This window comes from Desulfosporosinus sp. FKB (assembly GCF_002196705.1).
Lineage (GTDB): Bacteria > Bacillota > Desulfitobacteriia > Desulfitobacteriales > Desulfitobacteriaceae > Desulfosporosinus.
In genome coordinates this window covers 173,015-230,685 of record NZ_NADJ01000033.1, presented here as the reverse complement: position 1 = coordinate 230,685, position 57,671 = coordinate 173,015, and the positions used below count along the sequence as shown (strand labels likewise).

The window sequence follows — 57,671 nt, the reverse complement described above, 5'->3', positions numbered from 1 at the left end:
ATTTTGCATTAATAGTCCAAAACTATCGGTAAACGAGTTGAGGTTATATGATGTCGGCCCAAATAGTAAGATCACTGCAAGAATACCAAAACCAAAATATACCCGGAAATCGCTGAGAAATTTCACACCTTTTTTCAGGCCTGTATACAATAAAAGTGCCATAAAATAGGCCAGGACATAATGACTACCGCACTCAAACCGAGACTTTGTTTAAAACCAAATAGTTTTGTCACAAGTCCTATAATCGTTGGAAAATTAACCCCTATACAGGTAGTTACTCCACAGACAAAGCCGACAATAAATAAAACGTCAATTAATTTACCTAACCAACCGTTAATTAAACGCTCTCCAAATAATGTCTCACAGGCAGTACTAGGCCTGACAATATCTTTTTTCTTGACAAAGAACAGATACGCAAAGACCAAACCAAAAATTGTATTCATAGCTCAAGCTGTAAATCCCCAGTGAAATAGAGGATAAGTTGCTGCCCATTGATAAGACTCCTTGCTGTTTGCTGCAATTCCGAAAGGCGGAGTCTGGATATAGTAAAAGAAGTAAATATCATTCCTAACCAGGACATCGTGCTGAACTCAGGTTTTTCTTCTCCTAACCGTTTTTTACCGTATGGCCCGAAAGCAAAATAGATACATAATAAAAAGAGAAAGAACACAAAACCGTTGATATTAAAATTCTCGCAGCTACAAACTGTAACTTGCCGGAGCTCATCGAAAAAGGAAAGTTCCGAAGCGACCTTTATTACAGATTAAATGTTGTCGAAATCGAAATCCCTTGCTTACGGGAAAGAACCGAGGACATTATCTCTCTGTTATATTTTTTCTTAAACAAATTTAATACGAAGTATGGCGTCGTGCATCAATTTGATCAAAAAAGCTTAGAATGTCTTCAGAATTACTCATGGCCGGGAAACATAAGAGAAATGGAACACTTATAAGAGAAATGGAACACTTAGTTGAACGTTTAGTTATTACTATTTCTGATCAAATAATACTTCCTGAACATTTGCCTCCTAAACTTTTATGCAGTAAATCACCTGAGATCAATACTCATACTCACAACAAAGACATAATTAATGAAAACCCGAAACAAGAGCAGTTTCCTCGCAATTACCCTCTGAAAGAAACCGAAAAGGATTTAATAATTAAACTCTATTGCGAACTTAAAAGTTCTTATAAAGTTGCAAATGCCTTAAAAATTAGCCAAAGTAAAGTATCACGAACTGTAAGAAAATATTTCTCTGATAATAGTTGAGTTAACTCAAAAAAAATGGAAGCCCAGATAGGGCCCCCATTATTTTTTTATATGAAGATCTTTTCTCCTCGTCAAGGGCTTATCGTCCTCCATCTCTATCCTATTTAACCAATCGCTGACTAAAGCATTAAATAGAGTCTCCTGCTCAATTTGCAAGTTATGTCCTGCCATATCTAATACTGTATATGTTCCTCTTGGATAATTTTCAACAATGTTCCAGGCATCACGATAGCCAACACTTGAATCCTGACGTCCGGTTAAAATTAAGACAGGTTTGTAGAAAGGTTTCATCTGCTTCAGGATATTCATGGAAAACTCATAGCCATGATTTTGAATCCTCTGCAAAAACATCTTATCTGCAGTCATAAGTCCCGGCATAATTTCATCTCTATAGCGCACCCAATTCCATTGGTTTTGAACAACAGCCATCGATCCAAATTCATCCGCAGCTTCCTTAGTCAAGGAAGCCATTAATTCTGGGTCATTTACCAAAATATGATGTTTTGGTAAATTCCTTTTTGAGTTGTCAGCAACAACTACCGGACAGATTAAAACCATCCCATCAATTTGCTCACCTTTGATCGCTGTTAATCCTTGGGCTAAATATCCGCCGTAAGATTCACCTGCGACGGAAAAGTGCCGCTTAGGGATTACTTTTTCTACAAAACCCGCTACTACTTTAAGCATATCGTCGGAGTTGTTAATCCAGCTTTCGCCCTTTGTTTCTCCCATTCCAGGCAAATCTATATAAATTCTTTGCCACCCACTCCGTTGCGCAAATATAGGTTCCATACACCCTTCCATTAATCGATGATCTGGATAATATCCATGAATCATAAGCAATGGACGACCCTCACCGCAAATTTTATAATTAACTGTTATTTTATCCAGCTTACATTCCATACACTTTCTCCTTCTTTCGACAATTGCTAATGGAAATCCCAATTTATACTAAACCGACTTTTTAAATACGCCAGAACGTTATTGTAAGCAAAACCACTCTTTCAATTGATTAATTACAATCAAGAGTGTAGCCTCAAGAAAAAATATATCGCTATGTAGTACTCCTTCAATAAAATTAAGTCTCGTGTCTGCATGAGAAAGTTTTTGACATGCAAAGCGACGGCAATAATCGACTGCTGCTTCTACATCCGAAAAAATTCCCTGCTCTAAATTGAGCATATTCTCTCCATGTCCATGCAGATCTATAGCACAAGTCGCTAACCCCAGTTCTGCGGCTCGCCAGGCAAGTCCTAATTGTTCTTCCTTACATCCGCCATAACCGTGAACAATTACTGCTGCGCCATAGGGATTGGATGGGATATTTATGATACTGGGAATGTTAATACCGTTGTATTGAATTGTTTGTCGTTCGGTGAACATTTTTTGACCATCCTTCTTAAAACCTTTTTAACCATTCTATAATCCTATCGACTGTCTCCATATATCTTTGGCCGATCAATAAACCTGTGTGAGTTTTATTACAAAGGCCTATATACTCAGCCTTGATCTGCTCAGCAGTCGCCCTGCCTCTTTTATCATCAGCATCACTATTCACTGCTTTAATCACCAAGCTGGGGCAAGAAATCAAACCGCCGTTTATCGAAATTCCTCCATTCGCAGTGAAAGGAAATATAGCATTTCTCGCCTTTGAGGATTCCATTGTCAGATATTTTTTTTGAAAGGCAATGTCATCTGCTGATTCATCAATACTAAAATACTCTTCACGGGCTGGGGCAGGTTCAACAATTTCCGATATACTACTAAACGATTCTGTGTAGGGGGCTATTTCATAGACTTCTTTACTTATACTTGTATCTATTAGCACTAAACCGGCAAATGTTACTGTTTCGGCTAACTTTTGACAAAGGATTCCCCCCATGCTGAATCCTATGATTATTGGAGGTTCAGCACACTGGGTTGTTATCTCTTTAATATCATCCATATAATCCTTGTAGGTTACCTTAGTCATATCCAGCACCCTGCTCTTATAGTGACTTCTCATGTTCATCGCATAACATTTCCACCCTTCTCTAACAAAGTGAGGAATATATTTGCTCCACATCCAGCTTCCAGTATATGCACCGTGAACAAAAAGCAGAGGGGGTCTTTTTGTTGTTAATGAATCTGCTTCATCTTCATAAATCTCTAAGAATAAGTCGTTTTCCCCAACATATTTTTCGCTATGATTAGGTAATGCTTTCGTAAAATCTATCATCATTCATCACTCCAATTTAGTTTGATATCAAACTATTTTTTTAAAAAATTATAAGTTCTTATAAATCTTATTTAAAATTCTTATCAGCTCCTCCTTTTCGTTTTCTGAGATGTCAAAATATAAGGCGTTTAAAACCTCCCTTGATATTGTATTAAATATGGGTTTTAATTCGCTCCCTTTTGGTGTCAAAGTCACATAAACAACCCTTGTATCTTCAGTGTCTCTTTCTTTTGCCACATAGCCAAATCTGACTAGCTTATCAACAAGTGTCGTAACTGTGGACTTATCCCTGCCAATCTTCCCCGCGATCTCTGCCATAGTTAATCTAGGGTTATTAAAAAGGGCGTTAATGATATCACCATGAGAAGTTACGATACCCTCAATCCCATATTTTGTCATTGCTAATACGATAAACCTATTTGCCTTTTCCCTGATTTTTGAGATTAAAGATACAACATCGTTTGTATTCATACGCATATTATAGTTTGATATCAAACTAATGTCAAGAAACTAGAATAAATACTTAAATCATTCATCCCAATGCTTCCGGCGGAAAATTTTAATTGGCATAATACCTTAACGCTCTATTAACTTTGCCAATTGGGCGAGTTTAGTTATCGTCTTCCAGTTCCGCGTAGTAGTCAAGACATTAAGTTTATACAGATTATTAGCAAGCTTAGAGTTACGGATACTATTATGAAATAGAAGATATACATCTCGACCAATAATCTTAAATTGATCGGTTTGGCTTTTATAATCATTCAATTGCAGAATTCCTTCTTCCGAAGGAGGTTGAACTAGCAACCCGACATAAAGGCTCTCAGCCTTTGATGCAGACTGAGCTTCCCTCACTTCTTCCTCCGAGAAGGGACAGTTATTGATAATCTCTTCTAATTCTATTGACGTTCTTAAAATAACCGGAATAGAAAAACCAAATGCATCTTCAAGTTTGTTTTCAATTAGCTGACGTAACTGTTCTTCTCCTTGATTAGACTCAAATAAGACATTCCCACTTTGAATATAAGTCTGTACCTTTTTAAGGCCAATATTCTCAAAAGCAAGTTTCAAATCGGCCATCTTTATTCTATTTTTCCCACCTACGTTAATACCGCGCAATAGTGCGACGTAGATAGTCATTTTTGCTCACTCTTCTTTCAAAATAAATTTCTGTTCCATCCCTACTTGCTCTCAAAAGATCAACAACTACTCTATCTTCTGCTATATCAGCATCAGAAATACCTGTTAAGTATTTGACACTTAGCGGCAGCAAACAAAGAAGTATGACTACTGCTAAGCAACTTAAAACCTTGGAAAACCTAATTGACCAATAAGTTTCCTTAAGGTCAATTAGGCACCCTGTAGGCAACATATCCTCAAGATTTGCCTTTAGAAGATTCAACCCACATCTGTCGTAAAACAGTTATGATAGACAATTAGACAACAGTTTTAATTCTGTTCAGTTAAAACCAAAGGACCATTTTTAGTAATAGCAATTGTATGCTCATACTGAGCCGATAAACTGCCGTCAGCTGTCCTTGCTGTCCATCCATTCTCGTCGATTGTCAGGTTGTAAGCGCCAATATTGATCATTGGTTCGATGGTGAAAACCATCCCTTCTGAAAGCTTAACCCCCCTGTTAGGGTTGCCGTAATGGAGAACTTGCGGGTCTTCATGCATTTTCTGGCCTATACCATGTCCTGTAAAATCACGTACAACAGAAAAGCCATGGGACTCGGCATGAGTTTGAACAGCATGTGAAATATCGCCAAGCCGATTCCCAATAATTGCTTTCTCTATACCGATGTAAAGGCACTCTTTCGTCGCTTTAAGAAGCTTGTCAGCTTCTTCAGAAATTTGCCCCACCGGATAAGACCAAGCGGAATCAGCTAACCATCCATTGAGATTAACAACCATATCAATGGTGACAATATCGCCATCCTGGAGAGGAGTTTGAGTTGGAAATCCGTGGCAAATTTCATCGTTGACTGAAGCACAAGTCGCGAAAGGATATCCTTTATACCCTTTTTGCTCAGCCTTCGCCCCGTGAGAATTAATAAAGTGATCTGCGAAGTGATCGATTTCCATAGTGGTTACACCCGGATGAATAATCTCCCGGAGTTCCCTGTGGCAGGCAGTCAATATTTTACCCGCCTGAGCCATCAGCTCAATTTGCTGCGGGGTTTTCATGATAATCAATTTAATACTCCTCCTAATTTATCGCACATTTTCTAGATTATTTGGCCAATCCAATCTGCTCCTTATATAGTTTACAACGGTTCGCTATTTTTCGTAACCCATACCCGTCAGAATAATAGCTCATTCGCCAATTTGCTGGCAGCAAATCTAGCTATTCCTTCTCAAGTATATATTCCTTTTCTGGCGATATTTAATACTTTATCTGATATATCGGCAGCTAAAACTTTACTGTCACAGAATGCGTTCTCTTTGCCAAAAGCTCATCTAAAATCATAGCAAACCTATAGGCTTCTTAACCGGAGGAAAGCGTATATAAGATTAAAAAGCAAATACTTAATTATTTAGTATTTGCTTTTTAATCTTATACTTTTTTACTTTTTGCATACTTTCTTTACGTTCATTACTTTTAGGTTGTAAATGCTCAAGACCAATCTCAGCTAGAATAGTTTCAAGTGTTTTAATTTCCTGCGCTGTCATAGTTTTTAAGTCTTCCTCCAATACATTGGCATACTGCCTGATTAGTGAACAATCTCTTTGTTTATTAATAGTATAACTCCTGAATATGAAGCGACTGTTAAAAGAAGCTAAGTTTTTGTTTAAGTGAACATTATGTTCCTTTAGGCTGGATGATGGACTTGTGATCAAGTACACCATGATTACAAATGCTGAGCGCAAGGCAACCAAATAGTTACACAGGTACCTTTTCCCCGCTCACTTTGAATCTCAATGGTACCTTCATGGTTCTTAACGTATAATCATCATAACTCAAAATCAAGGTATGGAAAATACACCTTTCAATTAAGTGTTACAACTTACATATCTTCACAAATTAGTCGACATCTTCACTATAGTCTACTAAACTGAAATTAACCTGAAATACATTGTCACCAATCAGCCGACCGGTTGTTTCGTTACATATCTGGCGAAAGAGTTTACAAAAAACTAAGAGGTATCGCAAGGCGATACCCCTTAGTTTTTTGTAAGATATTAGACGCTGCTCTTTCTTATGTACTATCCGAGTTTGTTGTTAGGCAATGAATCCTTAAAATTTTCAGCAAACTGCATTGCAACTGTTTGTACTTCCTCCAGCTTTTCCGGTTTTAGCAAAGCAATCATTTTAGGAATAAACTGCATAATATCATCCTGTGTTAAATTACCTTCCGCCAGTCTCTTAAAGTTTTCAGCAAGTAAAACTTTTGCTTCTTCTACCTTCTCAGTTTGAACTCTTTCTAAAATAAAACTCAAAAATTGTTCCTGTCCGTTATTCATAATAACCTCCATTAAGTTTATAACATTCCATAGTATACCACAAATTAATCAAGTTAAAGCTATCATGCTGCAACATTGTGCAGGCCCCTCCCATGTTTAAGTATGGGAGAATTTACAATTTCGCTTCTTTTGTAGATATAGTTGTTTTTTTGCGAGGCCAAGCAGCTAAAACAGCTCCTGATAAGACACAAGCAGCACCAATATTTTGGGTAGAATTCAAATATTCACCTAGGAAAATATAAGCTAAACCCACAGTTAACACTGGCTCTAAGGTACTGACAATTGAGGCTGTTGTCGGTCCAACTTTCCGAAGTCCCCAAAAAAATGTTAAGATTGCTATAATGGTAGACAAAATTGCGATCCCCAAAATCTCCATCCAGGTTATAGCAGCGATATTCCATGTGAATCCCTGAATCAGACCCGTTATCCCATAGGTTACACACGCTGCACTTGAAATGACCGCAGAACTGAGCAGCGGGCTAACCGAATTTATTATGCGATTACTTGTTAGAATATAGACCGAATAAATTGCCGCCGCGCCCAAAGCACAGAAGATTCCGAGTAAATTCAACCCTTCAAAGCTTACTCCTAAAACGAGGATTAAGCCCAAAATGGAAAAAAGCAAACCGCTGACTTTGCTAATGGATAGTCTTTCCTGTTTAGTTGCTAAAGCTAAAACTGTAACTAAAACAGGATATACATAAAAAATAAGAGAAGCCATGGAACTCGGTATGAATTTTACCGCTGAAATATATAACCCAGCTTGCCCTGCATAAATGACACCGCCAAGTAACCAAAGTCTGACAAAATCCCGTTTAGCGAAATGCTTCATGCTTTTTCTCATGAAAACTAAACTCCAAAAAGCTATCGCCCCAATAAAAAAACGAACAAACAAAACCGTTGCCAAACTTGCTCCGCCCGCAAAAACAAATTTCCCAAAAATCGGATAGAAAGCAAAGCCTAATGCTGAAATAATAATTGCAGCAATTCCAGCACCGTGCCCATTACCACTCACGTTATTCATTTTGCCACCTCAGTATTTAGTTTTCGTCAAATTATATTACCATATATTACTGTGTGATGACAATTTACTGATCAATGATTAGCAGTATAGCACCTGTTGAGTTTGTTCGTAATAATCTGCCTCTCCGAAATTTTAAGCGAAACTAAAAAAATTTCCTTAATGGAAGACCGTCTATAAAACTAAGATATCTCTCCATCAAATTGCTAAAAACACCAATAATTTTTCCGTTGAGTAGAGCACGCACATAGGATTAGCCCAATGATATAAAATGCAATATGTCCGGCAAACGATGAAGCGTCGATATTTGCAATCAGTTTCATACAACTGTCTAGGGTAAAACCGTAAATAACTGCTGTAACAAAGGAAAACAAATAGGATACTTTAAACTTTCTCATAAAGAAAGCCATGATAACGAGAAGACACAACTGCAATATATACTCCGCCATTCCGAACGTCATAAAGGTCCAAATCCTAGATAATTTAAGATATATCAGGTATGCTGGAGCAACAACCATGGAAATACCCAAGTTCACTTTTTCCATAAACGCCGTTCCCAGCGCCAAAGCGGCAATGCCAAAAAGATATGCAAATTCTGTATACAACCTAGCTTTTTTCATAGTTCCTCCCAAAAAGAAGGAACACCTTTACCTGTTTGATATAGAAACAGGTAAAGGTGTTTCTTCATTATAATTCATTTTTGGTTGAGTTACAATGTGCAAAATCTTCAGCCAGCTCCGCAGCCCTCCTCGTCAGGCGAAACAATAGGGTCTAAGTAGACAAGACCTCCCCACATTGCCAGATCACAAAAAAGGAGTGGCGCTAACCCAGGGGCACCATAAAATACTCTTCTCCAACTAAATCCTCCTGATACATCCGCCGAAAGGTGAAGAATGAAACCCAATAAACCAATTAACATACTCAGTACCATGGTCATAGCAAATAGCCGAGAAGTCATTTTATCTAGGGAAGAGTACGCCTGAAGGAAAACAACACTTGCGGCAAAAAATCCTATATAAACAGGAAACCATGTGTAGAAATTGCCAAAGCGAGTACTGGCATGATCGAAAAAGGCAACTAGGGCCGTAGCGAAAAACCAGAAGGCTGTGGCCATAAGCAGCCAACGTGTTTTTTGAGTCAGTCCATATCTTTTTGATCGTGGGCGATCATCCATCCCGGTAATAGCACCGATAATTCCGAGAGCTATGAATGCCAAAGGAGCGAAAACAGGATTACCACCTACCAGTTTGGTGAGGCTAAAGGAATTACCGCCTATTACACCCGTTAGATGAAAGATGAACCCTAGTACTCAGATACAAATACCAAGCAAATTAAGCCCCATATGCAGAGTATTTATAATGCCTGGCTTTGGTTTAAATAAGAGAAGAAGAGCTGCAATAGCTGCGAGCGGACAAAATACAACTGGAATCCATTCGTAAACCGGCGAAAAAGCATCCCCTGCATGGGCGATCGTCACATCTAAAAATACAATTAAATAATTCAGTACAATAAAAAGTAAAATTAAACGAGTTTTTTCAATCGAAAGCTTAATTGGCTCTTTAGTAATCCATTTATAAGAGAAAACTGATGCAATATTTGATTTCAAAACTCATTCTTCCCTTCAACTTTTCTACATTCTAGCTATGTTCAACTACACCTCACATTTTTATTGTTTAAGTGCAGCTACATAATCACCAATGGCTTTTATTTGAGGATCACTTAATTGCCCTTGAAAACCTGGCATACCTCCTTTACCCGATTTAACTATAGTCTGAACCTTGGATGAATCAGACCAACTTCCCGAGTTAAGGGCCGGACCGCTCGCCCCTGAACCGTTAGAACCATGACAGGCCGAACAATAAGTGTTATATAAATTCACACCGCTTACTTGAGTAGTGCTGGAAGACGTGTTTGAAGAAGGGGTTTGACTCGATTGGTTAGACGGGGGAGTTTGGGCGGGCTGTATTGACCGTGTTAATACTGCCACAGCAATAATTGTTACCGCGATAGAAATAATTAAGTTTCTCCAGACTTTTGTTTGAAGCATTTCTTCACCAACCCTTTTTAAAGTTCTTCCCTATAAAATAAAGCAGTGGCTTAATACGTTTGCTTTTTAACTCGACATACAATCACTAATGACTTCGATAATCATCTAAATGCCCTTGAAAGCCCAGCATAGTTAAATTGCACCTAATTAACCCAGATTATTCTTTAGAATTCAAAAGCTGGATGAACGGGAATTAAAAATATCTATATTGTTATTTTGAATTCACTTCTGTATAACCTGGTGATTAATCATTTGTAATCGGAATAAAAACCAAATACTTTTGAAACACGACGAAAGTAATTTTGTAAAACCATTCTTAGCCTTATGAAGGAATTGAAAGGGATGTATCTAAAGGGAAAACTATTTTGTCTATATTACCTACAAATTTTAAGGCAGACAATTTAAATTTTGCAAAAAAATCATTCATAAAGTTAAATTTATTTATTTATTTTTTGACAAAAAATAAGCTACTGTCGAAACTAATTGTTTAAATTAAAAAACCTATAAAACATCTTCTCTGAACAACATGATCTTTAGAAGACCACAAGGAACCGAAGGTTCACCTACTTCTGCCACACGGAAAAAGGAGGGCAGAAGCCCTCCTTTTTGTCGATTAGCGAACTCTAATTCTTTCGCCTGGGTAAATTCGGTTAGGATTACAAATTTGTGGATTTAATACTATCAGACGATGAACGTGTGTCCCATAGTTCTTGGCAATTATATGAAGCGTTTCGCCTCTGCGTACATAATGATACATTTTAAATTCCCTCCCTATAATGATCACATCTCAAAATATTCCATTAAAAACTTGTTCGGTGTTTGCCCAATAAAATAAATCTTCAAAAAACTAAGAACCCCCGTCTGCACGAGGGTTCTTGTTATCGTTTTAATTATTATTTAGCAGCTTGACCAAATCCTTTGCCGATTGCCGCTTTTTTTCCCGGTTTCACGAAAACCATGGCGATCATTCCAACAAGTGCTGCAACCATAGCTGCTTTAAACATTGAGGGATAACCGTAGCTTAAGACCAAAGCACCTGTCAAGGTTGGAGCAAGCACTGTTGCAATATTTGTAAAGAAGTGAGTCACTCCGCCGAAGATACCGGCTCTGTTTGGTTCGGTATCCAAGATAACAGTCCAATAAACGGAATTGGGCAAGAAGTTAAAGGCATTCCCCACAGCCATTAAGGTAAGAACGGCTGAGGCCGTATGAACGTAAGGAATCAGCAAAAAACAAATTGCGGTGAACAACAGAGAAACCACAGCTAAACCGGAACGGGCTATTCTTAAACTGCCGGTTTTTCTGCGTAAGTAATCGGAAATTTTTCCGCCTAAAATAACGGTTGGAATAGCCCCTAACCATGGAATCATACCTAAATACCACAGAGAACTTAAATTGTAATGAAACACATCTTGTAAATATTTAGGAGTCCAAGTAAGAATTAAGAAGTTAACGTATTGAAATGCGAAATAGCCAACTGCGTTGAAGATCAATGTCGGGTTACTGAAGAAATGATACCATTTGACATTTGAGTCTTGATTAAACCCAGTTTCGTTAGCAAGTAATGATTTCTTGGAACGAATAATTTCTAATTCATCTTCTGTAACCTTTGGGTGGTTTTCCGGCAAGTTTGTAAAGACCCTTGACCATACAGTTACCCAAATCAAACCCAAACATCCTAGAAGTACAAAGGTAACTTGCCAGTTAAATACTGATAACAGGGCAACTGCTGCAGGAGCTGTGAGAGCGGCGCCAACCGGCACACCGAGTAATCCTAAGGAAGTGGCAAACCCTTTTTCATGAGGTGCGGCCCAGTTAGCCATCGTTTTGTTCATCGTTGAGAAAAGGGGACCTTCCGACAGACCAAATAAGACACGGAAAATTCCAAATCCAGCCAGAGCCGATCCACCTAGGACCGCTAAGCCAATATTTCCAGCGAAGGCAGTACAAATTTCAAAGATGGACCAAAAACTGCCGGCCAGCAGCCAAACAAACTTCGGCCCTTTTTTATCGGATAGGGCACCGCCAAATAGAGCTCCGAACATATAACCGTAGCCAAAATACCCAAGAACTTCTCCCCAAGATTTGGCATTTAAACCGAATGCAGAAATAATGTCCTTTTGAGCGTAGGATATTGCTCCTCGGTCGATATAGTTTACCACGGTCATGAAGACGATCATACCCATAATGAAATGACGATAATTGTTTTTCTTCATGGTTCTGCTAAACTCCTTTCTACGAGTGGTTTAATAGATGAGGAAGTCACGGTTTTCGATATTGTTCTTTCCCTATTTCGTAGAGATTGTTGCCACAATGGTCGATGACCACAATTGCAGGAAAATCCTTGACGGTTAGGCGTCGTATCGCCTCTGTTCCCAGTTCAGGATAGGCAATGACTTCAGCTGAAATGATGCATTTCGAGATAATGGCACCCGCTCCCCCTATTGCACCGAAGTACACGGCACCATGTTCTTTCATGGCATTAATGACCTCTTGAGAGCGCAGCCCTTTGCCAATCATTCCTGTTAACCCTTCAGCAATTAACTTGGGAGAATAGGCATCCATCCGTCCGCTTGTCGTCGGACCGGCCGAGCCAATCACTTGTCCTTCTCTAGCCGGTGTCGGTCCTACGAAGTAGATAATCTGATCGTTCAAGGGAAAAGGAAGGTCAGCACCTTGCTCCAAAGCCTCGACCATTTTTTTATGGGCCGCATCTCGCCCGGTATAGATTACACCGCTGATTAAGACATTATCCCCTGCCATCAAGCCTTTGATTTTCTCCTGGGTGAGAGGAGTTTCAATCCGCAGAGCTTCGCTCATCTGCCTATCCTCCCTTGTAAAACAATTTCTTTGTGGCGAGTTGCATGGCAGCCAATGTTGACCGCGACCGGCATCCCGGCGATATGAGTGGGATAGACCTCTAAGTTGACAGCAAGGGCTGTGGTCACTCCACCAAACCCTTGGGGACCAATGCCCAGCCGATTAATTCGATTTAGTAACTCCTCCTCAATTCTCGCCAGACGCTCTTCCGGATTATGTCTGCCTACTTCCCGCAGCAAGCTCTTTTTAGCAAGGAAAGTTGCTTTTTCCATGGTTCCCCCTACCCCAACTCCGACAATAATTGGGGGACAAGGATTTCCACCCGCTCGATCGACTGTGTCTACGACAAACCGCATGGCACCTTCTAAGCCCTCAGAAGGCTTACACATTTTTATGCCGCCCATATTTTCACTGCCGAACCCTTTCGGAGCCACTATCAGGCGCATAGAATCGCCCGGAACGATATCATAGTGAATAATTGCCGGTGTATTATCTCCTGTATTGATCCGGTCAAAAGGATCTTTCACGACGGATTTGCGTAAATATCCTTTTTCATAACCGCGGCGCACTCCTTCATCAATAGCCTCTGTTAGGAGACCGCCGACGATGTGCAAATCTTGCCCGACTTCAACAAAAATTACCGCCATTCCAGTATCTTGGCACATTGGAACACTTTCCTCTTCAGCAACTTTGGCGTTTTCAATCAGACGTTCCAAGATTGCAGCACCTAAAGGTGAGCGCTCATCCCGCATTGCCTTTTTAAATCCCCGCATGATATCGACACCGAGGTTATAGTTTGACTCTATACAAAGTTTTTCAATTGCTAAAATGATTTCTGCCACTTGAATTTCCTTCACTCTCTTCCCCCCCATATTACGTATTCCCTCAATTTCGTTTGCTGCAGACTCCTTTCTGATCACCACATCGCTCAAACCATAAAACTGATGCAGCGGCCTTAAATAGTTTCTCTTGGCATAATCATTTAGCAATAATTGTGCCAATTATTAGAATATTCTATTATGTATGAAAAGGCCTAATGCCATGCTTTTCTAAAGACTTCTCTCCTCGAAATCAGAGAGAACTGAATTCCAGATTCTAAAAATTAGATTAAGATATTAGAAATAAAGTAACTCAGAGGGAAAGCTTTCTTCATTAACAGTGAACTCGTTCAGCTAAAGCTGAACATCGGGGCTTCAGATACAATAATGTCCAGTGGACATTATTGCCGAGCCGCCTTTCCCAATAGAAATACTTAGCGGCGAAAGAGGACTCTACCCCACCTGAAGTTAACGAAGGACCCACCCCCACTTTTAAGAAGTGGGGGTCTTAGAAACTGGATGAATTTCTAAAAATTAAATAACTTAACAGGGAATTAAAAGAAAAAAGCGAATATTCTAATATCTAAATTCCAGAATGGAGTGTCGGCGATGGCTCATAAGGTAAGAGTTGGTATTGTGGGTATGGGACAAGGTGGAACAACGGTTTATAAGACCCTGCGCAAGATTGACAATATTGAGATCATTGTCGTTTGTGATCGTATAGATAAGAATGCCGGAATGGAAATGGCCAGGTTGGAAGGTGTGGCAACCTGCATGACCCTGGAGGCTTTTCTGAAGGTCCCCAATCTCGACGTCATTATTGAAGCAACCGGCAGTCCGGAGGTACAAGAACATTTAGAACGTCAGAAGGCCAAGTCCAGCGCTTTAGTTGAAGCACAAGGCGCAAATCTTATGATGTATATCATCGAAGAAACAGAAAAGCTCGCGGAAATCAAACGGTTAAAAGGAGAACTGGATACGATTTTGAACTCCGTCCAGGAAGCCATTGAAGTCGCAGGAATTGACGGAAAGATTAAATATGTCAACCCCTCCTTTAGTCGGGTGACTTTAATTCCGGCGAGTGAAAGAATTGGCTGCAATATTTTTGAGGTCTCTCCCAACGGTGCCCTGGCACGCTCTTTGCGGACGCATGAATCCGTATTCGCCCACAGAGCACAAGTGGGAGGCTCCAATGTTGAAGTTATCTCCAATGCATCACCGATTATAGTTGACGGCAAAATGGAAGGAGCCGTCGTGGTCTTCCAACCGCTGACAGACATTTATAAGCTGATGGAACAACTTAAAGCTTCCAATCAGGTGATTGATGATCTGCGAAGCCGCATTAATCAAATCTCTACCAGCTCCTATACCTTCGATGATTTAATCGGCAGTCACCCTGAATTTGAAAGCGCCTTAAATTTGGCCCGAAAAGCAGCGAAAAGCAATTCGACAATACTCATCACCGGAGAATCCGGTACTGGAAAAGAACTATTTGCTCATGCCATCCAGAGCGCAAGTTTACGTTTTGACAAGCCTTTTATTAAGGTGAACTGCGCGGCAATCCCTGAAACTCTGCTCGAAAGTGAATTTTTTGGACATGAAAAAGGCGCCTTTACTGGAGCCTTAAAAACAAAGCTCGGAAAAATGGAGTTAGCCCACGGAGGAACCATTTTTTTGGACGAGATCGGTGATATGAATCCCTATTTACAAGCCAAACTTCTGCGCGTTTTACAGGATATGGAGTTCGAACGGGTTGGGGGAACCCAAACGATTAAAGTGGATGTCCGCGTTATTGCAGCTACCAATCGAAATTTGCTGGCGATGGCCAAACGAGGCGATTTTCGTGAGGATCTTTATTACCGGCTCAACGTTCTGGAACTGCGCTTGCCGCCGCTGCGCAATCACAAAGAAGACATTCCTGCCTATGTTCATTCCCTCGTCGTAAAATTTAACCGTAAATTTGGCAAACGCGTTGTCGGTTTAACCGGCCATGCCGAAGAACTTTTGCTCAATTACAACTGGCCAGGCAACATACGGGAACTTCAAAATGTCATGGAAAGAGCAATGGTAACCGCCGAGGAAGAATTAATCAGCCACAAATCAATCCTTAATCTCCTAAATTCCGAGTCGCCGGCTGCCCAGGAACCTGTTTGCGAAACTATCATGCCCATTGAGCAAATGGAAAAACAAATGATCCGTTTGGCCTTAAACCATTACGGCGACTCCGCCGAGGGAAAAAAACAAGCAGCGAAGGCTTTAAAGATTTCTCTGGCAACTCTTTATAATAAATTAAAAACAATGTCTGACTTAAAATAAGCAATATTCTGCAAGTATGTTATTAAACCTTTTCATGTGTTTTAAGTTTATTTTTTAGTTTGTTACTTATATTCGTAGGTCTAATTTCGCTCGTCTAATTGAATTTCAGTTGTGTTTCTAGTTTTTAGAATTTATCATCACCAAATTCTAAAAACTAGAATTTTTTTTGGTTTACAAAGGGTTTGTAAACAACGTTTCTCTGACCAATATATAATTCTAAATTTATTGTTGGATGGCTGAACATAGTGCAGATAAGACTTAACAATGGTTTTTGAACTATTTTCTGAAAATAAAGTTAATTCATCTTAGTTTGGCATATCCCTTGCAATTACTCTTGCGCATCAACAGCGTTTTGCTATTAAGCGATTGAGAGGAGAGGATCCGGGATTTATGAGTATAACACAAAAGCCATATCATTTCTTGATTCGCAGAGTCCATTCTTTATTAGGTCTAGTACCCATCGGTCTGTTTTTAACGTTTCACATGATTCTGAATCTATCGGCCCGCGGGGGGCCGGAAATGTATGACAAAGTTATCGGTACCATGCGAAACTTCCCCGGGATTATTGTCGTTGAACTTATAGTTATCTTTATTCCCATTCTTGTTCACGCCATTTATGGAGCCTGGGTGGTTTATACCAGTCAAAGCAATGTTTTAGATTATAAGTATGCAAGAAACTGGTTCTATATCATCCAACGAATTTCTGGTATCTACACAATCATCTTTATTATTACTCACGTTTACCTGCTGCGTTTTGGCGAAGCTAGTTTCGCAGCGCTCCAACATTTCGTCAGTAATCCATATGGACTGATCTTCTACGCTCTAGGCGTTCTATTGGCGATCTTTCATTTCGTTAACGGCTTATGGGCCTTTGCCATCACATGGGGAATTGCCATTGGACCTCATTCCCAAAAAGTGTTGTCTTATGCTTTAGGGATCGTTTTCGTACTGCTGTCAGCGGTTGGTTTAACCGACCTAACAGCATTCCTCTAATTTATACATTCCACCTTAAAAAATCACTATAGACCTCAGAGGAAGCACACAGAAGATGTCCAGTAAACTACTAAAATTAGGAGGGTCAGGAATGAGTAAAGTCATCGTAGTGGGAGGCGGCCTCGCCGGGTTAATGGCAACGATCAAGATGGCCGAAGCCGGTACGCACGTCGACTTATTTTCTTTAGTACCGGTTAAACGTTCACACTCAGTATGTGCTCAGGGAGGTATTAACGGAGCTGTTAATACCAAAGGAGAAGGAGACTCTACATGGCTGCACTTTGATGATACGGTTTACGGCGGAGATTTTCTGGCAAATCAGCCGCCGGTCAAAGCAATGTGTGATGAGGCACCGGCAATTATACACATGATGGATCGCATGGGCGTAATGTTTAGCCGTACTTCAGAAGGATTACTGGATTTCCGCCGCTTCGGCGGAACAAAGTTTCATAGAACCGCCTTTGCAGGGGCTACCACCGGTCAGCAGCTGCTCTATGCACTTGATGAGCAGGTTCGGCGTTATGAAGTTGAAGGCATGATTCAGAAATATGAACAGTGGGAACTGCTCTCGGCCGTAATTGATGAAGGCATATGCAAAGGGATTGTTGCCCAGAACTTGCGGGATATGAGTATCGAGTCCTTCGCCGGCGATGCGGTAATTATCGCCGCCGGCGGACCGGGCGCAGTCTTTGGCAAGAGCACAAACTCTTCCATTTGCACAGGAAGCGCTGCAGCGGCGCTGTATCAACAAGGCGTAAACTATGCCAATGGAGAATTCATTCAGATTCACCCTACCGCTATTCCGGGCGATGACAAACTCAGGCTGATGTCGGAATCAGCACGCGGAGAAGGCGGCCGAATCTGGACCTACAAAGACGGGCAACCCTGGTATTTCCTCGAGGAAATGTATCCGGACTATGGCAACCTAGTCCCCCGTGATATCGCAACCCGGGCTATCTACGAAGTTGTCTTCAACAAAGGTCTTGGGGTAAACGGGGAAAACATGGTCTACCTTGATCTGTCGCATATTGATCCCAATGTCTTACAAGTTAAATTGGGCGGCATCCTGGAAATTTACGAAAAGTTTGTTGGTGACGATCCCAAGAAAGTACCTATGAGAATTTTCCCTGCTGTTCACTATTCTATGGGCGGGCTTTGGGTTGATTACAACCAGATGACCAACATTCCCGGACTTTTTGCCGCGGGAGAGTGCGAGTACCAATATCATGGTGCAAACCGCTTAGGGGCCAACTCTCTGCTTTCCGCAATCTATGGCGGGATGGTCGCCGGGCCAAAAGTAATGGAGTATATTACGAAAAACAAGATTAAAACCCCCAGCGGCAGTGAGCCGGCTTTTCTTAAAGAGAAGAAACTCGAAGATGAAAAATGGACTAAAGTCATGACGATGAAAGGTCCGGAAAACCCCTACCTACTCCACAAAGAATTAGGCGAAATTATGACATTAAATGTCACCGTTATTCGCTATAACGATAAGTTGGCAGAAACCGACCTTGTACTTCAGGACCTCATGAAACGCTGGCATAACATTGGCAGAAGCGATACTGTTCAATGGGGAACTCAGGAAGGAACGTTTATTCGGCAGCTGTGGAATATGTTGGAACTGGCAAGGGTTATTACTTTAGGAGCCCTAAAGCGCAACGAAAGCCGGGGAGCACATTATAAACCGGAATTTCCTGAGCGCGACGATGTTAACTTTTTGAAGACAACCATCGCCCGTTGGACACCCAGCGGCCCGGAAATCAGTTATGACGATGTCGATGTATCTCTGATTCCACCGCGTCCGCGTCATTATTAAGAGAATTGGAGGCGAAACATAGAATGGCTCAGCAAAAAGTAATTCACTTTAAAATTCGTCGTCAAGACGGTCCGGATAAGCCAAGCCGTTGGGAAGAATTTGATGTTCCTTACCGGGAAAAATTAAATGTTATTTCCTGTTTAATGGAGATACAGAAGAATCCTGTCACCTCTTCAGGGAAAAAGACAACGCCCGTTGTTTGGGAATGTAACTGCTTAGAAGAAGTTTGCGGGGCTTGTACGATGATTATTAACGGGAAAGCGAAACAAGCCTGCTCTGCCCTGATCGACCACCTGGAGCAGCCGATTGTCCTTGAACCTCTGACGAAATTCCCGCTGGTACGGGACCTAATGGTCGATCGGCAAATCATGTTCGACAATCTCAAAAAAGTCCATGCCTGGATTCCCATTGATGGAACTTACAATTTGGGTTCGGGCCCGCGTTTGGCTGAAGCCAAACGCCAGTGGGCATACGAATTGTCTAAGTGTATGACCTGCGGATGCTGTATGGAAGCTTGCCCGCAAGTTAATTCCCGCTCAAAATTCATCGGACCGTCGGCAATATCCCAGGTCCGCCTCTTTAACGCTCACCCAACCGGTGAAATGAATAAACACGAACGGTTAGCTCCGCTGCTCGATGAAGGCGGCATTGCCGATTGCGGCAATGCCCAGAACTGTGTCCGTGCTTGTCCGAAGGAAATACCTCTCACCACAAGCCTGGCGGACTTAAACCGCGAAATTAACAAATTTGCTCTTGACCGCTGGCTTCGAAAATAGTAGAACATCATATTTCCCCACACTATAAGTAAAATTTTCAGGAGGAGGAGATTTGCTGAATGAGAACATTACGAGAAGAAGCTTTAGAGCTGCATCGCAGCAATGTAGGGAAATTAGAGGTGCACAGTAAGGTTCCGGTACGCAACAGCCGTGATTTATCCCTTGCCTACTCACCGGGAGTTGCCGAACCTTGTTTAGATATTCAGAAAGATAAAGACTTAGCCTATATTTACACAAACAAAGGCAATTATGTAGCTGTTGTCTCTAATGGAACAGCGGTTCTCGGCTTAGGGAATATCGGGGCACCCGCTTCCCTGCCGGTCATGGAAGGAAAATCCGTGCTCTTTAAAACCTTTGCTGGTGTCGATGCCTTCCCCATCTGCTTAAACACGGAAGATATTGATCAAGTGGTTGAGACGGTAAAACTATTGGAACCAACCTTTGGCGGGATTAACTTGGAAGACATCAGTGCACCGGCCTGCTTTGAGATTGAAGAACGTCTCAAAAGGGAAATGAATATTCCCGTTTTCCATGATGATCAGCACGGCACGGCCATCGTTGTTATGGCAGGTATGATTAATGCACTTAAGGCCGTTGGCAAACGATTGGATAATATTCGCGTGGTAACCAACGGGGCCGGTGCTGCGGGCGTAGCTATTATTAAATTGCTTATGAGTATGGGTGTTAAAGATGTGATTATGTGTGATACCAAAGGAACCATCTATCAAGGCCGCCCTGTTGGAATGAATAAATCCAAAGACACCATTGCTGAAGTAACCAATCTTCAGAAACTGGCCGGAACACTCGCCGACGCCTTGGTAGATGCTGATGTCTTCATCGGTGTTTCAGCTGCCAATACCGTAACACCTGAGATGATTAAATCCATGGCAGCTGACCCCATCATCTTTGCCATGGCAAACCCGATTCCGGAAATCATGCCTGATCTGGCCAAAGAAGCCGGAGCTAAAGTGGTAGGAACGGGACGTTCCGATTATCCAAACCAAGTTAACAATGTATCCGCCTTTCCCGGGATCTTTAGAGGTGCTCTGGATGTTCACGCCACGCAGATTAATGAAACCATGAAGATCGCTGCAGCCTATGCCATTGCCAGCTTGGTTAGTGACGAAGAACTTAACCCTGATTACGTCATTCCGAAGGCCTTCGATCCCCGTGTTGCTCCGGCCGTTGCCGCAGCAGTCGCCAAAGCCGCTATGGACAGCGGCGTGGCCCGGATAACCGTTGATCCCGAAGAAATCTCCAGGAGAGTATGGACAATCCGACCGGAATAATCACAAAAAAGTATTCAAAACGAGGCAAAATCCCCTATACTCCTAACAAAAGAGGCGTTGACAATAAGCTTTTTAAGCTTAGTCAACGCCTTTGCCAATTAACGCAGCAAATCTTCCGAAGAACTAAAGCAACCTCGATTTTATAGTCCTAAGGTATTATTACTTGTTCCTTTGCTAAATACATACTATTTTTCGTCATTTTACTGGAAATTGAGTACCTAATAACGCGTGTGGCATTGAGAATAGCGAGTACAGCAACTCCCACATCGGCAAAAACAGCCTCCCACATATTAGCTATGCCAAACATTCCAAGTATGATAAAACCCAACTTAATAATTAATGCGAAAGCAATGTTTTGCCAAATGATTTTCTTAGTATATCGTGCAATATCAATGGCATCAATAAGTTTAGCAGGTTGGTCTTCCATTAGAACCACGTCAGCAGCTTCAATCGCTGCGTCTGATCCCAAACCACCCATTGCAACACCAATATCGGCACGTGTTAAGACGGGAGCATCATTAATCCCATCACCGACAAAAACAACTTTGCCTTTATCGGGCTGTTTTATATAGTTTTCTAACCAGGCTACTTTATTCTCCGGAAGTAAATTAGAATGGTACTCGCTAATTTGCAAATCTTCTGCTATCACCTGAGCCACTTTTTCCTGATCACCAGTTAACATGACAGTTTTTATTCCGGCATTATTTAGACGGGTAATAGTTTCACGCGACCCGACTTTAACCCGATCAGCTATCAAAATATAACCTGCGTATGCTCCATCGATAGCGAGGTGGACCAAGGTTCCCGCTTCTTTAATGGAAGGAACTTTAACTCCCGCTAGCTTGATAAGTCCTTCTTTTCCCGCTATGATGTATTGGCCATTAATCGTTGCCCGAATCCCTTGACCGCTTATTTCTTGGTATTGATCAATTTCTTCAGCCCTAGGAACCTTCCCATATTTTTCTCTAATAGACTTTGCTATAGGATGACTCGAATGGGCTTCCGCTTTAGCTGCCAACTCGAGCAGGGTACTTGCCGTGAAATCTTGAGCCGGGGCAATTTTAACAACTTGGAAGACCCCTTCTGTTAAAGTTCCTGTTTTGTCAAACAAAACAGTCCGTACATTGGTTAAAGCTTCGAGATAATTTGCTCCTTTCACTAAAATTCCATGCCTGGAAGCACCCCCAATCCCTCCAAAATAACCCAGGGGGACAGAAATGACAAGAGCGCAAGGACAAGAGATAACTAAAATTGTCATAGCCCGATATAACCAATCGCTGAAAACTCCACCCATAAAAAGCGGCGGAATTAAAGCTATCCCTAATGCGACTATCACAACACCGGGGGTATAATACCTGGCGAACGTCGTAACAAACTTCTCTGTATTTGCTTTGCGTGAACTAGCGTTCTCTACTAAATCTAATATTTTTTGTACGGAGGAATCAGCAAATTGGCGAACAACTTTAACCGTTAAGGCACCGGAATTATTTATCATTCCGGCCAGAATTGTATCCCCAACGTTCACCTTACGCGGAACAGACTCCCCTGTTAATGCCGAAGTATCAACAAATGAACTCCCATGTAAAATCTCACCATCGAGCGGAACTTTCTCCCCAGGACGGACTAAAATTTGTTGCCCTACTAAAACATCTTCAGGATCAACTTTGGTGACGTCAAGTTGATTGATCAAATTAGCATAGTCCGGACGAATATTAAGCAAAGACTTAATGGAACGGCGGGAGCGATCAGCCGCCCGGCCCTCTATAAGTTCACCGACAGAATAAAACAGCATAACACCAACAGCTTCCGAAAGTTGATGAATGGCTATAGCCCCAACCGTAGCTAGTGCCATCAAGAAATTTTCATCAAAGATCGCTCCCCGAAAAATATTACGCATTGCTTTCTTCAACACCTTAAAACCAACAAGTAAATAGGCAGCCAAGTATATCACATAGTCCAGGACTTCCAGCCTACTGTTACGCCAATATGAACCAAACACCAAACCAATCGCTAAAAGCACTGCCGCAACTAGGATTGTCAGCAGATGCTTGCGATCCAAATGTTCTTCGGTATCATTTTTAGTTTCTTCAAGAGCCCTTTCTTCTTGGATTGCTGCCAGCTTTACACCTGGTTCAATCCCCGCCATAATTTTTTGGGCTTGATCTTTCATTGAAGGTGGCAAAAGCACGGTCTTTAATGCAAAGTTGATTGTTGTCTCCCCAATTCCCTCCGTTGAGCTCAATGCCCTTTCCATCTTGGCGGCACAGTTTGGGCAAAACTCGCCCTCTATTCGATAGTTCACCCGTTCTTGCCTGTTATGGTTATAGGTTTGTTTATGATCAGCATTCTTCTCCTGGTCATGATTATGCCCGGGGCAGCATTTTTGCGCAATTTTATCTGTCGCCACCTTTTTTCTCCTCTCTTTACTCAATTTATATCCAAACATATTATCATATGAATATTTGTTCATATGTATAGTAGCAAATATCCTTATGTTTTGCAAAGGTTAGATTTTTTGAAATATTCCTTTTTCATGCATTTTATCCTGATAGCTTTTAACAGATAATCGTTAACTATGATTTCCTGCGTATTTCTTACTTTGTAATCGTATGCTCATTAATATGTTCAAGCCCTTGGCTATATAAACCTAAAACGTGTTCGTCGTCCAAAGCATAATAAACCATTTTTCCCTCACGACGATATTTTACCAGCTTATTGCCACGCAGTACACGTAATTGATGAGAGGTTGCCGATTGGCTTAGGTTTAATAGTTCTGCTAAATCGCAGACACATAATTCAGCTTTGGCAAGAGCGTCGATTATTCTCACTCGCGTCGGGTCAGCCAAAGATTTAAACAACTCGGCTAAATCTTCAGCCTGTTCATGAAGGATAAGTTTATTGTCAAAATTATTAATTACCTCTGGATGAATGCATACAGTATCACAAATGGGACTATCGTTTTCTTTGGCAATAGTCTTAGGATCGAAATTTTTGTTGTCCGAATTCAAACATATTCACTCCTAATGATCAAACATTACCTTTATATATAATTATAGCATAATATAATTATAGAAACTTTCTATTTCTTCTTTAAGCTTTCTTCATTAATCTCCAACTTGCCGAGCCTCACTTTACAAAAGTTCTCATTAAGGTTTAATGCTTTATTTATGCTCAAGCCCCTGCTTGCTCCAATTTTCTAAGTTGTTGCATTACAATAATTTTATTCACTTCGGGACATGATAGCCCAATATTGGGGCGATAGCAAGTTAATTATAAAAAAACAAGCTATGCATGGACACAGCTTGCAATTATTAACGTACCATCATAATATCAATTTTTAAACCAAGCAATATTGTTAAATATAAACTAGTATGCTTTCTTGATTCCTGTTAATTGACTGGAAAAATCATCAAGGGCGACTAAATCTTTAGGGCTAAGCTCATGAAGAGACGTTTTACCCAAGCTGCGTAAAACTTGTTCCATTTCTACAACCATTGAACGCAAAACATTAGCAACTCTCTCGGCACTTACCCCTTTATCCAACTTATGGTTATATTTAGATGCATAGCTCACAAGAGTTGTAGGGGGTTCCCAGGGTAAAACTTTCTGATGTTGTTTATTAACCATTGCATATAAAGGAAGGGTTCCAAGATAAATAGCATCAGCGCCCAGTGCGATGGCTTTAAGACAACTTCCAGGATTGAAATATCCGCCAGATACAATCAGGCTGACTTGGTCTCTTACTCTTTGATCATTCAAAAATTTAACTGCCCGAACTAAAGCATGCAGACTTGGAATTCCAAAGTCATCCTGCATCGTCGGATTTGAGTTTAATGCGCCGCCCTGCGCACCGTCTATTGCAATAACATCAACCCCGTATTCCAAAGCCTTGGCCAACTCTTCTTCAATTTTTTCAGTAGCCATCATTTTAATTCCAATGGGAATACCATGAGCTCTTTGGCGAATCTTCCTGAAAAAAGGTGGCCAATCATGGTTACTCAGTATACCAGGAGGTGCAGGCATTCGACTTATACCTTCATTCCGAGATAACCCCATGAGTCTCCGAGCCTTTCCTTTGATTTCCTCCGGAGCAACATAATAGGATCCCATTTGTGCCCCTTGTCCAACTTGGATTTCTAACATGTCCGCAGCTAAAATTTCCTCATCTTTGCGTAATCCCCATGGCCAATTAGAAATTTGCAGGATATATCTCCCTGCTTCCCGCCGCTCTTCCTCTAAGTACGGACCTTCACCGGAACAGATTGCAGTACCAGCCGTTTTTGCCCCTCTGGCTAGGGCCCTTTTAGCTTTTTCACTCAAAGCTATACCATAGGCCATTCCAGAAATAATCAATGGAATGGGCAGTATTAATGGTTTACTGGCCTTCTTACCAATCACAACTTCCATATCAATTTTGGTATTACCGGGCTTAGAAAGATCGGTAAGCTGTGGTGGTATGAACATTATATTGTCATAACCATCAAACTTTTTAGGCGTTCCTATCGGTCTTGTAATAGCTGTCCCTTGAGTCGCTCTAAGGTTGATTTCCATGATGTTATGGATATCTGCACGTTTTATAGCTGTCCACAATTCCATAATATTTTGGTTATATTCATCTGTTGTTATTGTGGTAACCGCATCCGCAACCTTTTTCTGAATCCTCTTACGTAAAAGAGGCTTAACAGATAAAGCCGCCAGTGGTAATGTAGCTAACATTATTCTCCGATTCCTTGTTTTTCTGATTGCTTCGTTTCGATGTTCTATTGCATACCCGGTCGCTATTAACGCCGACAAGGAACCCAAAACCTTAAGTTTATTAGCTTTCATTGTTTGTACCTCCTAAGAAAGTGAACTCGTTCAGCTCAAGCTGAACATCAGGGCTCGATGGGGGGGACTTGACTAATTCTTATGATTGTAGAAACGTTTTAGCCAGCAATAGGATAAATAACCACTCCCATATGAGATCAGATATGTAATAGATGTATAGAAAATATTCCAACCATGGCTATAGGATAACCATTTTGTCAAAATTAGAAGGTACTCAAAAAATGAAGTCATCACCACAAAAATAAGCAGCAGTAAATATTTACTTATTTTTAAATTATCCGAAAAATATAGGAAATAACATCCTAGAGTTGGATAGAAGATTAAATTTACTGGTAATGGCGTTAAACTATTATTACCTAGTAACGGTTTAAGGTACCAAAATCTTCCGCCAAATCCAATTGCGTTGATGACATAAGCCCCTATACAAGCGTAAGGAGCCATCAGTAAAACAAGTTTGGTTTCCAACTTCATTAAGATTATAAGAAATACTAAAGGAATCAATAAGCTAATCATCAGATACATTACACTTGTCATATTCATAATTTCAGTATTACCTATTGATATGGAAATATGCCCATATCTTTAAAGGGTCTGGGTATACTACATACTATAAGTGCTAGAAATTGGGAAAGGTATTACCCGACAATTTTATATTTCATTTCTCTTGATTTCCTGTATAACATGTTATATGCCAATTATCCATTATGGAAATATACGGGTTTATTGCCCAACCATACTTTCAACGATATTTTTGTAGCTATTTTTACCTTCCCTTGTATAGCTTTGATATATTTACCATATTTCCCTCAAAAAATAACTAAAATAATTCTTTATATTTTAGCGTGGACAGTTGTGTACGCAATTTTTGAATATACTGCTTTTGCAGCGAATATTTTTATATATTTTAATGGCTGGAACATATGGTGGTCCCTTGGATTTGATGCTGGACTTTTTACTACGCTAATTCTGCACCATAGAAAGCCCAAAATTACATGGCCTTTAACCGCCATAGGAATAATTATTACGATGGTATTAACACATTTACCAATAAACAGCATGAATTAGCCGGTTTAGGGGGTACTATCTTTTTACTATGGATCAGGCAAATGAATTATTGCATCAAGCCAATATTGAACTTCAAAAAATATGGTTAGGCCAAATTGTTTTTACTTGGAGATGGTGGTTGGCCGTTTGCATATGTGTACTCCCCTGGTGGGCATGGGTAGTCTGGCGGGATAAAAAAAACAGCACACCTTTGTTGTACGCCGGCTTTTTTATCATGATCCTGGTGTGTTGGCTTGACACAATAGGTACGGCCATGGGGCTTTGGTCTTATCCAACCAAAACTGTGCCACTTACTCCGTCCTTTCCTGAATTTGATCTGAGCGCAATCCCTGTTGGAAATATGTTTATGCTGCAGATAATGCCTAACATAAAACCTATAACAAAATCTATCATACTATCACTTGTGGCCTCTTTATGTATTCAACCGTTTGCTGTTATTGCCGGCTTGTACAACCCTAAGTATTGGTATCATTACTACTCTATCCCTTTTGTAGTTGTTATTTATTTATGTGCAAATTATTTATACGAAAAAATGAAACTTGAACAAAGGAATAATTGTAAATGATGATCTCGTCTCCATTATTCTTTTACGCGTAAGGAGTCAAGCCTATCATGCGTTTTTATATCTTTCCCGAATTAGACAAAACAAACGACCTTATCCATCAATGTAATGTTTTCGCTGATCGAAAAATAGTTATTTATATTATCCCTGAATTAGAAAAAGTCCTTGAAAAAGTTCATTTAGCTAATGTTCAGGTTTATCACATATGGATAATAACGACTCTATTTACTTGGAAGTGGTGGCTGCTTTTAGCGATAGGGGTTGTTTCATGGCTTTCATGGATATATATGCGGCCAAAAGATAAAACCCACCACCTGCTATTAGCGGGCTTTTTTGTTATGGTTGCCACCTATTTTATGGATGCAGTTGGTTTAGCACTTGGTCTTTGGTCCTACCCAATCAAAGAGATTCCTCTTATTCCACCGTATCTGGTTTGGGATTTATGTGTGATGCCTGTATCCGCTATGGCAACAATTCAGTTCAAACCAACTATGAACCAAATCGTTAAATCAATTGGATTAGGACTGAGCGGGGCGTTTATCGTTCAGCCAATCGCCTCATGGCTTGGCTATTACCATCTAAAACATTGGAGACATTCCTACTCATTTCCACTTGTAATCATCATCTATTTATTGGCAAATTTTTTTTACAATGAGAGGTCATGGAAAAAGCATTAACTCTTACTTCAAACCACATCATCTTAGACTAATTTATACCCGACTCCGGGTTCATTAATAATGTGAATCGGTTCAGAAGGATCATGCTCCAATTTTTTCCTTAACTGTCCTATATATATCCTTAAATAGTGACTATTTGAATCTGTATGCGGCCCCCAAATCGTACTGAGAAGCTGATGATGCGTTAGTATTTTCCCTTTATTTTGGGCTAACAAGGTCAGTAATTGATACTCAGTCGGTGTCAACTTGATCAGATTACTATTAGTTCTTACTTCTCGGTTCTCTAGATCAATGGTTATATTTCCAAATTTCAAAATTTCTTCGTCACTAGTATCATAGCTATGCCTCAGAGCATTCCGAATTCTAGCAAGAAGTTCTCCCATACCAAAAGGCTTGGTTACGTAATCGTCTGCTCCTAAATCAAACGCTAGGACTTTGTCATTTTCATGTTCACGAGCAGTCAGAACAACGACCGGTACTTTCGAGGATTCTCTTACCTTTGTGAGAACATCAATACCATCTAAATCAGGAAGTCCTAAATCTAAAACAATTAGATCGGGTTTAGTTTCATTTATTTTTCTTAATCCTTCGTCAGCAGTATTAGCTTCATATACCTCATAGCCATGTACGGATAGCGAAACCTTTAGAAGTCTGAGAATCTGAGGCTCATCATCAATTACAAGTATCCGTTTTTCTTTCTCATTCATGGTAATCTCCTATTTCTTCTGGAATATGTGAGGGAATTTCGGTCAATGGAATCGAAAACGAAATAGTAACTCCTCCATTGTTTGAACTATTTTCGGCTTGTATTCTTCCACCGTGAAGTTCAACGATTCCCTTTGAAATAGCTAAACCTAACCCCGTGCCACTAATCTGGCGAGGAGAACGAACTCGGTAAAACTTATCAAAAATATGCTCTAAATCTTCCGGAGGAATCGGTAACCCCCAATCGCGAACGGAAACCTCTACTTGGTGTTCGTTATTTCTAATCATTATATAAATTTGACTATTTGGTTTAGAATATTTCATGGCATTATCCAAGAGATTGGTAAGAACTTGCTTAATTAAGACAAAGTCAACGTTAATCAATAAATCTTTATTGGAAATTTCGTAAACGATTTCTCGCTTGCTCAGAACACTTTCATCAAAACTTTTAATGGCTTCTTTAATAATTTCATTGATCGAACACCACTCCTTGTTTAACTTAAGCATATCGCTTTCTAGTCGGGCCATATCGAGCAAATTGTTCACTAATTTATTCATTCGCATGGCGCCAATTTTGATCGTTTGAAGAAGAGCTTGCCTGGAAGCTGTATCGAAGAGTTTATCATTCTCTAAAAGGCTTGTTACAGCCCCGATCATTGAGGCAAGCGGAGTTCGTAAATCATGGGAAATTGAGTTGAGTAATGCTGTCCGAAGTTTTTCGGACTCACTTAATAGCTGAGCCTCTCTTGCTCTTTCGACCAGTGATATTCGAGCGATGGCTAAGGCAGTCAAACTTGCAAAGGCATCAAGCAAGCTCCTTTTTTCGGATAATAGATACCTTTCTGAGTTCTTAAGTTGTACCCCAAGAACTCCGCAAATCCCTTGTTCTGATATTAAGGGCAGGTAAAATCCTTTGGCACCGCCAAGCGTATCCGTACCCTTTCCCGCCATTTGATTATTTTGAAAAACCCATGCGGCAACAGCTCTTTCATTTTCGTCAAATGTGCTTTTCAAGTTTGAGCTAGCTCGTAAAGCTAACTGTCCATTTGTTTCCGGAACTAAGATAACGACCTCGCCTTGAATGATGTCCGATACTTTTTTCACAACACTTTCTAATACAATGTCTAATTCGGAAACAGCTGCAATTTCACGGCTTAAAGAATAAAGCGCAGCAGTTTGAGACTCACGCTGCCGAGAATTCATAATTTGTATTCTTAACCGAGTTGACAGATTACCCAGATAATAGCCTATAAGAATCATAATGCCAAAACTAATAAGATACCTCAAATCCGCTACAGTAAACGTTAAAACAGGGGGAATTGTAAAAAAGTCATAGGTAATAACCGATACAATCGCTGTGAAAACACCGATCTTTTTTCCGTAACGCCCAGCACTTAGAAGGACGGGTAGCAAATAAAGCATAGCGGTATTAACCAGACCCAAATCAGAACTTCCTAACCACGCTATGACTGTAATAACTGCCAGTGCAACAAACGTTGTCACATACGGAATAAGATTAGTGGCTTTTTTTACACTTATCTTTCTTACTTCATGATCTTGTCTAGCCTTTAAACCATCTCCCGGTATAACATGGACACTAATATTTTGGCTTTGCCTAAGAACCTTTTCAACGATCGAGCCCATAAAGCGTTCACTAAATTTAAGATTCCCGGGTTTACCAATAATAATCTGAGTTACATTACGTTTCTGAGCAACTTCAAGCAGCTCTTCGACGACATCATTACCGCTTAATGATATGATTTCGGCATTCAATTCTTGTGCTAAGTGCAAGCTTTTAGCTAATTGGTCCTTTTGCTTTTCGTTCAGAAAATTGGAAGGTGTATCAATGTAAACAACAAGAAGGTCAGCTTTCATGCCTTCGGCAATTCGTTTACCCATTCTAATCAGCCGTTCCCCAAAAGGACTGGCACTGATGCAAACCATGACCCGTTCACTGGCAGGCCATGGACCCTCTATGCCGTGAACCCGCATGTAAGATTCCAACTGCCGATCGACCCTCTGAGCTGCAAATCGCATGGATAGTTCCCGTAAAGCATTAATATTACCCGGCCTAAAAAACTTGTCTAAAGCATGTTTCGCTTGATTGGGAACATAAATCTTTCCTTCTTCCAGACGCTGAATTAACGCCTCTGTCGGAATGTCGATCAATTGTATTCTGGCATTTTCTAAAATCGAGTCCGGAACTGTTTCGCGTACTGTTACTCCTGTAATTTTAGCAACGATATCATTAAAGCTTTCAACATGCTGAATATTAATCGTCGTATAAACGTTAATGCCCACTGCCAAGAGTTCTTCAACATCTTGGTAACGTTTTAGATGACGTGATCCAGGCACATTAGTATGAGCTAATTCATCCACTAAGACAATATCAGGATGGATTGAGAGTAGTTCATCAAGGTCCATTTCCTTCAAGACCTTGTCGTGATACTCAATGTCTTTGGGCGTAACTTTAGGAATCCCTTCCATTAAAGCTATCGTTTCAGGCCGAGCATGCGGTTCAACCCATCCTGCCACGAGTTTAATTCCTTCGGAGAGTCTTTCCCTGGCAACTTCTAACATAGCATAAGTTTTACCGACACCTGCTGCGGCACCCAGGAAAACCGTTAGTTTTCCCTTAGACTGGTCTTGAATATCAGCTAAAAGTTCATCGGGGTTAACTCGTCGTTTCTCGTTCATTTTATCCTCCCTTTAAAATAAAGAAAACTTGGCCAATCCACACTGCAGGAGTATGCGTAATGAGTTACAGTATGGCGACAAGCTCGCCCGCTTATCGTCGTGGCCTGCGGCCGCCCGGTTGCACTTATACTTGGAAAGTTTACAACTCAAGTTTATACTTTCCAAGTATAAGTGCAAAGTAAAAGCCAAGCAGTTAAATAGTTAACTGCTTGACTGTTAATTTATTTTGTCAAGGTATCGAGATCAAGGTTTAGCCGTAAAACGTTAACCCTAGGCTCTCCGAATATCCCCAATTGACGCGGAGTGGTGTCATGCCGCACCAGATTTTCAACAGTTTCAGCGGGCAGATTTCGTAATTTTGCTATTCTGGAAACTTGAATCATAGCTCCCTCTGGAGTTATATCGGGGTCTAAGCCACTGGCTGATGCAGTTACAAGATCAGATGGAACGGCTTGATTTGAGCTTAATCCATTTTGTTGACGAATAGTATTGGCACGTTCAGCGACACTGTTTAAAAAATCCTTGTTCGTTGGACCCAAATTAGACCCGCCGGATGCTGTTGCATCATAACCGTCTTTACCAGCGGCTGAAGGCCTGGGCTGGAAATACTTGAGATCAGTAAAATTCTGTCCAATTAATTGGGACCCAACCACTTGACCATTTTTGTAAGCAAGAGAACCATTCGCTTGATGGGGAAAGAACAACTGAGCAAGACCTGTTACAACTAAGGGATAAGCAATCCCTGTGAGAACGATCATAACAAGCAGCATGGCAAAACCTTTTGTAAATTGCTTTAGCATCTTAAGACTCCCTCCTCACGCCCAGCCTAAAGCAGAAATAATCAAATCTATAATTTTGATTCCGATAAATGGTACTATTAATCCGCCTAGTCCATAGAACAAAAGATTTTTTCTTAAGATAATGTTTGCTCCCAGCGGTTCGTACTTAACCCCACGTAAAGCAAGAGGAACTAAAGCTACGATAATTAAGGCGTTAAAGATTACCGCTGATAGGATAGCACTTTGGGGTGTAGCCAGGTGCATAATGTTTAATATCTTCAATTGCGGGTAAGTTGCAAAGAATAAGGCGGGTATAATGGCAAAGTATTTGGCCACATCATTGGCGATACTGAACGTTGTTAGAGAGCCTCTGGTCATTAATAGCTGTTTGCCAATCTCCACAACTTCAATGAGTTTTGTAGGGTTGCTGTCCAAGTCAACCATATTCCCTGCTTCCTTGGCAGCCTGAGTACCACTGTTCATAGCAACGCCTACGTCTGCTTGAGCAAGTGCCGGAGCATCATTTGTTCCATCCCCTGTCATGGCCACAAGATGTCCCTTATTTTGGTAATCTCTGATGAGTTTCAGCTTTGCTTCCGGGGTAGCCTCGGCTAAGAAATCATCAACCCCTGCCTCTGCTGCGATGGCAGCCGCTGTTAATGGATTGTCGCCCGTAATCATAACCGTTTTAATACCCATTTTACGGAGTTGAGCAAAACGTTCTCTAATGCCGCCTTTGACAACGTCTTTAAGATGAATAACCCCCAAGGCTTGAGCTCCTTCTGCGACAACTAAAGGTGTGCCCCCTTTTTTGGCAATATCCTCAACAGCAGTAATCACATCAGGGTGCATAATCCCGCCTTGTTCTCGGACATATTTTTCAATGGCATCCGTTGCCCCTTTGCGGATTTCTCGCCCTTCCAAGTTGACACCGCTCATTCTTGTTTGAGCACTAAACGGTATAAAGGTGGCTCCTAAATTGTTGATATCGCGTTCTCTTAGATTATATTTTTCTTTAGCTAAGATTACGATACTGCGTCCTTCAGGGGTTTCATCAGCAAGAGAAGAGATTTGGGCTGCATCGGCCAATTTTTCAGCCGGTACACCCGGCGCGGGAATAAATTCTGTTGCCATTCTGTTGCCCAAGGTAATTGTGCCCGTCTTATCGAGCAACAAAACATTGACATCTCCGGCAGCTTCCACTGCCCGGCCAGACATTGCCAAGACATTGCGTTTTAACAAACGGTCCATACCGGCAATCCCAATAGCACTGAGCAGTCCTCCAATGGTGGTGGGAATAAGGCAAACCAACAGAGCAGCAAGCACGGGGACTGCTACGATGGTGCCCGAATAAATAGCATAAGGTTCAAGGGTCGCAACCGCAAGCAAGAAGATGATTGTCAAACCTAAAAGTAAAATCGTTAAGGCAATTTCATTCGGAGTTTTTTGCCGTTTGGCACCTTCAACCAAATGAATCATCCGGTCGAGGAACGTTTCTCCAGGGTTTGCTGTAATTTTTACTTTGATCCAGTCCGATAAAACTTTCGTCCCGCCGGTTACAGAACTTCGATCACCACCAGATTCACGAATAACAGGGGCCGATTCTCCTGTAACGGCGCTTTCATCAACGGACGCAATACCTTCAATGACTTCACCGTCACCGGGGATAACATCCCCGGCTTCCACTAACACAACGTCATCTTTGCGTAAATCCGGGGCAGGGACATTGACTATCTTTTCTCCATCGAGCTTTTTAGCTAAGGTCTCACTCCTCGTTTTCCGCAAAGCTGAGGCTTGTGCTTTTCCTCGCCCCTCAGCGATGGCCTCAGAAAAGTTTGCAAAAATAACTGTAATCCATAACCAAATAGCAATTTGAGTATTAAACCCTAACGTCTTCGCATGCGTTAACAAATCTCTTAATACGAAATAGGTACTTAAGACAGCCACGATCTCTACCACAAACATCACTGGATTACGCCACATGATTGATGGGTTTAATTTTTTAAAAGCATCTTTTATGGCTTCCACAATCATTGCTGAGTTAATACTTCCGGAAGGATTTTTCTTTCCTTCATGGCTCACATTTTCTTGCATGTTATTGCCTCCAAGTTACAATAAAGATTATTTTCCGATCATAATTAAATGCTCAACAATAGGACCTAAAGCAAGTGCCGGGAAGAAGGTTAAGGCACTGACAATAATGACGATCCCGGCAAGTAACGCTCCAAAAAGAATTCCTGTTGTCTGGAACGTACCGGGTCCTTCAGGAACAGCCTTCTTTTTGACCATACCGCCTGCGATGGCCAGTACCGGAAGTATGATCCCAAAACGTCCGAGAAGAATAGCTATCCCCAGGGCAATGTTATAAAATGGTGTATTCGCATTTAAGCCTGCAAAAGCACTCCCGTTATTCGCACCAGCAGATGTAAACGCATAAAGAATTTCACTTAAGCCATGAGGACCGGAATTTAAAATTGACGAGGTCCCGGCTTTGGTAACGCTCGCCAGAGCACTTCCAATCAGAATCGTTACAGCCGGTACTAAGATCGCAATGGTTGCCATTTTTATTTCCCAAGATTCAATTTTTTTGCCCAAATACTCCGGGGTACGGCCAACCATTAAGCCCACAATAAAGACTGTCAGAATGACAAAAATAAGCATGCCGTAGAGTCCTGCACCGACTCCGCCAAAAACAACCTCCCCCAACATCATTTGTAACATTGGTATCATACCGCCCAGTGGCGTTAAACTATCATGCATCGCGTTAACTGCTCCGCAAGAAGCCGCCGTTGTAATTGTGGCAAAGAGCGCTGAATTCGCAATGCCGAAACGTACTTCTTTTCCTTCCATTGCTGATGGACCGCTGATTCCTAGGGCTGTCACATTGGGGTTGCCATAGATTTCACTGGAATAGGCAGCCCCCACAAAAATGAGGAATAATATAAGCATTGTGACAAAGATGACCCTTCCTTGCTTGGGATTACCTACCATCCGCCCGAAGGTAAAGGGTAAAGCAGCTGGAATAAGCAAAATAAAGAGCATTTCTAAAAAGTTGGTTATTGGAGTAGGGTTCTCGAAAGGATGAGTCGAGTTAGCATTGAAAAAGCCTCCGCCATTTGTTCCAAACATTTTAATGGCCTCTTGAGAAGCAACCGGGCCCATGGCCAGTGTTTGTTTTCCGCCATCAAGGGTTGTAAGGTGTAAATAGGTGCTGAAATTTTGTATGACACCTTGTTGAGTTAAAACAAGTGCCCCAATGATTGACAAGGGAAGTAAGACCCATAAGATACTGCGAGTTAGGTCTACCCAGAAGTTGCCGATGGTTGAAGCACTTTTTCGGGCTAACCCTCTTGTAAGAGCAACGACGACAACTATTCCTGTTGCGGCAGAAACAAAATTTTGTACGGTTAACCCGGCCATTTGCACTAAATAACTCATGGTTGATTCGCCGGCGTAGGCTTGCCAGTTTGTATTTGTTACAAAACTAGCTGCCGTGTTAAAAGCCAGGTCCGGGGAAACTGCACCAAAGCCTTGAGGATTGAGAGGCAGATACTTTTGTAATAGTTGAAGAAAAAATAGGACTATAAATCCGCAAAAGTTAAAGATAAGGAGTGCCCCGGCATATTGTTTCCACCCCGTTTCAGTCTGTTCATCGGTACCTGTTAAACGATATATTAGTCTTTCAAGTGGCCGAAATAGTGGGTCAGTCCAAGTTTTCTCTCCACTAAATACTCTGGCCATATATCTCCCCAAGGGAACCGCCAAAAATGTCAGAATGACAACATAAAGTAATATTTGTACAATATCCATCGTGCTCATCAAGTGATCCTCCATTTTATTAGTAATGAAGTACTTCCATTGGGTTTAAACTTCGCATAAAATCTAGATTTTTTCGGCATTAATTAGTGCGTAGCTCAAATAACCCAAAAGGCCTATCGTAACTATCCCACCCAATATTAGGTCTAACATCCGTAGCCCTCCTTTTCTGATAAACCATATGATAAGTTATTTTGCTATAAAAAAGGTGTAAATAATCGCTTCTTCAGCGTAAAAAAAACGTAAAAATTTTGCTAGTAATTCTGTTAATTACTTTTTGTCATCAAAATAAACCTTTGTTACAAAAGCTCTTTCAGTCAATTGATAAATTTGTACATCCTTTTTAATTTTATTTTGGGGGTCTGTACGTTGATATACTTTTTCCAGAAAATCTATCAGTTTTTCTGTGAGCATTTTCCTTCCGGTCATTAACCTAGCTCTTTCGAAAATGATAAACGAAAATGCCGCCAATAATCCTAAAACAATGCATAAAGCTAAATCATCTAACATTTCGCATCTCCTCTCAAGTAAACTTGACCGCAACTAGTGTCTTTGCATGTTGTACAAGACCTTTTATTAAATCGGCATAATCATACCTCTTAAATCCATAAAGTTTCTATTTAGGGTTAATAATTAGTTCGTAAATTCAAAGTAAAAATTCCGTAAAAGCAATAAACAGGAGGCCGAGCGGCCTCCTGTTTATTGCAGTGGAACTATTTAACAGTAAATTTATTGGAATCTATTTTATAACTGTTTAAAATCGCCTAATAAAAGTGTTGATAATTTTACAGGACCAGCTGATGCATCTTCTTCTATATGGAAGATCAGCATTTTGACTGCCAACCATGTCCTCGCACTCTTTTCAAACGTAACAATATTATTTAGATGATTCAGACTAAGGTTATTTACTTAAATTTAACTGTCGTCAAACTGTCATCGCTTTAATTAGAAATTCATCATAGTACTTCCGGTATTGGATCCTCCAATTCCGTTCATCATTGTCTTACCCGAACTAGCAGCACCACTTCCGCTCATCCTATTTCCTTGAGCTTGGCTCATAAATTGATTCATTTTGTTAAGATTATCTTGCCCTATTTGAGCCTTAACAGCTGGGTCTGAATTCATCAGACCTTGCATTGTACTAACATCTCCTGTTTCCATGGCTTTTTGCATTGCAGCTGAATTATGGAGATTTTGCATTCCTGATGAGTTCATTAAGGCCTGATGCTGAGCTGGGGTAAAGGTTTGCTGCATAAAATTTTGCATTTGGCCAAACCATCCATTGTCCTGTCCCTGAGCCGTCCCCGCCAAAGCAGGTAATGCCATAAGTCCTACAGCCAATGTTGCGGTTCCTACGATAGCTGTAATTTTCTTAGTTAATTTTTTCATGGTTTAATCCCCCTATAGTAAATCTTCGTTTGTTTCAACTGTTTTTCTTTTCTATGTTTCTAGTTTAGCTTTTGGATACGACTATCTCATGAAAAAGTTATGAATTTCTCGTGAATAACGGGCCCATTGGTGAAAAGTATTCATCATACCATTAACTGGCTATTGTGCAATTCTTACCGCTCAGTTTAGCCTTTGTAAGGCTTTATCGGAAACGGCAATAACGTCATGAATAGACCTTCCATCGTCCGGATCATTTCTGATGGCATTCCCAGCAGTAAAGCTTCACTCCAGCATATGTATGACATCTCTGACAAAACTGCTCTTCGTTAGAATGACACTTCAGACAGGTTTTTTCAAAACTAATCGTGTATTTCTGACCACGACTGTTAACATATATAGTGTTACCCTCTCGCACATACTCGTCTCGCCACTTATACAATAATTGCATATGATAGTCTTTCATATACTCTGTTGGCTCAACGCACTGCTTGACCGTCATTGCGTTAATAACCGGTGTATCTAGCGATGGAACAGGTGGAACATTTGCCTTCCCTAAACTAGCAAGAAATGGCGAAATGAGCAAGATTATAAATATCAATATTCCTAGGTAGATTTTTTTACTATAAATCATACTCAGTACTCCCTTTCAAGAACTCGACCTTTAATCTTACACTCTATCTTTCCGGAGGTCTTAGCCGATATTCGCTTCATTTTCGGATGCACTCCATTGATACATCGGTTTTCTCGATGACATGGCCAGATAAACCAAAAGGCTGCTGACAAGGAATATATGAATAAATAAAATACTGCCTACGTTCGTTGGGATAAAAGGTCTGAAAGTAACTAGGCCAATGCCTAATTCCTTCACACTCACTATGTCCACTCGCCAAAAATAGACCATAATAATTCCCGACAAAACACTCCCGAGAAGCAGAAATAAAGGGACATAGCTGAAAGACACAGAGGCATTCTTCGTAAATGAAGTATAAATACTGCGTAATATGATAACCGTTAAAGTCACCATAAACACGATGTCAGTAATATAAATTACATTGTGAGGAAAACCAATTGTAAGGAAACTATCTATAGTCTCCAAGCCTTGAATAAACGAGGGTACAGGATTTAGAAACAACCGCAAATGCCGTATTAAAATAATAAGCAGAGACCCAAAAAAGATGTAGACACCTGCCCAAAACCAGTTTGAAGACCCTGACTCTTCTTTCGATTCTTGCTTTTTCATTTTTACGTTTCCGAAGAATGAGCGGAAGAACAGTAATTCTAATAGTCTTCTTGCCGTCAACTTTTTAGTCCCCGGCGAATTTTCGGGATTATTTTGTTCTAATTTTAATAGGCGATTTATAAAGCCGATCGCGAAAATGATTAAAGCTAAGTAGGGTATACCGATTCCAAATACAGCATAAAGCTTAAGAACTCCTACCCCAAACCAAGCAATAAGAGTCAAAGCCAAAACAACCAATAATGAAGACAAAAATTTCATTTTATTAACGCCTCACTTGTTTTACAAACTCGATTAGCCCAATACTCAGGACTTACCTACCTTCTTTTTTTAAAACAAATAATCTTATCTTATCTTTTTTAGATTAAAGATAAGATAAGATTATTAAAGTTTGCCCTCAATCAGTTGTCCTATTCGTCTTAGTTTCCAAGTCCAAAACTTTGAATTTTGCCAAAGAAATCCCCTCATCATAATGTAAAAACCATGGATCATAATTTGTTATCCATGGTTTTTACATTATGTGATGTGGCTATATTATTAAGCTTAAAATTTCAGGCCTATTAATTTGACAAAAGCCGCTACATCTACTCTTTTCAATATTATCCTGCAGGAAGGGATTGATACTATAATGCCAAGCAAAGCACCCCTCTTGGGCAGAAATTTGCTTGCCTGCCGAAATAAGTTGTTGTTCATTCTGTTGGAGTGCAACTTAAATGGTTATCTGGATTATTAAGAAGAAAAGGCTCGATTAAAACTTCGTTGAAACTCGAAGAATTCGAGTTTATTCCATAATAAATTAACGAACGAAATATGATTTACATCGACAAAGCGTCACCTCAGGAGCTACCCCTTGCCTCTGAAAATTCTTTCTTTGAAAATTCCAGAAATTCGTGAGCTGCTTGTGGAAGATACCGATCCTTTTTCCATACCAATGCTAATTCTAAGCGTAATTGGGAATTAGAAAATGGACGGCTAGCTATGATTTCGGGATCAAGATCCTTACATATCTTGTTGGGTAATAGTGCTAAGCCAAGATTAGCTGCAACCATTTGGGTCATTAACTCTCGCTGTGAAGTTTCAAAAGCAATTTCCGGGTTAATTCCAACCTGTTTGCATCCATCTATAATAGAGTCATGGAGTTTATATTCGCTATTGTATAAAATTAGATTTTCGCCATAAAAATCCAAGTAATCGATACTCCTCTGTTGAGCTAGCCTATGTGTAGGATGCATAATAACGTTAAGCGGATCTTGTTCGAACCAAACCCACTCGTACTGATCATCATTATCTGGAGTAAATATCCCAATGTCCAGTAAGCCATTTTGAAGAGAGGCTTCAATCTTTTTGGGACCATATTCAAATAATTGAATTTGAATTTTAGGATATTTACTTTTAAAAGCGCCGAGCAAGTAAGAAAATGAGGTAACTGCAGTTATTGGTGGTAATCCAATAAGAATTTTCCCTGTATGAGTTTTAGTAAGACCCTCTAATTGGACATTAATATTCTTAAAAGAATCTATTATTTGTTGAGCCTGTTCGAGAACAATTTCCCCAGCATCAGTCAATCTAACATATTTAGAGTTACGATAAAATAAAGTTTTCCCCAATTCGGTCTCTAAGTCTTTTATTGCCCTGCTTATAGTAGGTTGAGAAGTATGAGTAATTTCAGCAACTTTACTGAAACTTTTGTGGCGTGAAACTTCAAGAAAATACTCTAAATGTCTTATTTCCACTTTTTGCGCCACCTTTCAGCGACAACTCACGATTTGCTTAACCTATTCTGATCAACTTTGAGTCATATGAATTTTCCATGAATAGTTTACCTTCTATGTGCATGGTTTTAGTAAAAAAATCTTCATTGTCTGTATTCTGCATAAAGAAAATTTATCTCCCCCCTCTATCATCTTTGTTCAAATTAGTATTTAGATATCGAATTTGAATATCAAATAACTAGCATTAAGAAGTACTTTAAATTTCACACTTGATCCCAAGCAAGATTCAGTGCTCTTTTAGCATTTGCAATGATCAAGTCCGGATCTTCCTCCCCATACGGCTTGACTTCAAGGCTTACGACAGGGCGATTTTTTTTGTTCAAATAGCCTATCGATAAGAGTACTTTGAGATAGGCTGCAATTTCTTCAACGTCATTTTCACTGTCAGGAAAACCAAACCTCGGATGTGTGTCACCATAGGCTGGACATAACTTATCTTTAATAACGGTATTGCCTATGTGAGCATGGATTATATAGTCCTTGACAGGAATAAGAGATTCTCCCACAGTTTCTCGAAGTTGAGGTAAATGGCTCAAATCAACCATTAAACCAAAATTATCGTATTCTTTACAAATTTCCTCTACATATCTTTTGGTTAACTCGACTGGACCGATAATTGAACATTTGTCAACGTCATAGTCAAAAACCTCTAGAGCGACTTTCATGTTCCCTTTAGATTTTGCATAAGTACACAATTCTTTGGTCGAATTAACTAACGTACGATAGGCTTCTTCTTTTTTCTCTATAGAATATTTACCACTTAGAAAAGCAAAATCAAGAGCTCCCATCTCATAAGCTTCGTCAATTCCCTCTTTCAAGTTAGATACTGCCAATAGGCGTTCTTCTTCATAGAGACTATTAATATTCTGCTTGGTGGTGAGCAATCTCGGCATACCCGCATAGGTGAGCTCCATATGCGATGTTTCAATAATTTTTTTAGCCTTTTTTCTGATTTCCAAATCTTTTATCCACGTTATCTCAACTACTTCAAAGTAGTCATCCAGGGCAAGTTTTTTCAACGTCTCTAAAATCGGTCCATTTCCATTTTCCGTATACGGGTATGCCATAAAATGGACTAATCCTACTTTCATATACTTTCGGATCGATTCATTCATGAAAAACAACCTCCACGAGATTCTTTAAGATCTATGTTTCTTCTGCTGAGGCCTCTACCAAAGCGAACCCAACTTTAATCCCTTTATGCTTAATAGGGCTTTAACATCACTGAATTGTTGGTAAAGAATACCTTCAAAAGCTGGAAAAACTTGAACTGTATTCCCTGCAAGCCATGAAGTTAGCATTATCTTTATTCTAATTAAACCAAATCGATTTCAATTAATTTATTTCAATTATTTTATTACAATTATTTATCCTCCTTAAATTATTTATTTTCTGCACGCTTCTATTTAAGATAATAAGCATCTTTTAAGTTACAGTAAAATATTTATATTGAATAAGGCGTATTCATTTTATGAATAGAAGTAAAAATATAATTTCCAAGCACCAACATGGTCCTGTTTATTATTTAAACAAATCAAACATCTATTTACTGTCCAAATACACTGTATTCTTAATAGATATTTTACTTATTTATAAAAGGAATCTACAATGAAGGCAGCACAAGCGCTTGTGAGATTCTATTATATGAGGGGGAATACGGTATGACAGTTATGAGATCAATGTTATATGTTCCTGGTAACGATAAGAATGCTTTGGATGAAGCTTTAACCTTTCATGCAGATGTTATCGTTTTAGATTTAGAAGATTTAGTTCCACCTGCAGAGAAAGCAAAGGCGCGCCAAATGGTTCGTGAAAATATAGGAATTCTTAGTTCAAGCAGTTCAGAAGCTTGGGTCCGTGTCAATAGCTGGGAAACCAATATGACCAACGATGATTTAGAGGCTGTTGTTTGTAAAGGACTCAATGGTATTAACCTTACAAAAGTTGGTTGTGCTTCTGATGTACAGCGTCTTGACTGGAGATTAGAAGAACTGGAACGCGATCGCGGCCTTGAAATTGGGAGTGTAAAAATTTGCCTGCTGATTGAAACTGCTCTAGGTATCGTAAAGGCATATGAATCTTGTGCTGCCAGTCCTCGTGTAGTCGCTGCTATTTTCGGAGCGGTTGATTATACTCGGGATATGGAAGTAAAGCTGACTTCAGAAGCTGTTGAGCAGCAATTTGCCCGGGGATATCTGGCTATAGCAGCCAAAGCAGCTCGCATACTAGCTATTGACGCACCATTTCTTTCCTATTTGGACATTCCTGCATACGAACGTAATGTTGCTGAAGGGCGTCAGATGGGGTACAAAGGCCGTATGATTGTTCATCCCAATTTAGTCAAACCTTCTAACCGTCTATACTCACCTGATCCATTAGATGTCGAATGGGCTAAAAATATCGTTAAAGTCTTTGAAGAAGAGGCTATTGCTAAGGGTAAAGCGGCTGTTTCATACAATAACAAGATGGTTGACACGCCAGTTTATCTTAATGCGGTGGATATTCTTAAAGCCCAAGCAGAGATCAATGAAAAATTAAGGTCCTAAAATAGTAGATACATCATTATGCAGTTGATAAATTTCCATAAAATTTAGATCTTCCCCTGAATATATGACTCGTCTGATTTTCGATATTTTACAGCCTACAACATACGGAAAGATGGTGTTGATAATGTCGTTGAGGGATGATGCTTTAAATCTTCACACTAGTAATCATGGAAAAATAGAACTGTCTATTAAGGTTCCCTGTCGTGATCAAAACGATTTAAGTCTTGCTTATTCTCCAGGAGTTGCTGAGCCTTGTCTGGAAATTGCAAGTAAGCCGGACTTGGTGAATGTATATACTAACAGAGCCAACTGCGTGGCTGTGGTGTCCAATGGAACGGCTGTTCTTGGACTAGGTGACATAGGTCCACGGGCTGCTATGCCTGTGATGGAAGGGAAATCCCTGCTATTTAAACATTTTGCAGGTGTAGATTCATTTCCAATCTGTATTAATACAAAAGATACGGATAAAATAGTAGAATTCGTTAAATTACTGGAGCCTACCTTTGGCGGTATCAACCTAGAAGATATCAAAGCCCCTGAGTGTTTTGAAATTGAAGAAAAACTAAAGCAAATATATGCAGGTCCTGTTTTCCATGATGATCAACACGGCACAGCAATTGTAACTTTGGCTGCTATAATAAACGCCTTGAAGATAGTCAGCAAAGATCTAAAAAACGTTACTATAGTTACAAGCGGTGCAGGTGCTGCCGGTATTGCTATAGTCAAACTATTAATGGATTGTGGCCTGCAAAACGTGATCATGTGCGATTCCAAAGGAGCAATTTATGAAGGACGTCCTGTTGGAATGAATAAATACAAAGAAGAAATCGCTAGGAAAACAAATCGCGCCATGATCAAAGGAAGTCTCGCAGATGCTCTGAAAGGGGCTGATGTTTTTATCGGAATCTCTGTGGGAAATACCGTGACTCCTGAGATGATTAAATCAATGGCAAAAGAGCCCATCATTTTTGCTCAGGCAAATCCTATCCCTGAAATTTGGCCGGAAGAAGCAATCAAAGCTGGCGCAGCGGTGGTTGGCACAGGCCGTTCAGACTTTCCAAATCAAATCAACAACATTCTAGCTTTTCCAGGCATTTTCCGTGGTGCTTTTGACTGTGAAGCAAGAGAGATTAATGGAGCAATGAAAATAGCGGCGGCGGAAGCAATTGCTTCTCTGGTCAGTCCCTCGGAACTTAGCGCTGACTATATAATCCCCAAAGCTTTTGATAATAGAGTTTCCCCTACAGTTGCGGCTGCTGTCGCAAAAGCAGCTATTGAGAGCGGCGTTGCTAATAAGAAAGTAGATCCTGAATTAGTAGCCCAAAGTTTACGCGACTTACTTGCTAAACATTGTTAATGATTTAACAATATTTTTCACTGTTAAACTAGAAGGATTTATTAAAGTGAATTGAGTTAAAGAAACAATCCGGACTAGGAAGAAAAAAGGCTGAAGACCCTTTTATACCAAGGGCTTCAGCCTTTTTAACGGAGTGATTTTTTATAGCTTAAATAATCCCCATATGAAGTAACCTAATAGATCTTTAGCAGAATTGAATCTCACTTTTTTTCTGGGAAGACACAATAATGGAAGTACGTTAAGTTCCCCCACCTTCAACATTATAAATGATTCTCCGGTCATCTGGAGAAAGGTAACTTTCTTACCCTGATCATTGTTATAAAAGTCTTGTCTTTCATTCTTTCCAAGAACTCTATACAATAATTCTTTATAGATTGGTAGGATTGATAATGTCTGTTATAAATACTAGCGGTCACTGAGACAGAAATTAATGCCAATATAATAAAAGGCCATAGTATCATTTTAAATTACAGGCTTAATGATATTGTAAATACTGAACCATGTCCCAATGTACTGTGAACAGAGATTTCCCATCCATGCTTCTCGATAATTGTTTTAACTATGGACAATCCAAGTCCAGCCCCGCCCTCTTTTCGCGAGCGTGATTTGTTCACACGATAAAACGGTTCAAAAATCTGTTCTAGCTCGTCTGCTGGAATTCCATTGCCTGTATCGGTTATGATAATTTGCCCAACTTTATCATCTGCCTTCGTTTCAATCAGTATTTTTCCTCAGCCTTTATTGTATTTCGCCGCATTTTCCACCAGATTGAAACAGGCTCGATAAAGTAAAACATGATTCCCATAAAAAACCGTTTTAAGACCACATTGAAGTTCCGTTTTAATTTGCTTATCATCAAACAGAGGACGAAGTTCACTTAAAATTGATTCAAACATGCCCTGCAGGTTAATGGGAACGGTCTCCAACTTTTCATTTTCATCATAAAGGGCCATTAGATCATCTACTACAGCCATGAGACGTTTTACATTCCTCTCTGTGGTTGCAGAGGTTAAATTTAATTCCAAATACGCTTTTAGTAATATTAATGTTAATATTACACATCTTTTTTAGCCAAATGCAAAAGCGACTATTACCGATTTTAGCAAGGTAAGACGCTTTTTGAAAACGTTCTTCAATAGAATAGGTCTTTTAACTTCACGGCTTCACTACGGGAGCAATTGGGACATCTAACTATTACAACATTTGAAAAATACCTTTATTGGTCAACTGATGAAAAGCTGGAGCAGTTTCAAAAATATAATCCATTGGATAATATGACTTTATAAATTTGGCCAAAATACATGTTGCAAAACCGTGCTCCGAAAAGCACGGTTCTTTCTTTAGTGATAAGAACAATAAAGCGTCGAAGAAATTTTATTACCACCACCAGGGGAAAAATCCAAAACCAAAGAAAGGCCAACCAAAGCCGAACCCCCATCCGCGGCCCCACCACATAGGAATCCCTCCTTTTATACTGTAGTTATTATTTATATTTTACTAATTAAGCTAGAAAATAACTCCTAAGGCAACTAAAATAAGAACTGCGATAAAAATAATGCCTACGCCTGTGCAGACAGGAACAACTGGCAAAGGTCTACAACAGGTTGTAACAGGTCCGATGTGTGGTGGTGCACCCACCGGGGAAATATTGGGGTAATGACCTACTCCGTATCCGAACATAGTATATCCTCCTTTGCAAAAATATGATTATAGATTAAAATACAATGCCCATAACTATAAGCAGAAGAATGATAACAACTACAATTCCAATACCCAGTATGAAGTTAGGGACACAAACATCTACACCTGCTCCTCCGAATGCTTATTACATATCCTCCCTTACCTTAATAGTATTTTTCCATCTTGATCTATGTAATACATAATATGGTAATCTAGAAGACATGTTACTAGCTTTAACGCTCGGAGTTCAAAAAATGATATATTAAGACACAATAAAAAGCGATAAAAACCTATCCACTTTGAAAGAGCAAAAGCATAGCGATTAATTTTTCTTTCTTTCATCTCAATTTTTTTCTAACGTAGGGAAATCGTACTATGAACGGAGTACCAACTGAGCCAGTATAATTTGCCAGAGAAAAGTCCGGTTCATTACGTTCGATTTCCAAGCAAGATTACAGAGAGTAAATAAATATTACATTACTTGTTCTAAAAAAAGACACTTTAAAAGTTACCATATTGTTCCATGCGCTAATGCTTGTGCATAATATGTACTATCTCTTAATAAAGGAGGAAATGCACATGGCATTCGGTGGTGTAGATGGAGCTGCTGGTGGCTTCGGATGGGGAGCTGGTATTGGTATTGTCGTAGTAATTATTCTTCTGCTTATTGCAATGGGTATCGTATTTTAATTAAGGAAGGAGGAAAATTGATGTACGGAATGGGTTATGGTATGGGTATGGGTATGGGCTATGGCATGGGTTACGGCGGATCAGGTTATGGTATGGGTGGCTCATGCTTAGGTGCAGGCATTATTGCCATTGCTATTTTGATTCTTATTGCACTTGGCGTAATCTTCTAGAAAAATCAGATATTAAACGGGGTCTTCTACGACCCCGTAACATCTTACTAAAGATCAATATATTTTTAATGCCATAAAAACTTAATTCTAATGAAGCTGAAATATCTCCAATAATATTCCAAAAATCAAGTATCGCGTTACAGTCGATTGATTAAGCCAGAAAGATAGTATAACTGCAGATAAGTTAACCGATAATACAGGTTTCTTCCGTCAGTCATTAAAGTTTGTTGTATTCTTCATCATTTACAGCTTCCAGCCATTCGTTGGAAGCTCCCTCTGCCGGAACTTCGACGGCCAGATGGGAAAACCAGATGTCCTTTGCCGCCCCGTGCCAGTGTTTTACCTCAGGAAGTATGTTTACCACATCGCCTGGATTCAGTTCCCGAACTGGTTCGCCCCACGCCTGATACCAGCCTTTACCGCCGGTTACAAGGAGAATTTGTCCGCCTTTATGATGAATGTGCCAGTTGTTCCGGCATCCAGGTTCAAAGGTGACATTCGCAATCGGGCCGCCTTTGTCAGTCAGCGGCTGTAAATATGCCTGCCCGATAAAAAATTTACTGAACATTTCCGGCAGTTCGTTCCCCATTGGGAATACACTAGGATTTTCTTGCTTGTTCATTAGAATCAACTCCTCAAATTCTGTTATTTAACTTATGCCGTTGCTTCATTGATATAGGGCAACGGCGTGTGAAGTCAGTTGTAGTTCAGAGCCACCCTGCGCGAATTAGCTGCAATTGATGCGGTTTCAAACATTGAGACAACGCTTAATACAATCAGTCTTCCAAGACTTCCATTTTCGAAGCCAAAAGGCGCTCCAATGTTTAGAATTCTTTTAATCATGCTTCCCATAATCACTCTCCAATCATTAGTAGACAAAGGTAAATTGCCATATTCTCTTATAATTTATTAATTATACTTGCGCTATAAGCTGCGCCAAAGCCGTTATCAATATTAACGACTGTAATGCCACTTGCACAACTATTCAGCATAGATAACAAAGCCGCAAGACCACCAAAGTTTGCCCCATAACCAACACTCGTAGGGACGGCAATGACGGGTTTATCTACTAGTCCTCCGATAACGCTGGCAAGGGCTCCTTCCATGCCTGCAACTACAATAACTACCTTTGCCCCTCGAATAATGTCTATCTTAGAGAAAAGTCTATGAATGCCAGCAACTCCCACATCCATAATCTTTTCCACACGATTGCCCAGAAGGATTGCTGTTTCTGCCGCTTCCTCCACTACGGGCATATCAGAAGTTCCTGCTGCCACAATGGCAATATAACTATCGGTGAGCACTTCTTCACGCATTCTGAAGGTGATTGTCCTTCCTAGAGGGTTATATTTGGCCTCTGGACAGACAGCTTTTACTGCTTCATACATCTTCTCGTTAGCCCGGGTTGCTAATATATTATTTTCCTTAGTCAGCATGAATTCGATGATATTTTTTACTTGTTCGACTGTTTTACCTTCGCAATAGATGACTTCAGGATATCCTACCCTTAGTTCCCGGTGATTATCTATTTTAGCAAACCCCAAGTCCTTATAAGGTAAATCTTCGATTTTTTCCAAGGCTGCTTCGACTTCTATTTCGCCGTTCTTCACATCTAGCAGCAGTTTTTTTATATCGGCCTTATTCATTATTTCCTCCTTGGAATTTCAGAGTGACTATTAAATCATTTATCATAATTACCACCTTCCATCATTTTAGATACTTCTCGATATACCCTGGCAATCGGTATATTTTTCTCAATTGCTATTCTTCTGCAGTCTTCATACTCTGGCTTATATTTAACCTTTTCCCCTTGATAATAAGCATTTTTTATAGTTACATTTCCATACTGCGTGCAAACCTTTTCGAAATCCCTTGGCAGCATAATTTTTTCGACCTTATATTTTCTCACACCAATGGAAGTGGTTTCTCGAAAAATTATGTCGAGAACACTTTTCTCATTTTCCTCATTAACCAATATACTAAGTTTTGTGGCGGCCCTGCCCTTTTTCATACTAATTGCAGTCTTATATACATCTAAAGCCCCTTCTGCAAAAAGTTTTTCTTCAATATAGCCATAGAGTTCCGGGTTCATATCATCAATATTGGTTTCCAATATATATTGATCTTCTCTCGTGACGTCTTTATTTTCGTAGCCAAGATATATCCTTAAAACGTTTGGGATCTCAAGCTCTCTATGGCCTATCCCGTAGCCTATCTTTTCTATTGAAAAGTCCATTTGATCTGTAAACACTGCCACATTTGCCGCCAGTATTGCTGCTCCCGTAGGAGTCGTTGTTTCAAAAGGCACTATGCCGGATTTCACAGGAATATCCTTTAAAATCTCAACAGTTGCCGGAGCAGGAACGGGAATAATTCCATGGGCACATTTGACAAAACCTCCGCCCACTTGAACTGACGAGGCCATAATTTTATCAACCTTCAGGTAATCTATGCACACTGCAGCCCCAACAATATCAACAATAGAGTCAACTGCCCCAACCTCATGGAAATGCACCTCATGTAAAGGCTTTCCGTGAACCTTTGCCTCAGCCCCTGCAACCTTCATAAAGATAGCCAAACTTAACTTTTTTACCCTATTATTCAGACTGCTGTTTATGATTATAGTTTCAATATCCTTTAAATTTCTATGAACATGATGGGTGTGGTAATTATCAGACTCATGGGAGGTAGGTGCTTCATGATGGTGATGGCCATTATGATGGTGCTCATTTTGATGAGTATGTGCTGCATTTTTTAATAAAACATCCACCCTAGTTCCAGTTATTCCTTTTTTATTATCCTTTTTTACCTGGAACTCATATTCAGCTTCTAAATTAAGTTTAGATAACTCGTGTCTTAAGTAATCTTCCTCCACTCCCAAATCCAGTAAGGCACCTAAATTCATATCTCCACTTATTCCACAAAAACAATCATAATATAAAACTTTTTTCATCGAGCTTCTCCTATACTAGTTTTCATTGTCATTTTTCTATCATCTTTTTTAGGCTATTAACGACTATTCTTATTATTGTCCGACCGGATCAACTGGGATAAGAAGTTTATTACTTATCCATTTTAAAGTTACAGACTACAGACATATTAGAATATCACTCTAATATGTCTGTAGTTTTCTAGTGTTTAATTTGAGGAGTTCTTTGGCAATCTTTACCTTATATTTTCCGGATAATAATTTTGAGACTAGCCTCTTCCTACAATTCTAAGATAGGCCTTGGAATCGGTTCATTGAGAACAAACTACAGGACGATTAATTCATAATCCCGGCTGCCCATACCGATTTCTTCACCATGTCGCATCTGGATAGTACCGTCAATATAGGAACGCAAACCTTTGAACTTATCCGCACGGGATTCATGATTGCAAGAAAGGAGAGAGCCAGAGAATCCAATCTGTTTATTAACCAGATCATAGCTTGCCTGGTCAAGAGCTACAGGATCAGTGGAGGCTAAAAAACCGATATCAGGAACAATTGGTGCGTCGCTCCAAGATGCGCAATCACAATCAGGAGTGATATTTATGAGAAAGTTTATATAACCGATACGGTTTTCATGTACCTTCGCAAAGCCATATCCATATTCAGCCATCCGTTCAAGAAAAGCTTCTAAGTCTGTCTGCCAATCGATTCCATTGGCCTTGACTGGACAAACGGTTAGACACTCGCCACAGCCGATACATTTATCCAAGTCAACTTGTGCTTTCTCATTCACAGTGATCGCCTGTTCTGGACAAACTTCACTACATTCACCACAGCCAATACATTTATCTTGATCGACTATAATCTTGGTACCATGCTGCTCTTTTTTGCCAACCGATGGTGCACCTCCCATGGCAAGATTTTTTATGGCCCCACCGTAGCCACCCATCTCATGCCCCTTAAAGTGAGTCATGACAATTACACTGTCAGCATTCACTATATCTTTAGCCAGCTTTACGTTCTTAAAATGCTTTTGGTTAATCTCTACTTCAGTAATATTATCACTGCGCAGCCCATCAGCTATGATAATTGGTGCACCTGTAACCGTATAATCAAAACCATGTTCCAAGGCAGTCTGCAAATGATCAACCGAATTATGCCGACTTCCGCCGTAGAGCGTATTAGTATCAGTTAGAAAGGGTTTAGCACCCTTTTCCTTAATTTTATCCACCACTTGACGCACATAAAGAGGACTAATAAAGCCATCACTGCCGCGTTCACCGAAGTGTAATTTAATGGCTGTGAGATCATCCTTTTGAATGAGCTCGTTAAAACCCGCACGATCAAATAAAGTTCTGATTTTGCTAATTTTATTTTCCTTGTCTGATCTTGCCCGCAGATTTACAAAGTATACTTTACTGGACATTTTTTTTACCCCTCTCATAACATTCATTTACTTCACTCATTTGCTATCCTTCTCTTTTATTTACTCTCTGGAATCATCTCATTTAAATAACTGATTGCGCTTAATGTTCTTGGATAACCGAGGTAGGGCAGCAGATTTGTAACAACCTTTAATAAAAGCTGTTTATCATTTCCTACATTTAAGTTTGCCATTATATGCCCTTTTGCCTGTGGTTCGCATCCCCCCATAGCAATCAGATGGAAAACGTAAGCAGTTCTCTTGTCTTAATATCAAGTCCATTTCTTGTATAATAATCTCCAAAACAGTTTGCAGATAAATAGTTTTGAATATGAATCTGGCTTTCTGGAGAATTTTCATACATCTTATCAATTACTTCTGCTCCAACGATCTCATTTTGGATTTTTAATCTTTCTCCATTCTGGTATCCTGATTGGTAGTGTTCTTATGATTTGGAAACAATTTTTCATAGTTTTGATTAGCTGTTTCGGTTATAGGCATTACCTAATGACTCCTTCAATAAGATTACTTCTTATCAATAATTTGGATGTGCTTAGAAATACCAATCCCCATTAGATACCTTATAATCGGCTATTTCATCTTTCTAAAACCATTTATTTAGTCTCTTCAACGGCCATGAGAATAATGCCAAAAGTCTTTATCGAATAAAGTAAGTGGCGATTCTTTTTTTATACATTCTTCCCCATTTCAAAGGCCTGCTGCATAGCTTCGCTGCCCTTAATGTCACCCTTATGCCATGCGCCAACACCGTAGGCAACACCCTTTTCTTTTGCACCGTTCAGACATAACGTAAATCCGCGAAAACCGTCAATTGTCCTTTCCATGGCCTGCTCACTGCTGTCGGCAGCTGCAACAATGAAATAGAACTCCTTGCCAGTGATTTCTTGATATTTAGGGACCGTTCTATCAATCAACGTTTTCATCTGAGCGTTCATTGTATAGAAGTAAACCGGTGTCGCCATGACAATAACTTCTGCACGAATCATTTTTTCTAATATTTCCGCCATGTCATCGTTCTGAACACACTTATGGCTGGCATAGCACGACTCACAGCCGGTGCAGTAGCCAATCTTTTTATCTCGCAAGAAAATCTTTTCGGTCTGATTTCCTGCTTCGTTTGCACCAAGTATAAACTGATCGCAAAGCAGATCGGAATTCCCGCCTTTTCTCGGGCTGGCGGATAGCACCAATACTTTTTTAGCCATAAATCTACTCCTCCACTCTTTTTAGCTCTTTTTCCTTTTTAACCACTAACTGTTCATAGCTCTCAATTTTGTAATTCAATCGTTCCAGTGTTTTCTGCATATCTTCCATTCTTTTAATTAATTGCTTCCGCTGTTCAATTAATAGTTCCTTTCTAGTCCCAATTGTTTCATCTCCCTGTTGAAACAGCGCAACATACTCAATTAATGCTTCTATTGGAAGACCAGCATTTCTCATACATTTGATAAATTCGACCCACTTGCAATCCTCTTCCGTATAATCCCTGATACCGCTTTTATTGCGGTTAACATGAGGAATCAGACCGATGCGTTCATAGTAGCGAAGTGTATCCTGAGTAAGATCGTATTTTTCACTTACTTCTGCAATCGTCATATGAGATTACCTCCTCGTCTTTACAACCATATCACCTGGAGTTAACACCAAGTCAAGTGATTTCTTCATTTTTACATTAGTAACTTCAAATTTAGTTAACCACAGACCAGACAACCGTCTTTGGCAATACTAGATTCAGCGGGGGCAGCCCCAAAAGCACAGCTGGCAGTACATTATGCACATGCCAAAACAAGGTTAGAAGGCTTATGGCAAATATTAAATTAAATACTTTATTTTCTTAGTTTATTTTCATTATTTCTAACAGACTATAAAGGCAAGAAGAAATCATTAAGTTATGCTTGAAAGGAGAACCTGTATGAAAATGTGGAAAATAATCAAAATGGCTTGTCGTGAGGATACTATAATGTTAGGGGCAATAAGTGGTTTAATAGGTACCTTATCTATGGACATTGCTAACCTATTTTTGTATAAAATCCATGCATCTGAAGCACTATGGGGTCATTTCGCTGGTTCAATTTTTATTCCTGCCCGTAAAACAAAAAAGCCCCAAAACTTTCTCCTAGGCCAAATCGAACATCTAATAACAGGTGGGATATTAGGCATACCTTTAGCCTATACATTAAAAACAACTAAAAAATACCCTAAAATAAAAGGGTGGGGCTATGGACTAGCAACTTGGGGCCTTTTATATAACATATTTGCTAAAGCAAAATTATATAGCATAAAACATCATACTTCTATAAGCTATTACTCAACACTTATACAAAATACGATATTTGGAGTCGTTGCCGCCCAATCAATCGTTTCATTAAGCGAAGAAAAAACTAGTACTAGCGGTCACTGAGACAGAAATTAATGCCAATATAATAAAAGGCCATAGTCTCATTTTAGATTACAAACATAATGATATTGTAAATACTGAACCATGTCCCAATGTACTGTGAACAGAGATTTCCCATCCATGCTTCTCAATAATTGTTTTAACTATGGACAATCCAAGTCCAGCCCCGCCCTCTTTTCGCGAGCGTGATTTGTTCACACGATAAAACGGTTCAAAAATCTGTTCTAGCTCGTCTGCTGGAATTCCATTGCCTGTATCGGTTATGATAATTTGCCCAACTTTATTATCTGCCTTCGTTTCAATCAGTATTTTTCCGCAGCCTTTATTGTATTTCGCCGCATTTTCCACCAGATTGAAACAGGCTCGATAAAGTAAAATATGATTCCCATAAAAAACCGTTTTAAGACCACATTGAAGTTCCGTTTTAATTTGCTTATCATCAAACAGAGGACGAAGTTCACTTAAAATTGATTCAAACATACCCTGCAGGTTAATGGGAACGGTCTCCAACTTTTCATTTTCATCATAAAGGGCCATTAGATCATCTACTACAGCCATGAGACGTTTTACATTCCTCTCTGTGGTTGCAAGTGTTTCCTCGTATTCGGAAACGGATGGGTTTTTATCAAGATGAAGCACCTGAATTCCCGCATTGATTGTAGCAAGCGGAGTCTTTAATTCATGGGCAACATTAGCAGAAAAACGTTTTTGCCTTAAAAATGACTTTTCAAGTCGATCCAGCATAATGTTAAAGGAGCCACTCAACATTCCAACTTCATCATTTCTTTGATCCTCAGGGATGCGCTGTCTCAAATTGTCTTCACTGATTGCGGAAATTGTCCTGCTTAATTCGTGGATCGGATGAAGGGACCGGCCTGCGATAATATAAACCATGACCATACCTAGTACTGAAACAACGGCGAGGATTAAAATATTCGTTGTATCAAATTGTTGCCTGGCTGCAGTCAGTGCCGGTTTAGTAATCATGGACTCCGCGGTTGCCGAAAGGCTAGGATATACTTCTGCCTTTGAGAGTACTTTACTTGGCACGGCTGTGAGTGTGCCGCCCATTGTGATGTTGATGTTATTAAACTGTGTATGGGCGTTATAAGAGGCACCCAGGGTCAGAATAGCGGAAGAAAGCAGTAAAATAGTACCGGAAAGCAATGTAATGCGCATTCTCAAGGATATCCTATTCACTAATCTCATTCGCTCACCTCGCCAATTTTATACCCCATCCCCCGTGTATTCTGAATAAGCTCCTGACTGCAGCCTGTTTCGGAGAGCTTTTTTTTCAACGAATAGATATGATACTTTAGGGTTGCGGGGAATAAATCGTTGTCGCTGTCCCAGACATGATTCAGTAGCTGCTCCTTACTAACGACCCGTCCTTTTTGGAGCATCATATATTCTAAGATTGCATATTCCTTTTTGGTTAAGGATAAGTTAACCGAACGAAATGAAACAACCTTTGTCGCCATATTTAATTTCAGGTCGCCACATGAAAGCTCGTTTTCCTGCTGGATATACGCTATACGTGTCAAGGTGCGTATTCTTGCCTCTAATTCCAAAAAATCAAAAGGCTTAGTCAGATAATCGTTTGCTCCCATGTCCAGCCCTTGTACTCGATCGTCAACTGCATTGCGGGCAGATAAAATCAGTATCTTAGCTTTTTTGTCTTTCTGTCTAATACATCTCAGAACTTCTAAACCGTCAATTTTGGGTATATTTAAATCTAGTAATATAACGTCGTACTCGTTTATCTTATAGTAATCCAATGCTTCTTCTCCATCATATGCTTTATCCACAGCATAACCGCATTTTTTAAGGCCACGAGCAACAATCTCGGATAATTCTTCTTCATCTTCAACAAATAATATTTTCATAAAGCCTCCAATGTAAAAGCAGGTAAGGTGAACAGCAAAATGTTGTTCACCTTACTAATTCCAAATTATTTAGCCGCTGTAGTATGGTTTTGTCCGGGTGTAAGAGAATGAAAATCCTGAGGACCGAGGGTTTTAACGGTAAAGTTTTTCCCTAGGAAGTCCGAAGCATCGACACCGACGGAGATAGGCGAAACCGGCACGCCAGAGGGATTAGTCAGTTTCAGTTTCAGATTCGGCAGAGTTGTGGCTGTATGGCCACCAACGATATCTGGGGTTACACCTTTAACTACAGTATAGGTACCTGGAATAATTTTTATATTCGATGAATCGAAAGACCCGGCAGGAGTGAGTGAATTCCCCGTTGTTGCCGCCATTGCAGTTGCTGCTCCTCCCAAAGTCATTACTGCTACAGCGGCAAGACTCACGATAAGCTTTTTGTGTTTTGTTAAAAACATTCTTGTTTGCCCCTTTCAATTGTAACTTTAATTTTGTATCAGGGTTGCAACCTGTATTTAGAGTATATCAAGTCAATGGTTGAGAAAAAGTTAGGAAATTGAAGTACAAATATATTTTGCGTAAAAATTACAGGCTTATTATATTTGCTTCTGATATTTTCAGTATACTGCTGTTGTTATGCTTGCTTAGTATCAATAACTAAAAGAGATATGGCTCGACAGAAGTAACATTATCTCTACATAGCATTATCCACTTTTTTCTGGCAGATACAGAAATCACCGGATATTAGGGTGTTTAAATAAAATGATTTACCCAATTTCATTTATGGTCGGAGCGACACGATGTATTTAGTGTAAACTTGAGATACGATGATCTCATGGAAAAGTTCTGAATTTCTAATGAATAAAAAGACGCAACAAAACCATCGTTTCGTTACGTCTCCAGTTAAAACATTATGAACACATCTCTCTGCTTACATAGCTAAGTCTCCACTTAATTATAGTGTGTTTTCTCTCTGCCTTAACCGTTTGATTCACTACGCGTTCCGGTTCGAGTAATGCAGAGCTTTACCAATTAATACTTTCTGACCGTGCAGGTTACTTGAATTCCTTTGCTGCCAATTTCTTGATAATCCAATCCAGAAACGGTCGACATCACATCCCTTTGATTTATTTGAGGATCGTCCCAGACGATGATCCGCCTTATTGGAATAAGTTTACGTATTATGTCTAACGAGGTAACCTGCTAAAACATAGAATATTATTTTCATGACTTATTCATAGCTTATTCACAACTTATTCACGGCTAATTCATAGGCCTGAGCAATAATAAAAACATCGAAATGTAGCGTTTATGCAACTCCTGCTTTAGCAGGTAAAATGCTGTGCCCAGGTGTATCAGTTTCTGGAACTCATGAACTGGTGGGTAACGCACTGTCATGAAGGGCGATAAAGAAAGAAACACTGATCTTCATTTAAATGATCTCCCTGGAAAGGAGGGAAATGAATAATGTATAAAGGCGGTAGAATAATTGCTTCCCTCGTTGTATTTGTGGCTTTCCTATGTATCCCATTCTTTTATAATATGGGAAAAGCCAATGCTGAACCTAAGAATTTAGCTGAGAACATTAAATTAATAAAAAGTACACAGCATGATATAGAGCCAGCTTCATGGATGATAGCTAATCATATGAAACTTCTGGATCAATGGCGACAGGAATATGTTCGAGATGGTCAGACAATCCACGTCAATAGTCAAGGTGAGAAATTCCCGATTAATATTAATACCTGGAGTAACACTGTAGGAGCTAACTCTGACCAGTTCTGTATTACCTGCCATAATTATGTAGGCGTTCAGGTGAACTGTTTCAGTTGCCATACACAAGGTGGAACTCTATAATGGGGCCCGCCAACATTTTAACGAAAACATACTCTAAGACAGTATCTTCCAGTAAAAAACCAAATATTTTAGCCCCAATCCATATACTACCAACTACTCGCCCCTGGGGAATCTATAGGAATATGCTTAGAAACCATGTTGTTATTATTTTCTTGCTCTAAAACGGATCATAGGGCGACTGTTCTATGAACAGGTAAAAACAACAGGTTTTGATTATTTCACTCGCTTGGTCTTTATTGTTAATTTAATCTTTCGTTGTCACGCTCATGTGTTTTTTGCCTTACTTTCGTGATTAATTTACAGGGTTTTAATCATTTGTGTCGAATGAGATTGACTATAT

The 57,671-nt window shown here is 39.9% G+C and carries 57 protein-coding genes and 1 pseudogene (1 of these 58 cut by a window edge); 14 read left to right on the top strand and 44 right to left on the bottom strand.

Annotation, left to right across the window (positions count from 1 at the left end; translation table 11 throughout):
* Positions 1 to 443: pseudogene (locus B5Y67_RS25910) on the bottom strand (BCCT family transporter) (it extends 279 nt beyond the left edge of the window).
* 269 nt (positions 444 to 712) lie between these two features.
* On the opposite strand from B5Y67_RS25910, the gene B5Y67_RS26355 reads away from it, so the two are divergent.
* The gene (locus B5Y67_RS26355; RefSeq protein ID WP_348982302.1) at positions 713 to 952 is read left to right on the top strand and encodes a sigma 54-interacting transcriptional regulator; all 240 of its coding nucleotides are present in this window, start codon (positions 713 to 715) and stop codon (positions 950 to 952) included.
* A complete protein-coding gene (locus B5Y67_RS24975; protein ID WP_140419089.1) occupies positions 898 to 1,269 on the top strand; it encodes a hypothetical protein in 372 nt (123 codons plus the stop codon). The genes B5Y67_RS26355 and B5Y67_RS24975 overlap by 55 nt, the downstream gene beginning before the upstream one ends.
* Positions 1,270 to 1,308: 39 nt before the next feature.
* Here B5Y67_RS24975 and B5Y67_RS12140 read toward each other — a convergent pair whose 3' ends face one another.
* The 17 genes from B5Y67_RS12140 to B5Y67_RS12070 form a co-directional block, all read right to left on the bottom strand.
* The gene (locus tag B5Y67_RS12140; RefSeq protein ID WP_088226691.1) at positions 1,309 to 2,172 is read right to left on the bottom strand and encodes an alpha/beta hydrolase; all 864 of its coding nucleotides are present in this window, start codon (positions 2,170 to 2,172) and stop codon (positions 1,309 to 1,311) included.
* 78 nt (positions 2,173 to 2,250) lie between these two features.
* Positions 2,251 to 2,652, bottom strand: a complete 402-nt coding sequence (locus tag B5Y67_RS12135) for a hypothetical protein (RefSeq protein ID WP_088226690.1) — start codon at positions 2,650 to 2,652, stop codon at positions 2,251 to 2,253.
* A gap of 16 nt (positions 2,653 to 2,668) precedes the next feature.
* Positions 2,669 to 3,490 (bottom strand): alpha/beta fold hydrolase, encoded by an 822-nt coding sequence (locus B5Y67_RS12130; RefSeq protein WP_207652417.1) that lies wholly within the window; start codon positions 3,488 to 3,490, stop codon positions 2,669 to 2,671.
* Positions 3,491 to 3,535: 45 nt separating this feature from the next.
* Positions 3,536 to 3,958 carry a MarR family transcriptional regulator gene (locus tag B5Y67_RS12125; RefSeq protein ID WP_088226776.1) on the bottom strand — a complete coding sequence of 141 codons (423 nt, stop codon included), beginning with the start codon at positions 3,956 to 3,958 and terminating at the stop codon, positions 3,536 to 3,538.
* Between the two features lie 105 nt (positions 3,959 to 4,063).
* Entirely contained in the window at positions 4,064 to 4,624 is a 561-nt protein-coding gene (locus B5Y67_RS12120) for a DUF1697 domain-containing protein (protein ID WP_088226688.1), read from the bottom strand.
* 309 nt (positions 4,625 to 4,933) lie between these two features.
* Positions 4,934 to 5,683: a type I methionyl aminopeptidase gene (map, locus tag B5Y67_RS12115; RefSeq protein WP_088226687.1), complete on the bottom strand. Its 750-nt coding sequence runs from the start codon at positions 5,681 to 5,683 to the stop codon at positions 4,934 to 4,936.
* A 333-nt stretch (positions 5,684 to 6,016) separates the two neighbouring features.
* Entirely contained in the window at positions 6,017 to 6,160 is a 144-nt protein-coding gene (locus B5Y67_RS25365; protein WP_170932682.1) for a hypothetical protein, read from the bottom strand.
* Between the two features lie 534 nt (positions 6,161 to 6,694).
* Complete coding sequence (locus tag B5Y67_RS12110) at positions 6,695 to 6,952, bottom strand: hypothetical protein (RefSeq protein WP_088226686.1); 258 nt, start codon at positions 6,950 to 6,952, stop codon at positions 6,695 to 6,697.
* Positions 6,953 to 7,064: 112 nt separating this feature from the next.
* Complete coding sequence (locus B5Y67_RS12105) at positions 7,065 to 7,976, bottom strand: DMT family transporter (RefSeq protein WP_088226685.1); 912 nt, start codon at positions 7,974 to 7,976, stop codon at positions 7,065 to 7,067.
* A gap of 203 nt (positions 7,977 to 8,179) precedes the next feature.
* On the bottom strand, positions 8,180 to 8,593 hold the full coding sequence (locus B5Y67_RS12100; protein WP_088226684.1) for a hypothetical protein: 414 nt from the start codon (positions 8,591 to 8,593) through the stop codon (positions 8,180 to 8,182).
* 107 nt (positions 8,594 to 8,700) lie between these two features.
* On the bottom strand, positions 8,701 to 9,147 hold the full coding sequence (locus B5Y67_RS25900; RefSeq protein WP_242975945.1) for a hypothetical protein: 447 nt from the start codon (positions 9,145 to 9,147) through the stop codon (positions 8,701 to 8,703).
* Between the two features lie 135 nt (positions 9,148 to 9,282).
* On the bottom strand, positions 9,283 to 9,579 hold the full coding sequence (locus B5Y67_RS25895) for a hypothetical protein (RefSeq protein ID WP_242975944.1): 297 nt from the start codon (positions 9,577 to 9,579) through the stop codon (positions 9,283 to 9,285).
* A 60-nt stretch (positions 9,580 to 9,639) separates the two neighbouring features.
* A complete protein-coding gene (locus B5Y67_RS12090; protein ID WP_088226683.1) occupies positions 9,640 to 10,020 on the bottom strand; it encodes a cytochrome c in 381 nt (126 codons plus the stop codon).
* 613 nt (positions 10,021 to 10,633) lie between these two features.
* Complete coding sequence (locus B5Y67_RS12085; protein WP_088226682.1) at positions 10,634 to 10,777, bottom strand: LysM peptidoglycan-binding domain-containing protein; 144 nt, start codon at positions 10,775 to 10,777, stop codon at positions 10,634 to 10,636.
* A gap of 136 nt (positions 10,778 to 10,913) precedes the next feature.
* Positions 10,914 to 12,236, bottom strand: a complete 1,323-nt coding sequence (locus B5Y67_RS12080) for an MFS transporter (RefSeq protein ID WP_088226681.1) — start codon at positions 12,234 to 12,236, stop codon at positions 10,914 to 10,916.
* A gap of 46 nt (positions 12,237 to 12,282) precedes the next feature.
* Positions 12,283 to 12,840: a Fe-S-containing hydro-lyase gene (locus B5Y67_RS12075; RefSeq protein WP_088226680.1), complete on the bottom strand. Its 558-nt coding sequence runs from the start codon at positions 12,838 to 12,840 to the stop codon at positions 12,283 to 12,285.
* On the bottom strand, positions 12,837 to 13,697 hold the full coding sequence (locus B5Y67_RS12070) for a fumarate hydratase (protein WP_170932681.1): 861 nt from the start codon (positions 13,695 to 13,697) through the stop codon (positions 12,837 to 12,839). The genes B5Y67_RS12075 and B5Y67_RS12070 overlap by 4 nt, the downstream gene beginning before the upstream one ends.
* 570 nt (positions 13,698 to 14,267) lie before the next feature.
* Between B5Y67_RS12070 and B5Y67_RS12065 the strand changes: the two genes are divergently transcribed.
* The 5 genes from B5Y67_RS12065 to B5Y67_RS12045 all read left to right on the top strand — a co-directional run bounded on the left by B5Y67_RS12065 (position 14,268) and on the right by B5Y67_RS12045 (position 20,848).
* Positions 14,268 to 15,974, top strand: a complete 1,707-nt coding sequence (locus tag B5Y67_RS12065; RefSeq protein WP_088226679.1) for a sigma 54-interacting transcriptional regulator — start codon at positions 14,268 to 14,270, stop codon at positions 15,972 to 15,974.
* A gap of 390 nt (positions 15,975 to 16,364) precedes the next feature.
* Complete coding sequence (locus tag B5Y67_RS12060; RefSeq protein WP_088226678.1) at positions 16,365 to 16,967, top strand: succinate dehydrogenase cytochrome b558 subunit; 603 nt, start codon at positions 16,365 to 16,367, stop codon at positions 16,965 to 16,967.
* A 91-nt stretch (positions 16,968 to 17,058) separates the two neighbouring features.
* Positions 17,059 to 18,783: a succinate dehydrogenase flavoprotein subunit gene (sdhA, locus tag B5Y67_RS12055; protein WP_088226677.1), complete on the top strand. Its 1,725-nt coding sequence runs from the start codon at positions 17,059 to 17,061 to the stop codon at positions 18,781 to 18,783.
* Positions 18,784 to 18,806: 23 nt separating this feature from the next.
* A complete protein-coding gene (gene sdhB, locus B5Y67_RS12050; RefSeq protein ID WP_088226676.1) occupies positions 18,807 to 19,559 on the top strand; it encodes a succinate dehydrogenase iron-sulfur subunit in 753 nt (250 codons plus the stop codon).
* A 59-nt stretch (positions 19,560 to 19,618) separates the two neighbouring features.
* Positions 19,619 to 20,848: a malic enzyme-like NAD(P)-binding protein gene (locus tag B5Y67_RS12045; protein ID WP_088226675.1), complete on the top strand. Its 1,230-nt coding sequence runs from the start codon at positions 19,619 to 19,621 to the stop codon at positions 20,846 to 20,848.
* Positions 20,849 to 20,996: 148 nt separating this feature from the next.
* Here B5Y67_RS12045 and B5Y67_RS12040 read toward each other — a convergent pair whose 3' ends face one another.
* The 3 genes from B5Y67_RS12040 to B5Y67_RS12030 all read right to left on the bottom strand — a co-directional run bounded on the left by B5Y67_RS12040 (position 20,997) and on the right by B5Y67_RS12030 (position 25,675).
* On the bottom strand, positions 20,997 to 23,150 hold the full coding sequence (locus B5Y67_RS12040) for a heavy metal translocating P-type ATPase (protein ID WP_282432773.1): 2,154 nt from the start codon (positions 23,148 to 23,150) through the stop codon (positions 20,997 to 20,999).
* Positions 23,151 to 23,442: 292 nt separating this feature from the next.
* Complete coding sequence (locus B5Y67_RS12035; protein WP_282432772.1) at positions 23,443 to 23,856, bottom strand: metalloregulator ArsR/SmtB family transcription factor; 414 nt, start codon at positions 23,854 to 23,856, stop codon at positions 23,443 to 23,445.
* Between the two features lie 358 nt (positions 23,857 to 24,214).
* Complete coding sequence (locus B5Y67_RS12030) at positions 24,215 to 25,675, bottom strand: FMN-binding glutamate synthase family protein (protein ID WP_088226673.1); 1,461 nt, start codon at positions 25,673 to 25,675, stop codon at positions 24,215 to 24,217.
* Positions 25,676 to 26,768: 1,093 nt separating this feature from the next.
* Between B5Y67_RS12030 and B5Y67_RS12015 the strand changes: the two genes are divergently transcribed.
* Positions 26,769 to 27,305: a CBO0543 family protein gene (locus B5Y67_RS12015; RefSeq protein WP_088226670.1), complete on the top strand. Its 537-nt coding sequence runs from the start codon at positions 26,769 to 26,771 to the stop codon at positions 27,303 to 27,305.
* 47 nt (positions 27,306 to 27,352) lie between these two features.
* A complete protein-coding gene (locus B5Y67_RS12010) occupies positions 27,353 to 27,979 on the top strand; it encodes a CBO0543 family protein (RefSeq protein ID WP_088226669.1) in 627 nt (208 codons plus the stop codon).
* A 23-nt stretch (positions 27,980 to 28,002) separates the two neighbouring features.
* On the opposite strand, the gene B5Y67_RS12005 is transcribed toward B5Y67_RS12010, so the two are convergent.
* The 11 genes from B5Y67_RS12005 to B5Y67_RS11950 form a co-directional block, all read right to left on the bottom strand.
* Entirely contained in the window at positions 28,003 to 28,686 is a 684-nt protein-coding gene (locus tag B5Y67_RS12005; protein ID WP_088226668.1) for a response regulator, read from the bottom strand.
* Positions 28,679 to 31,381, bottom strand: a complete 2,703-nt coding sequence (locus B5Y67_RS12000) for a sensor histidine kinase KdpD (RefSeq protein ID WP_088226667.1) — start codon at positions 31,379 to 31,381, stop codon at positions 28,679 to 28,681. Before B5Y67_RS12000 ends, B5Y67_RS12005 begins: the two co-directional genes overlap by 8 nt.
* Positions 31,382 to 31,602: 221 nt before the next feature.
* Positions 31,603 to 32,181, bottom strand: a complete 579-nt coding sequence (gene kdpC / locus B5Y67_RS11995) for a potassium-transporting ATPase subunit KdpC (RefSeq protein ID WP_088226666.1) — start codon at positions 32,179 to 32,181, stop codon at positions 31,603 to 31,605.
* Positions 32,182 to 32,196: 15 nt separating this feature from the next.
* On the bottom strand, positions 32,197 to 34,254 hold the full coding sequence (gene kdpB, locus B5Y67_RS11990) for a potassium-transporting ATPase subunit KdpB (protein ID WP_088226665.1): 2,058 nt from the start codon (positions 34,252 to 34,254) through the stop codon (positions 32,197 to 32,199).
* A gap of 27 nt (positions 34,255 to 34,281) precedes the next feature.
* Positions 34,282 to 35,979 (bottom strand): potassium-transporting ATPase subunit KdpA, encoded by a 1,698-nt coding sequence (kdpA, locus tag B5Y67_RS11985; RefSeq protein ID WP_088226664.1) that lies wholly within the window; start codon positions 35,977 to 35,979, stop codon positions 34,282 to 34,284.
* Positions 35,980 to 36,246: 267 nt separating this feature from the next.
* The gene (locus B5Y67_RS11975; protein WP_088226662.1) at positions 36,247 to 36,486 is read right to left on the bottom strand and encodes a hypothetical protein; all 240 of its coding nucleotides are present in this window, start codon (positions 36,484 to 36,486) and stop codon (positions 36,247 to 36,249) included.
* A 435-nt stretch (positions 36,487 to 36,921) separates the two neighbouring features.
* Positions 36,922 to 37,365, bottom strand: coding sequence for a hypothetical protein (locus tag B5Y67_RS11970; RefSeq protein WP_088226661.1), 444 nt, complete (start codon positions 37,363 to 37,365; stop codon positions 36,922 to 36,924).
* A gap of 250 nt (positions 37,366 to 37,615) precedes the next feature.
* Positions 37,616 to 37,996, bottom strand: a complete 381-nt coding sequence (gene dsrJ / locus B5Y67_RS11965) for a sulfate reduction electron transfer complex DsrMKJOP subunit DsrJ (RefSeq protein WP_088226660.1) — start codon at positions 37,994 to 37,996, stop codon at positions 37,616 to 37,618.
* A 60-nt stretch (positions 37,997 to 38,056) separates the two neighbouring features.
* Positions 38,057 to 38,863, bottom strand: coding sequence for a menaquinol oxidoreductase (locus B5Y67_RS11960; protein ID WP_088226659.1), 807 nt, complete (start codon positions 38,861 to 38,863; stop codon positions 38,057 to 38,059).
* A gap of 575 nt (positions 38,864 to 39,438) precedes the next feature.
* Positions 39,439 to 40,335: a LysR family transcriptional regulator gene (locus tag B5Y67_RS11955; RefSeq protein WP_088226658.1), complete on the bottom strand. Its 897-nt coding sequence runs from the start codon at positions 40,333 to 40,335 to the stop codon at positions 39,439 to 39,441.
* A 242-nt stretch (positions 40,336 to 40,577) separates the two neighbouring features.
* Complete coding sequence (locus tag B5Y67_RS11950) at positions 40,578 to 41,489, bottom strand: TIM barrel protein (RefSeq protein ID WP_088226657.1); 912 nt, start codon at positions 41,487 to 41,489, stop codon at positions 40,578 to 40,580.
* 546 nt (positions 41,490 to 42,035) lie between these two features.
* Here B5Y67_RS11950 and B5Y67_RS11945 point away from each other — a divergent pair.
* Both B5Y67_RS11945 and B5Y67_RS11940 read left to right on the top strand, forming a co-directional pair.
* Positions 42,036 to 42,920, top strand: coding sequence for a CoA ester lyase (locus B5Y67_RS11945; RefSeq protein ID WP_088226656.1), 885 nt, complete (start codon positions 42,036 to 42,038; stop codon positions 42,918 to 42,920).
* Positions 42,921 to 43,044: 124 nt separating this feature from the next.
* Positions 43,045 to 44,277: a malic enzyme-like NAD(P)-binding protein gene (locus B5Y67_RS11940; protein ID WP_088226655.1), complete on the top strand. Its 1,233-nt coding sequence runs from the start codon at positions 43,045 to 43,047 to the stop codon at positions 44,275 to 44,277.
* 731 nt (positions 44,278 to 45,008) lie between these two features.
* On the opposite strand, the gene B5Y67_RS11930 is transcribed toward B5Y67_RS11940, so the two are convergent.
* Entirely contained in the window at positions 45,009 to 45,251 is a 243-nt protein-coding gene (locus B5Y67_RS11930; protein WP_088226653.1) for a HAMP domain-containing histidine kinase, read from the bottom strand.
* Between the two features lie 532 nt (positions 45,252 to 45,783).
* The gene (locus B5Y67_RS25360) at positions 45,784 to 45,957 is read right to left on the bottom strand and encodes a hypothetical protein (protein ID WP_170932680.1); all 174 of its coding nucleotides are present in this window, start codon (positions 45,955 to 45,957) and stop codon (positions 45,784 to 45,786) included.
* A 710-nt stretch (positions 45,958 to 46,667) separates the two neighbouring features.
* Here B5Y67_RS25360 and B5Y67_RS25355 point away from each other — a divergent pair.
* Positions 46,668 to 46,817 carry a hypothetical protein gene (locus tag B5Y67_RS25355; protein WP_170932679.1) on the top strand — a complete coding sequence of 50 codons (150 nt, stop codon included), beginning with the start codon at positions 46,668 to 46,670 and terminating at the stop codon, positions 46,815 to 46,817.
* A 217-nt stretch (positions 46,818 to 47,034) separates the two neighbouring features.
* Here B5Y67_RS25355 and B5Y67_RS11920 read toward each other — a convergent pair whose 3' ends face one another.
* The 7 genes from B5Y67_RS11920 to B5Y67_RS11890 all read right to left on the bottom strand — a co-directional run bounded on the left by B5Y67_RS11920 (position 47,035) and on the right by B5Y67_RS11890 (position 52,789).
* Positions 47,035 to 47,439: a cupin domain-containing protein gene (locus tag B5Y67_RS11920; protein ID WP_088226651.1), complete on the bottom strand. Its 405-nt coding sequence runs from the start codon at positions 47,437 to 47,439 to the stop codon at positions 47,035 to 47,037.
* Positions 47,440 to 47,513: 74 nt separating this feature from the next.
* Complete coding sequence (locus B5Y67_RS25350; RefSeq protein ID WP_170932671.1) at positions 47,514 to 47,669, bottom strand: hypothetical protein; 156 nt, start codon at positions 47,667 to 47,669, stop codon at positions 47,514 to 47,516.
* Between the two features lie 47 nt (positions 47,670 to 47,716).
* Positions 47,717 to 48,463: a nickel pincer cofactor biosynthesis protein LarB gene (larB, locus tag B5Y67_RS11915; protein WP_088226650.1), complete on the bottom strand. Its 747-nt coding sequence runs from the start codon at positions 48,461 to 48,463 to the stop codon at positions 47,717 to 47,719.
* Positions 48,464 to 48,498: 35 nt separating this feature from the next.
* Positions 48,499 to 49,770, bottom strand: a complete 1,272-nt coding sequence (gene larC / locus B5Y67_RS11910; RefSeq protein ID WP_088226649.1) for a nickel pincer cofactor biosynthesis protein LarC — start codon at positions 49,768 to 49,770, stop codon at positions 48,499 to 48,501.
* A gap of 301 nt (positions 49,771 to 50,071) precedes the next feature.
* Positions 50,072 to 51,175: a DUF362 domain-containing protein gene (locus B5Y67_RS11905; RefSeq protein ID WP_088226648.1), complete on the bottom strand. Its 1,104-nt coding sequence runs from the start codon at positions 51,173 to 51,175 to the stop codon at positions 50,072 to 50,074.
* A 686-nt stretch (positions 51,176 to 51,861) separates the two neighbouring features.
* Positions 51,862 to 52,398, bottom strand: coding sequence for a flavodoxin family protein (locus B5Y67_RS11895; RefSeq protein WP_088226647.1), 537 nt, complete (start codon positions 52,396 to 52,398; stop codon positions 51,862 to 51,864).
* Between the two features lie 4 nt (positions 52,399 to 52,402).
* Positions 52,403 to 52,789 (bottom strand): MerR family transcriptional regulator, encoded by a 387-nt coding sequence (locus tag B5Y67_RS11890; protein ID WP_088226646.1) that lies wholly within the window; start codon positions 52,787 to 52,789, stop codon positions 52,403 to 52,405.
* A gap of 316 nt (positions 52,790 to 53,105) precedes the next feature.
* Here B5Y67_RS11890 and B5Y67_RS11885 point away from each other — a divergent pair, with 316 nt between their 5' ends.
* Positions 53,106 to 53,594 carry a hypothetical protein gene (locus tag B5Y67_RS11885; protein WP_088226645.1) on the top strand — a complete coding sequence of 163 codons (489 nt, stop codon included), beginning with the start codon at positions 53,106 to 53,108 and terminating at the stop codon, positions 53,592 to 53,594.
* 48 nt (positions 53,595 to 53,642) lie between these two features.
* Here B5Y67_RS11885 and B5Y67_RS11880 read toward each other — a convergent pair whose 3' ends face one another.
* The 3 genes from B5Y67_RS11880 to B5Y67_RS11870 all read right to left on the bottom strand — a co-directional run bounded on the left by B5Y67_RS11880 (position 53,643) and on the right by B5Y67_RS11870 (position 55,932).
* Positions 53,643 to 54,770 (bottom strand): ATP-binding protein, encoded by a 1,128-nt coding sequence (locus B5Y67_RS11880; protein ID WP_170932678.1) that lies wholly within the window; start codon positions 54,768 to 54,770, stop codon positions 53,643 to 53,645.
* Positions 54,771 to 54,796: 26 nt separating this feature from the next.
* On the bottom strand, positions 54,797 to 55,477 hold the full coding sequence (locus B5Y67_RS11875) for a response regulator transcription factor (RefSeq protein WP_088226643.1): 681 nt from the start codon (positions 55,475 to 55,477) through the stop codon (positions 54,797 to 54,799).
* Positions 55,478 to 55,542: 65 nt separating this feature from the next.
* A complete protein-coding gene (locus B5Y67_RS11870) occupies positions 55,543 to 55,932 on the bottom strand; it encodes a hypothetical protein (protein ID WP_088226642.1) in 390 nt (129 codons plus the stop codon).
* 1,009 nt (positions 55,933 to 56,941) lie between these two features.
* Between B5Y67_RS11870 and dsrJ (B5Y67_RS11865) the strand changes: the two genes are divergently transcribed.
* Positions 56,942 to 57,331: a sulfate reduction electron transfer complex DsrMKJOP subunit DsrJ gene (dsrJ, locus tag B5Y67_RS11865; RefSeq protein ID WP_088226641.1), complete on the top strand. Its 390-nt coding sequence runs from the start codon at positions 56,942 to 56,944 to the stop codon at positions 57,329 to 57,331.
* The last annotated feature ends 340 nt before the right edge of the window (positions 57,332 to 57,671 follow it).

Bases quoted from the DNA above. Each gene is read 5' to 3' on its own strand.
- B5Y67_RS24975 (WP_140419089.1), top strand. From the start codon at position 898: ATGTCTTCAGAATTACTCATGGCCGGGAAACATAAGAGAAATGGAACA.
- B5Y67_RS12140 (WP_088226691.1), bottom strand. From the start codon at position 2,172: ATGGAATGTAAGCTGGATAAAATAACAGTTAATTATAAAATTTGCGGT.
- B5Y67_RS12135 (WP_088226690.1), bottom strand. From the start codon at position 2,652: ATGTTCACCGAACGACAAACAATTCAATACAACGGTATTAACATTCCC.
- B5Y67_RS12130 (WP_207652417.1), bottom strand. From the start codon at position 3,490: ATGATGATAGATTTTACGAAAGCATTACCTAATCATAGCGAAAAATAT.
- B5Y67_RS12125 (WP_088226776.1), bottom strand. From the start codon at position 3,958: ATGAATACAAACGATGTTGTATCTTTAATCTCAAAAATCAGGGAAAAG.
- B5Y67_RS12120 (WP_088226688.1), bottom strand. From the start codon at position 4,624: ATGACTATCTACGTCGCACTATTGCGCGGTATTAACGTAGGTGGGAAA.
- B5Y67_RS25365 (WP_170932682.1), bottom strand. From the start codon at position 6,160: ATGACAGCGCAGGAAATTAAAACACTTGAAACTATTCTAGCTGAGATT.
- B5Y67_RS12110 (WP_088226686.1), bottom strand. From the start codon at position 6,952: ATGAATAACGGACAGGAACAATTTTTGAGTTTTATTTTAGAAAGAGTT.
- B5Y67_RS12105 (WP_088226685.1), bottom strand. From the start codon at position 7,976: ATGAATAACGTGAGTGGTAATGGGCACGGTGCTGGAATTGCTGCAATT.
- B5Y67_RS12100 (WP_088226684.1), bottom strand. From the start codon at position 8,593: ATGAAAAAAGCTAGGTTGTATACAGAATTTGCATATCTTTTTGGCATT.
- B5Y67_RS25900 (WP_242975945.1), bottom strand. From the start codon at position 9,147: ATGGATGATCGCCCACGATCAAAAAGATATGGACTGACTCAAAAAACA.
- B5Y67_RS12090 (WP_088226683.1), bottom strand. From the start codon at position 10,020: ATGCTTCAAACAAAAGTCTGGAGAAACTTAATTATTTCTATCGCGGTA.
- B5Y67_RS12085 (WP_088226682.1), bottom strand. From the start codon at position 10,777: ATGTATCATTATGTACGCAGAGGCGAAACGCTTCATATAATTGCCAAG.
- B5Y67_RS12080 (WP_088226681.1), bottom strand. From the start codon at position 12,236: ATGAAGAAAAACAATTATCGTCATTTCATTATGGGTATGATCGTCTTC.
- B5Y67_RS12075 (WP_088226680.1), bottom strand. From the start codon at position 12,840: ATGAGCGAAGCTCTGCGGATTGAAACTCCTCTCACCCAGGAGAAAATC.
- B5Y67_RS12065 (WP_088226679.1), top strand. From the start codon at position 14,268: ATGGCTCATAAGGTAAGAGTTGGTATTGTGGGTATGGGACAAGGTGGA.
- B5Y67_RS12060 (WP_088226678.1), top strand. From the start codon at position 16,365: ATGAGTATAACACAAAAGCCATATCATTTCTTGATTCGCAGAGTCCAT.
- sdhA (WP_088226677.1), top strand. From the start codon at position 17,059: ATGAGTAAAGTCATCGTAGTGGGAGGCGGCCTCGCCGGGTTAATGGCA.
- sdhB (WP_088226676.1), top strand. From the start codon at position 18,807: ATGGCTCAGCAAAAAGTAATTCACTTTAAAATTCGTCGTCAAGACGGT.
- B5Y67_RS12045 (WP_088226675.1), top strand. From the start codon at position 19,619: ATGAGAACATTACGAGAAGAAGCTTTAGAGCTGCATCGCAGCAATGTA.
- B5Y67_RS12030 (WP_088226673.1), bottom strand. From the start codon at position 25,675: ATGAAAGCTAATAAACTTAAGGTTTTGGGTTCCTTGTCGGCGTTAATA.
- B5Y67_RS12015 (WP_088226670.1), top strand. From the start codon at position 26,769: ATGGATCAGGCAAATGAATTATTGCATCAAGCCAATATTGAACTTCAA.
- B5Y67_RS12010 (WP_088226669.1), top strand. From the start codon at position 27,353: ATGCGTTTTTATATCTTTCCCGAATTAGACAAAACAAACGACCTTATC.
- B5Y67_RS12005 (WP_088226668.1), bottom strand. From the start codon at position 28,686: ATGAATGAGAAAGAAAAACGGATACTTGTAATTGATGATGAGCCTCAG.
- B5Y67_RS12000 (WP_088226667.1), bottom strand. From the start codon at position 31,381: ATGAACGAGAAACGACGAGTTAACCCCGATGAACTTTTAGCTGATATT.
- kdpC (WP_088226666.1), bottom strand. From the start codon at position 32,181: ATGCTAAAGCAATTTACAAAAGGTTTTGCCATGCTGCTTGTTATGATC.
- kdpB (WP_088226665.1), bottom strand. From the start codon at position 34,254: ATGCAAGAAAATGTGAGCCATGAAGGAAAGAAAAATCCTTCCGGAAGT.
- kdpA (WP_088226664.1), bottom strand. From the start codon at position 35,979: ATGAGCACGATGGATATTGTACAAATATTACTTTATGTTGTCATTCTG.
- B5Y67_RS11975 (WP_088226662.1), bottom strand. From the start codon at position 36,486: ATGTTAGATGATTTAGCTTTATGCATTGTTTTAGGATTATTGGCGGCA.
- B5Y67_RS11970 (WP_088226661.1), bottom strand. From the start codon at position 37,365: ATGAAAAAATTAACTAAGAAAATTACAGCTATCGTAGGAACCGCAACA.
- dsrJ (WP_088226660.1), bottom strand. From the start codon at position 37,996: ATGATTTATAGTAAAAAAATCTACCTAGGAATATTGATATTTATAATC.
- B5Y67_RS11960 (WP_088226659.1), bottom strand. From the start codon at position 38,863: ATGAAATTTTTGTCTTCATTATTGGTTGTTTTGGCTTTGACTCTTATT.
- B5Y67_RS11950 (WP_088226657.1), bottom strand. From the start codon at position 41,489: ATGAATGAATCGATCCGAAAGTATATGAAAGTAGGATTAGTCCATTTT.
- B5Y67_RS11945 (WP_088226656.1), top strand. From the start codon at position 42,036: ATGACAGTTATGAGATCAATGTTATATGTTCCTGGTAACGATAAGAAT.
- B5Y67_RS11940 (WP_088226655.1), top strand. From the start codon at position 43,045: ATGTCGTTGAGGGATGATGCTTTAAATCTTCACACTAGTAATCATGGA.
- B5Y67_RS11930 (WP_088226653.1), bottom strand. From the start codon at position 45,251: ATGGCTGTAGTAGATGATCTAATGGCCCTTTATGATGAAAATGAAAAG.
- B5Y67_RS25360 (WP_170932680.1), bottom strand. From the start codon at position 45,957: ATGTTCGGATACGGAGTAGGTCATTACCCCAATATTTCCCCGGTGGGT.
- B5Y67_RS25355 (WP_170932679.1), top strand. From the start codon at position 46,668: ATGTACGGAATGGGTTATGGTATGGGTATGGGTATGGGCTATGGCATG.
- B5Y67_RS11920 (WP_088226651.1), bottom strand. From the start codon at position 47,439: ATGAACAAGCAAGAAAATCCTAGTGTATTCCCAATGGGGAACGAACTG.
- B5Y67_RS25350 (WP_170932671.1), bottom strand. From the start codon at position 47,669: ATGGGAAGCATGATTAAAAGAATTCTAAACATTGGAGCGCCTTTTGGC.
- larB (WP_088226650.1), bottom strand. From the start codon at position 48,463: ATGAATAAGGCCGATATAAAAAAACTGCTGCTAGATGTGAAGAACGGC.
- larC (WP_088226649.1), bottom strand. From the start codon at position 49,770: ATGAAAAAAGTTTTATATTATGATTGTTTTTGTGGAATAAGTGGAGAT.
- B5Y67_RS11905 (WP_088226648.1), bottom strand. From the start codon at position 51,175: ATGTCCAGTAAAGTATACTTTGTAAATCTGCGGGCAAGATCAGACAAG.
- B5Y67_RS11895 (WP_088226647.1), bottom strand. From the start codon at position 52,398: ATGGCTAAAAAAGTATTGGTGCTATCCGCCAGCCCGAGAAAAGGCGGG.
- B5Y67_RS11890 (WP_088226646.1), bottom strand. From the start codon at position 52,789: ATGACGATTGCAGAAGTAAGTGAAAAATACGATCTTACTCAGGATACA.
- B5Y67_RS11885 (WP_088226645.1), top strand. From the start codon at position 53,106: ATGAAAATGTGGAAAATAATCAAAATGGCTTGTCGTGAGGATACTATA.
- B5Y67_RS11880 (WP_170932678.1), bottom strand. From the start codon at position 54,770: ATGCGCATTACATTGCTTTCCGGTACTATTTTACTGCTTTCTTCCGCT.
- B5Y67_RS11875 (WP_088226643.1), bottom strand. From the start codon at position 55,477: ATGAAAATATTATTTGTTGAAGATGAAGAAGAATTATCCGAGATTGTT.
- B5Y67_RS11870 (WP_088226642.1), bottom strand. From the start codon at position 55,932: ATGTTTTTAACAAAACACAAAAAGCTTATCGTGAGTCTTGCCGCTGTA.
- dsrJ (WP_088226641.1), top strand. From the start codon at position 56,942: ATGTATAAAGGCGGTAGAATAATTGCTTCCCTCGTTGTATTTGTGGCT.